Origin of the sequence: Sphingomonas adhaesiva (assembly GCF_036946305.1) — a bacterium.
In the GTDB taxonomy this organism is placed as follows: domain Bacteria; phylum Pseudomonadota; class Alphaproteobacteria; order Sphingomonadales; family Sphingomonadaceae; genus Sphingomonas; species Sphingomonas adhaesiva_B.
Map to the genome: position 1 here is coordinate 1 of NZ_JAQIJJ010000009.1, position 57,428 is coordinate 57,428.

A 57,428-nucleotide genomic window follows, 5' to 3' on the forward strand; every position below is an offset into this window, starting at 1 on the left:
GGAGCGGATCCAGCGGCTGCTCGACGATCGCATCAAGGCGACGGGCCACGAGAATTGCTATTTCCCGCTGTTCATCCCGCTCAGCTATTTCGAGCAGGAGGCGGACCATGTCGAAGGGTTCGCCAAGGAGATGGCGGTCGTCACCCACCACCGGCTGGTCGCGGACGGGAAGGGTGGGCTGATCCCCGATCCGGCTGCGAAGCTGGAGGAGCCGCTGGTGGTGCGCCCCACCAGCGAGACGGTGATCGGCCATGCCTTCGCACGCTGGGTGCAATCGTGGCGCGACCTGCCGGTGCTGATCAACCAATGGGCGAACGTGGTGCGGTGGGAGATGCGCACCCGCATGTTCCTGCGCACCGCGGAATTCCTGTGGCAGGAGGGGCATACCGCGCACGCCACCGCCGAGGAGGCGCGCGAGGAGACGCTCAAGATGCTGGAGGTCTATCGCAGCTTCGCCGAGGAGTGCATCGCACTGCCGGTGGTGGCGGGCGAGAAGCCGGAGAATGAGCGCTTCCCCGGCGCGGTCGGCACCTGGTCGATCGAGGCGATGATGCAGGACGGTAAGGCGCTCCAGGCGGGCACCAGCCATTTCCTGGGGACCAACTTCGCCAAGGCGCAGAACATCCGCTTCCAGAATGCGCAGGGCGAGCTGGAACTGGCGCAGACCACCAGCTGGGGCGTGTCGACGCGCATGATCGGCGGGCTGATCATGGTGCATGGCGACGACGACGGGCTGCGCGTGCCGCCGCGCGTCGCGCCGTGGCAGGTGGTGATCGTGCCGATGCTGCGCGACGCGCCCGAGGATGCGGCGCTGGTGGATTATGGCAAGACGCTGCAACAGGCGCTCGCCGCGCAGACTGCGCTGGGCGAGCCGGTGCGTGCGCTGCTCGATCTGAAGGCGGTGAAGAGCACCAACAAGCGCTGGGGCTGGGTGAAGAAGGGTGCGCCGGTCGTCATCGAGGTCGGCGGGGCGCGACATGGCGGCGGGCAATGTCTCGGTCATCCGCCGCGACCGGCTGTATCGCGAGGACGGCAAGCTCGACAGCGTCGGCACGCCCAGGGATGCGTTCGCGGCGGGCGTCGGCGCGCTGCTGGAGGAGATCCAGCAGGCGCTGTTCGCCGAGGCGAAGGCGCGGCTGGACGCCAATATCGTCCCGGCGAGCGACTGGGCCGAGGTCGAAGCGCATTTCGCGGAAGGCGCGAAGAACCCCGGCTGGCTGGAGGTGCAATGGTCGCGTCCCACCGGCGCCGCGCTGGACGCGGTGGTCGAGCGGCTGAAGGCGCTGAAATTGACGCTGCGCAACGCGCCGATCGGACAGGCCGCGGCGGATGGCGCGTGCATCTTCACCGGCGACACGGCGGTGGAGCGCGTGCTGGTCGGGCGCGCGTATTGAATTTCCCGTCACCCCGGGCTCGACCCGGGGTCCCGCTTGCTTCGCGACGTTGGAAAAGAAGCGGGACCCCGGGGCGAGCCCGGGGTGACGCCAGGGCTACAACCCCAGCCGCATCGTCACCATCACGGTGCGCGGGCTACCGGGCATGTTGAGCAGCGGCGAGGTGCCGTGGCCGGAAACGATGTAGCGACGATCGAACAGATTGTAGCCGTTCACCTGTAGCCGCACCGCGCCGATGTCGGTCCAGGCCAGCGCATCGGCGGTGACATACGCGGGCAGGATCGTCGTGTTCGCCGGATCGGCCCAGCGGTCGCCGACGTAATTGGCCCCCGCACCGATCCCGAAGTGTGGCCCGATCGCCTGCGTCACGAACAGGTTCGCCTGGTTCATCGGGGTGAGCGTCGCCCGCTTGCCCACCAGTGTCGGCGTGGCGGAGGCGACCACCTTCGCGTCGAGATGCGCATAGCCGGCGATCGCCTTGGTGCCCGACGGTAGGTCAAGCTGAGCGGAAAGTTCGACCCCGCGGGTACGCTGCGTGCCGATCGGCAGGATCAGATTGGTCACGGGATCGGTGCCCTTGATCCCGGTACGCTTCAGGATGAACCCCGCCGCCTGCACGTTCAGCTGTCCGCCCAGCAGCGTGTACTTCGCGCCGATCTCGCGGTTGGTGGTCTTCTCCGGCTCGATCGCGGTGTTATTGGCGGCAAGGCCGAACTGTTCGGCGGACGGCTGGAAGCTGCGGCTCCACGACGCATAATAGGATTGCGCCGCATCCGGCTGGAACACGAGGCCGGCGCGCGGGCTCCACGCGCGATCGGTGCGGGCGAGCGGCGTCTGTCCCGGCAGCCGTTGTTCGGTTCGCTGGCGGTAATCGTCGTAGCGCAACCCCACCAGCGCCTTCAGACCATGGCCGAAGTCCGCCATGTCCTGAACATACAGTGCCGTCGTATCCAGCTTGTTGAGCTGACTGGCCGACAGTGCGGTGAAGATGGTATTGTCGACCACCGGATTGACCGGGTTCAGCAGCGAGGTGACCGCGACGGTGCGCGCCGCGATGGTGCGCGCATCCTTCACCTGCCTCGCGATCTCGACGCCGTACAGCAAGGTGTGGCGCATCCCGCCGGCGCGCAGCACCTGCGTCAGTTCGGACTGGTTCGACCAGCCGTCCTCGTCGCGATCGAGCCCGCCGTGGCCGAGCGTGACGGTGCCCGCGGCGGCGTTGACGGCGGTCGGCTGCGTGTTGCGGCGGCGCAGTTGGTAGCGATAGTGGCGGAACCCGTTGCGGAAGCTGACGTCGTCCGAAAAGCGATGGAGGAAGGTGACCGACTGCGACAGCACCTCCGACCGCACCGCATCTGCATCGCGCGCATTGGCGGCGCCGTAATAGGTCGAGGGATCGACGTTCACCGGGCGGCCGTTGACCGCGGGAATGCCGAAGTCGTTGACGCGGCGGTCGACCAGATAGTCCGCCTGCACCAGCAGCGACGTGTCCTGGCCACGACCGAACACGAAGGAGGGCGCGACGGCGGTGCGGCGCAGGATGCCCTGGCGACGGAAGCTGTCGCTCTCCTGATGCGCGCCGGTGACGCGCACGCCGACGCCACTGTCTGTGTCGAGGCGGCCGAGGTCGAATTCGCCGCGGACATTGTCGTAGGAGCCGGCGGACAGCGTCACGCTGGTGACGTCGCCGTCGGGCTTGCGGGTGACGCGGTTGATCAGCCCGCCCGACGAGCCGCGGCCATAGAGGACCGCCGCCGGTCCCTTGATGACCTCGATCCGCTCGACGTTGGACAGGTCGCGGAAATAGAGGCCGTCGTCGCGGAAGCCGTCGACGAACTGGTCCGCGATGGCGCTGAACCCGCGGATCGTCACCTGATCGCGCTGCCCGTCACCCGACGAGAAACCCACCCCGGGGACGTTCTTCAACGCCTCCTGCACCGACAGCGCGCGCTGGTCGCGCAGCACCTCCGCGGTCACGACCGCGATCGATTGCGGCACGTCGCGCAATGGGGCGGGCACCTTCGCCAGCGCGGTGTCCTGCGGCACGTAGCCGTCGCGATCGCGCAGCCCGGTGACGACGATATCCGTCTGCGGCTCCGCGTCGGGCGCCGGAGCGGAAGGCGCAGAAACCCCTGCCGCGGCCGCAAGGGCCGCAGCGATGACGAACGATGACATATGGTCCCCCAACAGAATTATGCTGTTGCGAGGCGTTATCATCGCGTCGGCATTGTTGCAATGTGTGACTGGAACGGGGGTGGAATATTATTCGCTTCGAAGGGAGCCGCGGTCGGGTAGCCAAATGGTTTCAAGCTGTTCCGTCGTGACGGCGGGGCAACATTTCCGATGCGGGATTCAATCGCCGGCGCTCTGCTGCGCATGCCCGTGGTAGGACCGGCAACCCGGGGGTCTTGCCTGCGCACGAGCACGGATCGCCGGGGGACACGTCACTCCAGTGAAGGCGCGACCTTTGCAAAACCCCGCACCGTCATGCCGGACCTGTTCCGGCATCCACTGTGCCGCATTCTCACAAGCTGTTGATTTCCACGGAAAGGTGGACCCCGGAACAAGTCCGGGGTGACGGCCTCTTCGAGGTACGGGAAGCGACTGTTTGCAAAGGTCCGGCGAAGGCTGAGATCTTTCACCTGCGGGCGCCACGGATGTAACGCGCACGCTCCAGCCGGCGCTGCGGCGACGTTTCGGCCACGAAAAAAGCCGCCGCCCGGTGTCCCGGACGGCGGCTTTTCATTCGGCCCGGACCGGGAGGTTACTCGCCCGCCTCGTTCAGATACTCGCCCGCATCGGCATCGGTGCCGGTGCCCGACGTCACCACCGCGGCCAGCGGATCGCTGCCGGTGCCGGCGTCGTCACGCACCGAGCGTGCGTCCTCGGCGGCGCGGACTTCGGCGGCGGTGCCGCCCAGGATCATCGCCTCCTGCAGCTTGCGCTGCTGGACCCGCAACGCCGCGTCACGCGACGAGGCGGCGACGCGCAGGCGGTTCATGCCCGCACCCGTGCCTGCCGGGATCAGGCGCCCGACGATGACGTTCTCCTTCAGGCCCATCAGCGTGTCCTGCTTGCCCTGGACCGCCGCCTCGGTGAGGACGCGGGTGGTCTCCTGGAACGACGCCGCCGAGATGAAGCTGCGGGTCTGCAGCGACGCCTTGGTGATGCCCAGCAGGACCGGCTTGCCGTGCGCCGGCTGCTGGTTCTTCTCCAGCCGCGCGTTGGTCGCGTCCATCTCCTCGCGGTCGACCTGCTCGCCCTTCAGCAGCGTGGTGTCGCCGCCGTCGGTGATCTCGACCTTCTGCAGCATCTGGCGGACGATCGTCTCGATGTGCTTGTCGTTGATCTTCACGCCCTGCAGACGATAGACCTCCTGGATCTCCGACACGAGATACTCGGCCAGCGGCTCGATCCCCATCGTCTCCAGAATGTCGTGCGGGTTGGGCGACCCGCCGATCAGATTGTCGCCACGCTTGACGTAGTCGCCTTCCTGAACGTCGATGACCTTCGACTTGGGCACCAGATACTCGACGACCTCGCCGCCATCCTCGGGCTGGATGCCGATCTTGCGCTTCGCCTTGTAATCCTTGCCGAACACGACGCGGCCCGAAACCTTGGCGATGATCGCCGCCTCCTTCGGGATGCGCGCCTCGAACAGCTCGGCGACGCGCGGCAGACCGCCGGTGATGTCGCGGGTCTTGGCGCTCTCGCGCGCGACACGCGCCAGCACGTCGCCGGCCTGGACGGTGGCATTGTCCTCCACCGACAGCACCGCACCCGGCGCCAGCAGGTAGCGCGCCGTCTCGCCCGAGCCCTCGTCGAGGAGCGTCATGCGCGGACGCAGATCCTCCTTCGACTTGGTGGTGACGCGATATTCGGTCACCACGCGCTGGCCGATGCCGGTCGCCTCGTCCACCTGCTCGGTGAGCGTCTTGCCCTCGATCAGGTCCTGGAACTTCACGGTGCCGCCGGTTTCCGTGATCACCGGCATGGTGAACGGATCCCATTCCGCCATCCGGTCGCCCTTGCTGACGATATGGCCATCGTCGAACATGACATAGGCGCCATACGGAATCTTGTGCACCGCCAGCTCGCGGCCGTCCATGTCGACGATCGCGATCTCGCCCGAGCGGCTGAGCACCACGCGACGACCGCGCTGGTCCTCGATGACGCGCAGGTCGCGGAACTCGATCGTGCCGTCGACCGGCGCTTCCAGGTTCGACTGCTCGTTCAGCTGCGCCGCGCCGCCGATGTGGAAGGTCCGCATCGTCAGCTGCGTGCCCGGCTCACCGATCGACTGCGCCGCGATGACGCCGACCGCCTCGCCGATGTTGACCGGCGTACCACGCGCGAGGTCGCGCCCGTAGCACTTGCCGCACACGCCGACCTTGCTCTCGCAGACCAGCGGCGAGCGGATCTTCATCGCCTGCACGCCCAGCGCCTCGATCCGCGCCACCATCGCCTCGTCCAGCAGCGTGCCGGTGGGGATGACGACCTCGCCCGACTTCGCGTCCATCACGTCTTCCGCGGTGGTGCGGCCCAGGATGCGCTCGCCCAGCGACGCGATGGTCGAGCCGCCCTGCACGATTGCCTTCATCTCCAGCGCGCGCTCGGTCCCGCAGTCCAGCTCCACGATGGTGCAGTCCTGCGACACGTCGACCAGACGCCGGGTCAGATACCCCGAGTTCGCCGTCTTCAACGCCGTATCCGCGAGGCCCTTGCGCGCGCCGTGGGTGGAGTTGAAATATTCGAGGACGGTCAGGCCTTCCTTGAAGTTCGAGATGATCGGCGTCTCGATGATCTCGCCCGACGGCTTTGCCATCAGGCCGCGCATGCCCGCCAGCTGCTTGATCTGGGCGGGGCTGCCACGCGCGCCCGAATGGGCCATCATGTAGATCGAGTTGATGTCCTTCTCGCGGCCCTTCATCGGCCCGTCTTCATAGTGACGGACGGCCTTGATCTCGTTCATCATCGAGTTCGCGACCTGGTCGCCGCAGCGGCTCCAGGCGTCGATCACCTTGTTGTACTTCTCCTGCTGCGTGATCAGGCCGTCCTGATACTGCTGCTCGAAGTCCTTCACCTGCTCGCGCGTCTCGTCGACCAGCTTGTCCTTGTCCGGCGCGATCAGCATGTCGTCCTTGCCGAACGAGATGCCGGCGCGGAACGCGTGACGGAAGCCCAGCGCCATGATCGCGTCGGCGAACAGCACCGTCTCCTTCTGGCCGGTGTGACGATAGACCTCGTCGATCACCTCGCCGACGTCCTTCTTGGTCAGGACGCGGTTGACGGTGTCGAACGGCACCTTGTGGCTCTTGGGCAGGCACTCGCCCAGCAGCATGCGGCCCGGCGTCGTCTCATAGCGCTTGAGATACTGGTTGCCCTGCTCGTCGGTCTGCGGAACGCGGCTGACGATCTTGGTGTGCAGCGTCACCGCGCCGGCGAACAGCGCCTGGTGCACCTCCTCCATGTCGGCCAGCAGCATGCCTTCGCCCGGCTCGTTCTCCTTCTGGAGCGAGAGGTAATACAGGCCCAGCACCATGTCCTGCGACGGCACGATGATCGGCTTGCCGTTGGCGGGCGACAGGATGTTGTTGGTCGACATCATCAGGACGCGCGCTTCCAGCTGCGCCTCAAGGCTCAGCGGGACGTGCACGGCCATCTGGTCGCCGTCGAAGTCGGCGTTGAACGCGGAGCAGACCAGCGGGTGGAGCTGGATCGCCTTGCCCTCGATCAGCACCGGCTCGAACGCCTGGATGCCCAGGCGGTGGAGCGTCGGCGCGCGGTTGAGCATGACGGGATGCTCGCGGATCACCTCGTCCAGGATGTCCCAGACTTCCTTGCGCTCCTTCTCGACCCACTTCTTGGCCTGCTTCAGGGTCATCGACAGACCCTTGGCGTCGAGGCGGGCGTAGATGAACGGCTTGAACAGCTCGAGCGCCATCTTCTTGGGCAGGCCGCACTGGTGCAGCTTCAGCTCCGGCCCGGTCACGATGACCGAACGACCCGAATAGTCGACGCGCTTGCCGAGCAGGTTCTGACGGAAGCGGCCCTGCTTGCCCTTCAGCATGTCGGACAGCGACTTGAGCGGACGCTTGTTGGCGCCCGTGATCGTGCGACCGCGACGGCCGTTGTCGAACAGCGCGTCGACCGCCTCCTGCAACATGCGCTTTTCGTTGCGGACGATGATGTCCGGCGCGCGCAGCTCCATGAGGCGCTTCAGGCGGTTGTTGCGGTTGATGACGCGGCGGTACAGATCGTTGAGATCCGACGTCGCGAAGCGGCCACCGTCCAGCGGCACCAGCGGGCGCAGCTCGGGCGGGATGACCGGCACGACTTCGAGGATCATCCACTCCGGACGGTTGCCCGATTCCAGGAAGCTCTCGACCACCTTCAGGCGCTTGATGATCTTCTTGGGCTTCAGCTCCGACTTGGTCGTCGCCAGCTCTTCCAGCAGCTGGGTCTTCTCGCCTTCGAGGTCGAGATTCTCCAGCATGATGCGCACCGCCTCCGCGCCGATGCCGGCGGAGAAGGCGTCCTCACCATATTCGTCCTGCGCTTCGAGGAGTTCGTCCTCGGTCAGCAGCTGGTACTTCTCCAGCGGGGTCAGGCCCGGCTCGATGACGATATACGCCTCGAAGTACAGCACGCGCTCCAGCTGCTTGAGCTGCATGTCGAGCAGCAGGCCGATGCGCGACGGCAGCGACTTCAGGAACCAGATGTGCGCGACCGGGGCGGCCAGCTCGATATGGCCCATCCGCTCGCGGCGGACCTTCGACACCGTGACCTCGACACCGCACTTCTCGCAGACGATGCCCTTGTACTTCATGCGCTTGTACTTGCCGCACAGGCACTCGTAATCCTTGATCGGACCGAAGATGCGCGCGCAGAACAGGCCGTCACGCTCGGGCTTGAACGTGCGATAGTTGATCGTCTCGGGCTTCTTGATCTCGCCGAAGGACCAGCTGCGGATCTTGTCCGGCGACGCGATCCCGATCTGGATCTGGTCGAAGGTCTCCGGCTTCGCGAGCGGATTGGCGAAATTGGTCAGTTCGTTCATCTTGATGAACCTCTTTCAAACTCTTCTCCTCTCCCAGCGGGAGAGGAAGGGGCCCGCTCGGCGGAGCCGAGTGGGAAGGTGAGGGCAGATGGCGCGTCGCCCTCACCCTTCCGCGGCCTGCGGCCGCTCCCTCCCTCTCCCGCAGGGAGAGGGAAGGGGGGACGGCTTACTCCGCGGCCTCGGCCAGGTCGTCGCCCTGCGCCTCTTCCATCGACTTGAGATCGACGTTGAGACCTAGCGAGCGCATTTCCTTGACCAGCACGTTGAAGCTCTCGGGGATGCCAGCCTCGAACGTGTCGTCGCCCTTGACGATCGCCTCATAGACCTTGGTGCGGCCGACCACGTCGTCGGACTTCACCGTCAGCATCTCCTGGAGCGTGTACGCCGCGCCATAGGCCTGGAGCGCCCAGACCTCCATCTCGCCGAAGCGCTGGCCGCCGAACTGCGCCTTGCCGCCCAGCGGCTGCTGGGTGACGAGGCTGTACGGCCCGATCGACCGCGCGTGGATCTTGTCGTCCACGAGGTGGTGCAGCTTGAGCATGTAGATGATGCCCACCGTCACCTTGCGGTCGAACTTGTCGCCGGTGCGCCCATCGTACAGGTCCGACTGGCCCGACGGGTCGAGGCCCGCCAGCTCCAGCATGTCCGACACGTCCTTCTCGATCGCGCCGTCGAACACCGGGGTGCCCATCGGCACGCCGGGGGTCAGGTTCTGCGCCAGCTCCACGATCTCCTCGGCATCGCGCGAGTCGATGTCGTCGAGATAATGTTCGCCATAGACGGTGCGCAGCCGGTCCTTGACCGCGTCGGGCATCTCGCCCGCCTTGGCGTCCGGATTGGCCTCGCGCCAGTCCTCCAGCGCATGCTTGATCTGCTGACCCAGCCCGCGCGCGGCCCAGCCCAGATGCGTCTCGAAGATCTGCCCGACGTTCATGCGGCTCGGCACGCCCAGCGGGTTGAGCACGAGGTCGACCGGCGTCCCGTCCGCGAGGAAGGGCATGTCTTCCTGCGGCAGGATGCGGCTGATGACGCCCTTGTTGCCGTGACGGCCGGCCATCTTGTCGCCCGGCTGCAGCTTGCGCTTCACCGCGACGAAGACCTTGACCATCTTGAGCACGCCCGGCGGCAGCTCGTCACCGCGCTCCAGCTTCTCGCGGCGGTCCTCGAACTTGTCCTTGATGCGCTTGGCGGCCTCGTCATACTGGCCCTTCACGGCTTCCAGGTTCGCCTGAACGGCATCGTCCTGGACCGCGAACTTCCACCATTCGTGGCGATCGACGCTGTCGAGCACCTCCATGTCGATGGCGGAACCCTTCTTGACGCCCTTGGGGGCCGCGGTCGCGACCTGACCCAGCAGCATCTCGCGCAACCGGCTCCACGTCGCGCGGTTGAGGATCGTGCGCTCGTCGTCCGAGTCCTTCTTCAGGCGCTCGATCTCCTCGCGCTCGATCGCCATCGCGCGCTCGTCCTTGTCGATGCCGTGACGATTGAAGACGCGGACGTCGACGATCGTCCCCGCCACGCCCGGCGGCAGGCGCAGCGACGTGTCGCGCACGTCCGACGCCTTCTCGCCGAAGATGGCGCGGAGCAGCTTCTCCTCCGGCGTCATCGGGCTTTCGCCCTTCGGCGTGATCTTGCCGACCAGGATATCGCCCGGCTCCACCTCGGCGCCGATATAGACGATGCCCGCCTCGTCGAGGTTGCGCAGCGCTTCCTCGCCGACATTGGGGATGTCGCGCGTGATATCCTCCGGCCCCAGCTTCGTGTCGCGGGCCATCACCTCGAACTCGTCGATGTGGATCGACGTGAACACGTCGTCCTTCACGATCCGCTCGGAGATGAGGATCGAGTCCTCGTAGTTGTAGCCGTTCCAGGGCATGAACGCGACGAGCGCGTTGCGGCCCAGCGCCAGCTCGCCGAACTCGGTCGACGGGCCGTCCGCGATCACGTCGCCCACGTTCACCACGTCGCCCACTTTCACCAGCGGGCGCTGGTTGATGCAGGTCGACTGGTTGGAACGCTGGAACTTCATCAGCGTGTAGATGTCGACGCCCGACTTGCCCGCGTCCACCTCACCGGTGGCGCGCACCACGATACGCGACGCATCGACCTGATCGACGATGCCGGCACGACGCGCGGAGATCGCGGCGCCCGAATCGCGCGCCACCGTCTCCTCCATGCCGGTGCCGACGAACGGCGCCTCGGCACGGACCAGCGGCACCGCCTGGCGCTGCATGTTCGAGCCCATCAGCGCGCGGTTCGCGTCGTCGTTCTCCAGGAACGGGATCAGCGACGCCGCGACCGACACCAGCTGCTTGGGCGACACGTCCATCAGCGTGATCGTCTCGGGCAGCGCCATCAGGAACTCGCCTGCCTGACGTGCCGACACCAGCTCCTCGGCGAAGCTGCCGTCCTCGGTCAGCTCGGCCGACGCCTGCGCGATCGTGTGCTTGGCCTCTTCCATCGCCGACAGATAGACGACGTCGTTGGTCACCTTGCCGTCGATGATCTTGCGGTACGGCGTCTCGATGAAGCCGTACTTGTTGACGCGGCTGAAGCTGGCCAGCGAGTTGATCAAGCCGATGTTCGGGCCTTCCGGCGTCTCGATCGGGCAGATGCGGCCATAGTGGGTCGGGTGGACGTCGCGGACCTCGAAGCCCGCGCGCTCACGCGTCAGGCCGCCCGGCCCGAGCGCCGAGACGCGACGCTTGTGCGTCACTTCGGACAGCGGGTTGGTCTGGTCCATGAACTGCGACAGCTGCGACGAACCGAAGAACTCGCGCACCGCGGCGACCGCGGGCTTGGCGTTGATCAGGTCGTTCGGCATCACGGTCGACACGTCGACCGACGACATGCGCTCCTTGACCGCACGCTCCATGCGCAGCAGCCCGACGCGATACTGGTTCTCCAGCAACTCGCCCACCGAGCGGACGCGGCGGTTGCCGAGATTGTCGATGTCGTCGATCTCGCCCTTGCCGTCCTTCAGGTCGACCAGCGTCTTCACGACTGCCAGGATGTCCTCGGTGCGCAGCGTCGTCACCGTATCCTCGGCATCGAGGTCGAGGCGCATGTTCAGCTTGACGCGGCCCACCGCCGACAGATCGTAGCGATCGGGATCGAAGAACAGGCCGGCGAACAGCGACTCCGCCGTCTCCAGCGTCGGCGGCTCGCCGGGGCGCATCACGCGATAGATGTCGGACAGCGCCTGCTCGCGCTCCTCCGCCTTGTCCGCCTTCAGCGTGTTGCGGATCCACGGACCCGTCGTGACATGGTCGATATCGAGCAGCTCGATACGGTCGATGCCCGCCTTGTCCAGCTTCTCCAGATTGTCAGGGCCGATCTCGTCGCCGGCCTCGACATAGATCTCGCCGGTGCCCGCGTTGATCAGGTCATAGGCTGAATAGCGGCCGTAGATTTCCTCGGTCGGGATCAGCAGCGTCTCCAGACCGTCCTTGCCCGCCTTGTTGGCGGAGCGCGGGGTGATCTTCTGGCCCGCCGCGAACACGATCTCGCCCGACGAGGCGTCGATCAGGTCGAACGTCGGCTTCACGCCGCGCCAGTTCTCTGCCGCGAACGGAATCTGCCAGCCGCCCTCGCCACGGACGAAGGTCACGCGGTTGTAGAACTGGTTGAGGATCTCTTCGCTGTTCAGGCCCAGCGCATACAGCAGCGCGGTGACCGGCAGCTTGCGCTTGCGGTCGATACGGACGTTGACGATGTCCTTGGCGTCGAACTCAAAGTCGAGCCACGAGCCGCGATACGGGATCACGCGCGCCGCGAACAGATACTTGCCCGAGGCGTGGGTCTTGCCGCGGTCGTGATCGAACAGCACGCCCGGCGAGCGGTGCATCTGGCTGACGATGACGCGCTCGGTGCCGTTGATGAAGAAGGTGCCGTTCTCGGTCATGAGCGGCATGTCGCCCATGTACACGTCCTGCTCCTTGATATCGAGGACCGAGCGGGTCTCCGTATCGGGATCCACCTCGAACACGATCAGGCGCAGCGTGACGCGCATCGGCGCGGCATAGGTGATGCCACGCTGGCGGCATTCCTCGACGTCGAACTTCGGCGGCTCCAGCTCGTAATTGACGAAGTCCAGCTCGGCGGTGCCGGCGAAGTCGCGGATCGGGAACACGCTGCGCAGCGTCTTCTCCAGCCCGGAGACATAGCCGATCGACGCATCGGAGCGCAGGAACTGCTCATAGCTCTCGCGCTGGACCTCGATCAGGTTCGGCATCTGCACCACTTCGTGGATGTTGCCGAACACCTTGCGGATGCGGCGCTTGCGCGTCCCCGCCATCTTGTCGGAGCGCGCGGAGCCCGCGTCGATCGGATTGGTCGCCATAAAAGCTTGTGCCTCGTCAGCCAGTATTCACGGGCGCATGGAGACAGGAACGGAAAAAGGCCGCACGTCTGATCCCGGCGGTGCGGGAGACGGCAGCCTTTGGCGTCCTGTCTTCCCCAACCCCCATACGTACAACGCGCTGCGCGACGGCGCGTCATGTCCCGAGGCTGTGGAAAGTTACGGCGATATAGGCCCGTGCCGGCACAGCGTCAACCATGTGCGGCCGCTTTACGCCGGGGCCGCGGCGGGCGTAGGGCAGGGGAATGTTGCGCTTCCTGTTGCCCGCCGTGGCGTTTGCCGTCGTTCCCGCCACCGCCAGCGCGCAGGAGGTGTTCGTCGGCGTGATGGCGCACGGGGTGAACACGCCGCTGACCTTCGACACCGGCGAGCGCGGCACCGATATCCAGGTCGGCGTGCGCGGCAAGCCGATCCTCAACGCCGGGGTCGCCTCGCTGCGCCCCTATGCGCTGGTGTCGAAGAATACCAAGGGTAACACCAGCTTCGCGGCAGCGGGCGTGGCGCTCACATTGGGGTTGCCGGGCTTCTTCGTGCGGCCGGGCGTCGGCATCGCGGTGCATGACGCGCCATCGTATCGGGTCGGCGCGGACGGCTATCGCACCGATTACGGCAGCCGCGTGTTGTTCGAGCCGGAGCTGGGGGTGGGCTTCACGCTGCTGCCGCGCGTCACCGCGGAGGTGAACTGGACGCATCTGAGCCATGCGCAGATCTTCGGCGCGCAGAACCCCGGACTCGACATGATCGGGACGCGCGTCACCCTCCGTCTGCCGTGAGCGCGCGACCGGACGGTTGACGTTCAGGATGGAGGGGGTAGCGCGTCCACCATGCGTTCGCGTTTCCTCCTGTGGCCGCTCGGCGGCCTGATCCTGGCGGCCACTCCGGTGGTCGCGCAGCAGACCACGCCGGTTCCCGCCGCGACCACCGTCCCGTCCGAGGCGAGCGCGGTGCCGCCCCCGATCAGCATCGCGCCGCCGGTGCCGCAGGCCTCGCCGTCGCCGGTGGTGACGTTGCCCGCCGCGACGCCGACCCCGCGCGCCACGCCCCGGCCGCGGGTGACGCCGACACCGCAGGTCACCCCGACGCCGCGCGCCACCGCCACGGCCCGCGCCACCGCGTCGCCGACGCCAACGCCCACTTCGGTCGCGTCAGCTGCGCCGCTTCCCGCGACAACGCCGTCCGTGATCGCCACGGTGCCGGTCGCGGTGCCGACTCCCCCGCCGCCGGCCCCCGCTGCGGTGGAGGAGGGGGCATCGCACGGCTGGCTGTTCCCGGGTGCGGTCGTGCTGGTGCTGGCGGTCCTCGCGGGGGTGCTGCTGGCGCGCCGTCGCAGGCGCGATGACACCGCCGAGGTCGCGGAGCTGCCGGCTGCTGTCGAAGCGGTCCCCGTGCCGCCGCTCCCCGCCATCGCAGAGGCGCACGTCGTGGCGCCGCGCGCCTGGCTGGCGTTCGAGCTGCGCCCGCGCCGCGCGGGCGTGAACCTGCTGACCGCGACGCTCGACGCACAGCTGGTGGTGCGCAACGAGGGCGATGCGGCGGCCAACGACGTGCGCGCCGAGGTCCGCCTGCTGAGCGCACGCGAGGGGCAGGAAGGCGAACTGGCCGGGATCTTCGCCGACGCGGGCGGGCGCCCGGTCGCGGCGCCGTTCGCGCTGGCACCGGGGGAGGAGCGCGGGCTCGACGTGCTGGTGACACTGCCGCGTGACGCGATCAACGTGCTGACCGCGGGCGGACGGCCGATGTTCGTGCCGGTCGCGGCGGTCAACGTCCGCTATGCCAGCGGCGAGGTACGCGGCCAGACCGCGGAGGCGTTCGCGGTCGGGGTCGAGCGTGATGGTGCTGCGAAGCTGATGCCGTTCTGGCTGGATGGGCCGGGGCGGATGTTCGACACGGTCGCCGCCCGCCCGCATGCGCTGGCGGTGCGGAGCTAGGGCGAAAGTTGAAGCGTGTTGGACAGCGGGTAGGAGATTTACCGCTTCAAGGTACTTTTGTCGCTGGCGCAACCGGCGCGTTGTCCCAAACCGTCATGATACCTTCGTTACATTCGTATTTAGTGGAGCAGTCGAAATGCTCCTGTATCTGGTCGCGAACTGCCTCCAGCGCGGCACAAGAGGGTCCCATTTCGGTTTCCAGCAGGATCCACGGTCGAGGAAGAAGATTTCTCGATTGAGTCAATAGTTTGTCGAGTTGGGCGGGTGAAACGGGTTTGCCGTTCCAGTACAGTTTATCGGTTCGATCCAAGGCAACTTTGTTCATCAAAACACCGATGTTTCGTGGGTGGCCCCATGTTGGTCGCGGCGCTTGGCACGCTTTCCGAGGGGCTTGCGAGCAGGCGGCTAGCGTTGTTAGCGCGAGCAAGGCCATGGTGCGGTTCATGGGTCGATATTGCAACGCTAGAGGGCCGAAGGCCAGTGTCCCCATCATCGTCATTCCCGCGGAGGCGGGAATGTGGATTCACGTTTGAAGTGCACCGGTTGAGGCTTGGAGAAATGCCTCGGCGGGGGTTTGGAAGTCGAGGCATTTTCTGGGCGTGTCGTTGAGCCGCTGGGCATAGGCACGCAATTGTGCGGGCGAGAGGTTGTCGAGGTTGGCCTTGCGGGGCAGGAAGCGTCGCAAGCGACCGATGGTGTTCTCGATGCCGCCTTTCTGCCAGGGGCTGCGCACGTCGCAGAAGAAGGTCTGCAGGCCGAGGTGATGCAGGCGCTGATGCTCGGCAAACTCTGTTCCGTTGTCGAAGCTGATGGTGCGGCGGAGCACCTGTGGAACGTCGCGGAGTTGGCGTTCGATGCGCTGTGCGGTGATCGCTGCTTTGCGCGTGGGCGGGTGGTCGAGCAGGGTGAAGCGGGTGGTGCGCTCGTGCAGGACGAGGATGTTGTGGCCGTAGGCGGCGAACAGCATGTAGTCGGCTTCCCAGTGACCGGGCTGCTGGCGCGTCGTCGCCTCGGCCGGGCGCTCGGTGAGGGGGCGGCGCTGGCGGATGAAGCTGGCCGGGCTGCCGCCCTGCATGCGGTACCGACCGCGCCGGGACTTGGCGCGGGGCAGCAGGCGGTGCCAGTAATCCTTCTGGCCTGAGCGATGATAGACGAAGCGGTAGATTGACTCGTGGCTGATGACGGTGCGACCCGTCTCGCGCGCCAGCCGGCCGGCGATCTGCTCGGGCGAATGTCCCATCGCAAGGCTTTGCCTCACCTGGTCCCGCAGGTCCGGTTGGCGCACCAGCTTGAAGCGGCAGTCCCATCGTCGTCGCCGCTGCGCCAGTTCGTGCGCGCGCGCTGGCGCATAGCCGCCAGGCCAGGCCCTGGTCGCACGGCTGTTGCGACTTACCTCTCGGCTGACCGTCGTGTGGCAGCGCCCGATCGCCGCGCCGATCCGCCGCGATGACCAGCCCGCCTCCCGAAGCCGCGCAATCTCCATCCGCTCGTCAAGGCCGAGCTGCCTGTAGCTGTGTCCCATCGCGCCACCACCCTATCGGTGGTGCACTTCTTTCGTGAGTCCGGGGGATCCATACGCGCAGGTCGTCGCAAGAGGCGAAACGCCAGCGTCAATGGATCCCCGCCTTCGCGGGAATGACGGAAGTGGCGGGGGGCTGAGACGCGAAAAAGGGGCGGCTCCCGCGATGGGAACCGCCCCTTTTTGTCGCTGGCCGTCATGGAGCAAAGCCCAATGACGTCGGACGGGTGGCTGGGCCACCCGCCGGCCGGCCTCGAGCGAGGTGAGGCGCGAAGCGCCTCGCCCGCTCTGCGGCTTACTTCAGCTCGACGGTCGCGCCGGCTTCTTCCAGCTGCTTCTTGACCTTCTCGGCCTCGTCCTTGCTCACGCCTTCCTTGACCGGCTTCGGCGCGCCCTCGACGAGAGCCTTCGCCTCGGTCAGGCCCAGGCCGGTGATCGCGCGGACTTCCTTGATGACGTTGATCTTCTTGCCACCGTCGCCGGTCAGGATCACGTCGAACTCGGTCTTCTCTTCGGCGGCCGGAGCAGCCGCACCGGCGCCGCCGGCGGCAGGAGCCGCAACCGCCGCAGCGGCCGAGACGCCCCACTTCTCTTCGAGCAGCTTCGACAGCTCGGCCGCTTCGAGGACGGTCAGCTCGCTCAGCTGGTCAACCAGCGCGTTCAGGTCTGCCATGATATACTTCCTATCTAAAACGGGGACAGGTGCCCCAAAGTCCAAACATCAACAGGATGCCGCCCGAAATCAGGCCGCCTCCTTCTCCGAATAGGCTGCCAGCACGCGTGCGATCTGCGCCGCGGGAGCCTGCGTGATGGTCGCCAGCTTCGTGGCGGGCGCCACGATGAGGCCGACGATCTTCGCGCGCAGCTCGTCCAGCGACGGCAACGTCGCCAGCGCCTGCACCCCCGCCACGTCGAGCGCGGTCGCGCCCATCGCGCCGCCGACGATCTCGAACTTGTCGGTCGTCTTGGCGAAATCGACCGCCACCTTCGCCGCCGCGACCGGATCGGTCGAGGTGGCGAGGCCCACCGGACCCGTCAGCATATCGCTGAGCGAGCCGTAATCGGTGCCGTCGAGCGCGATCCTGGCAAGCTTGTTCTTGGAGACCTTGTAGACGGCGCCGGCGTCCCGCATCCGGTTGCGCAAGTCGGTCGACTGCGCCACCGTCATCCCCAGGTTGCGGGTGACCACCACCACGCCGACCTCGGAGAAGGTACGGTTGAGCTCGGCGACGGCCGCGGTCTTCTGACTACGATCCATGCCATTCTCCACATTGGGAAGCGCCGTGCGGATGCACGACCCTTCCGGGTACGAACCGCGACCCTTGCGGGCCACGGCATTGTCCAGCGATGGGGAATGGCGGGTGCGCACCCGCACGGCATGGCCGGGCCGGTCGCATCGTCCTGTCCCCGTCTCGGCGGGAGATTAAGGCACCACCGGTGCCACCCGCTGTCTCGGACGGAGCGTCGCGGACCTTCGGCCTGCGACGCGCGGGCGGTGCCATAACGGATTGTGGCGCGGGGTCAACCCGTCACGCGATCGTCATGCCGACGTCACGCCCATGACGCGGAACCTTCACCGCCATGTCGTCCGGCGCCGTCACAGCGGCGTGGAGCCACATTCCGGGGGAATATCATGACCGATCAGCGTATCGCCGACGCCTTCTGCGTCTATGACGACGGCGACGTCGACACCAATCCATCCACCGCGCCGCACCTCGCCGACCTCGTCGCGCAGCGTTACTCGCGCCGCCAGCTGATGGGCGGGATGAGCGCGATGACCACCGCCGCTTTGGGCGGCGCGCTGCTGACCGGATGCGCCGAGGACGACGATTTCCAGGAGACGGTCAGCGTCGCGGACGGCACCATCGTCCAGGCACAGGGCGGGCGCGTGGTGACGCTGACCTCTACCGCCAGCAGCAACGCGACCTCCACCACATGGACGCAGCTGAGCGGGCCGACCGTCGCGCTGACGACCAGCGGCACCTCGGTCACCTTCGTCGCGCCCAACGTCACCACTGCGACCGATATCGTGCTGCAATTCACCGCTTCCGGCCCCGCCGGGTCGAAGAGCGCACGCTCGACCGTGACGGTCAGCCCGGCGACGCTGGCCTTCGCCGCGGTGGCGAAGAACAGGAACGACGTCGTCACCGTACCGTCCGACTATAGCGTCACCGTGCTGTACCGCACCGGCGATCCGCTGGCGGCGGGGGTGGCGGCTTATGCCAACGACGGCACCGACGCGAGCTTCGCACAGCGCGCGGGCGACAATCATGACGGCATGAGCTATTTCGGGCTCGCCGCCACCGGCAGCACCCCCGACGCGAGCAGCAACACGCGCGGCGTGCTGGCGATGAACCACGAATATATCAACCAGCAGTATCTGCACGCGGTGCGCGCCACGACGGTGGTCGACGCCGCCGGCGTGTCGCGCCGGCCGGAGGGCGAGGCGCTGAAGGAGATCGAGGCGCACGGCGTCTCGGTGGTGGAGGTGACGCGCGCGGGCAATGCGGGCGCGTGGAGCTATGTCGCGTCGAGCGCGCTCAACCGCCGCATCACCCCGAACACCCCGATGACGATCAGCGGCCCGGCGGCGGGCAGCGCGCTGCTGCGCACCCGCTATTCGGCGAACGGGACGGCGGCGCGCGGCACGATCAACAATTGTGCCAACGGGCACATGCCCTGGGGCACGTATCTGACCTGCGAGGAGAATTGGGCCGGCTATTATCGCCGCGACACGGGCGACGCGGCGGTGCGCAGCGCGCTGGGCAATGCGCGCGAGAATGTGTCGCTGTCGCGCTACGGCATTTCCGAGAAGACGGCGGGGACGGGCGGCAATTACGGCTGGTCGACGGTACAGCCATCGGATGCGTCCAGCACGCTGTTCGCGAAGTGGAACGCGACCGCCAGCGCCGGTGCGGCGGCGGACGGCACCGGCGACTTCCGCTACGAACCGTTCCAGTATGGCTGGGTGGTCGAGATCGATCCCTATGATCCGACCTCGACGCCGCGCAAGCGTACCGCGCTGGGCCGGATGAATCACGAGGGCTGCATGCCCGGCCGCACGGTGGCGGGGGTGAAGCCGGCGTTCTACATGGGTGACGACGCGCGCAACGAATATATCTACAAGTTCGTGTCCGCGACCGCCTGGTCGGCGGCGGACGAGAGCGCGACCAATCGCCTCGCGACCGGCGACAAGTATCTCAATAACGGCACGCTCTACGTGGCGCGGTTCGATGCCGATGGCACGGGGCGGTGGCTGCCGCTGGTGTTCGGGCAGAACGGGCTCACCGCGTCCAACGCGACCTATGCCTTCGCCGATCAGGCCGATGTGCTCATCAACGCGCGGCTCGCCGCCGACGTGCTGGGCGCGACGCCGATGGATCGCCCGGAATGGACCGCGGTGAACCCCGTCAATGGCGAGATGTACTGCACGCTCACCAACAATTCGCAGCGTCGCACCGCCACCAGTGGCAACAACCGCGCCGTCGATGCCGCCAATCCGCGCGCCTATACCGACCCGCGCACCGACGGCGGCTCGGCCGGGACGGGCAACGTCAACGGCCATGTCGTCCGCCTGCGCGAGAATGGCGACACGACCGAGGCGACCGCCTTCACCTGGGACATCTATGCCTTCGGGGCGGGTTCCGACCTCGATCCGACCAACATCAACCTGTCGTCGCTGGATGCGACCAACGACTTCTCCTCGCCCGACGGGCTGTGGTTCGGGCTGCCGACCAACGCCGGCGGGCAGGCATCGCCGCTGCTGTTCATCCAGACCGACGACGGCGCCTATACCGACGTCACCAACTGCATGATGCTGATCGGCATGCCGGGGCGCGTCGGCGACGGCGCGGCGCGCAGCGTCACCAGCACGCTGGGCGGCAGCGCGACCGTTTCCACCCGCATCGGCGCGATGCCGGGCGCGAAGCTGAAGCGCTTCCTGGTCGGGCCGAAGGAGTGCGAGGTGACGGGGATCAGCTCGACGCCGGACGGGCGCACGATCTTCATCAACATCCAGCATCCGGGCGAGGAAGGCTCGCCGACGAACCTGACGTCGAACTGGCCGCAGTCGCAGGCCACCGGGACCGGCACGGGCCGCCCGCGCTCGGCGACGGTGGTGATCACCAAGAACGACGGCGGTGTGGTGGGGTTGTAGGCGCCGCTGCCGTCATGCCGGCATCCCGGGTTCTACGCGCCAAACCGGCGTGAGATGCGTGGAACCCTGGCCCCCGGAACAAGTGGCCCTTGTCCCCTTCAGACAAGTACGCCACCCCGGCGGAGGCCGGGGTGGCAAGAAGGATACTTGTTCGAAGGGCATAAGCACCGAACAAGTCCGGGTGACGGGGTTTTTCGGGGCGCGCTTACCCCCTTCGTCACCCCGGGCTTGACCCGGGGTCCCGCTTTCTGCGCGACGCTTCGGAAGGAGCGGGACCCCGGCTCAAGCCCGGGGTGACGGGGAGGCGCGTTACCGCCGGCGCGTCAGGATCGCATCCAGCGCTTGCAGAAAAGCCGACCGGTCCTTCGCCGAGAACGGCGCCGGGCCGCCCAGCTGGTCGCCACCGGCGCGCAGGTCGGCCATGATCGCACGCGTCGCGATGGCGCCGCCGATCGAGGCGGTGGTGAAGGGCTTGCCGGTGGGCGCCAGCACGTCGGCGCCCGCCTTCAGGCAGCGGTCGGCGAGCAGGATGTCGGCGGTCACCACCACCGCGCCCGGCGCGGCGGCCTCCGCGATCCAGTCATCCGCGGCGTCGAACCCCGCGTCGACCACCACGCGCTCCACCAGCGGATGCTGTGGCACGCGCAGCCAGGCGTTGCTGACGATCGTCACCGGGACCGACAGCCGCCACGCGACCTTGTAGATCTCGTCCTTGACCGGGCAGGCGTCGGCATCGACCAGGATGCGGCGCGTGCCCGCCGCCGCGCTCATCGCCGCGGGCGCGGGGTGCGGTGCGGCGTGTAGGGGCGGCGCTGCGGCGGCTGCGCGCGCGTCGGCGTGGGCGGGCCGTCGAGCGGTTCGATCCGCACGCCGCTCTCGTCCTCGCCATCGGCATTGGCGCTGGCGCGCACCGCTGCGGCGAAGCGGGAGGCGAGCGCGCGCGGTATCTGGAACTGCGTCTCGCCCGCGCCGATGCGGATCGCGCCGATCTCCGCCTTGGTCACATGCCCGCGGCGGCACAGCAGCGGCAGGATCCAGCGCGCGTCGGCGTTCTGGCGGCGGCCGATGTTCATGCGGAACCACACCACGTCGTCGAAGCCGGGACGATGCCCCTTCTGCTCGGCCGGCGCGCGCTCGATCATCTCCTCGGGCGCGGGGAGCGAGGCACGCTGCGCCGCCACCAAGGCCGCGGCGATATCCTCGGGCGAACGCTGCGCCAGCAGCTCGGCGGCGAGCGCGCGATCGTCCTCGTCCACCTCGACGGGCGCGAGCAGGCGTTCGAGCAGCCGCTCGCGATCCTTGGCGCGGATCGCCTCGACCGACGGCACGTCGCCCCATTCCGCGGCGATGCGCGCACCGCGCAGCATCCCCTCGACGCGACGACGGCGGGGGTAGGGGACGATCAGGACCGCGGTGCCCTTCTTGCCCGCACGGCCGGTGCGGCCGGAGCGGTGCTGCAACACCTCCGCATCGCGCGGGATCTCGACATGGATGACGAGGCTGAGCGTCGGCAGGTCGATGCCGCGCGCGGCGACGTCGGTCGCGACGCAGACACGCGCGCGGCGGTCGCGCAGTGCCTGGAGCGCGTGGTTGCGCTCATTCTGCGAATGCTCGCCCGACAGCGCCACTGCCGCGAAGCCGCGCTCGACCAACCCGGCATGGAGGTGGCGCACGTTGTCGCGCGTCGCGCAGAACAGGATCGCGGTCTCCGCTTCGTAGAAGCGCAGCAGGTTGATGACCGCATGCTCGATGTCGGACGGCGAGACGGTGATCGCGCGATAGGTGATGTCGCCATGCCCGCGCTGCTCGCTGACGGTCGAGATGCGCAGCGCGTCGCGCTGATACTTCTTCGCCAGCGCGACGATCGTCTTGGGCAAGGTGGCGGAGAAGAGCAGCGTGCGGCGCTCGGTCGGCGTCTGGTCGAGCAACGCCTCCAGATCGTCGCGGAAGCCCATGTCGAGCATCTCGTCCGCCTCGTCGAGCACCGCGGCGCGGACCTGTGACAGGTCGAGCGCGCCGCGCTCGGCATGGTCGCGCAGGCGGCCCGGCGTGCCGACGACGATATGCGCGCCGTGGTTTAGCGTGCGGCGCTCGCGGCTGGCGTCCATCCCGCCGACGCAGGTGGCGATGCGCGCGTCGGCATAGAGCCAGGCGAGTTCCTTCGCGACCTGTAGCGCCAGTTCGCGCGTCGGGGCGATCACCAGCGACAGCGGCGCGGCGGCGGGGGGCAGCGTCTCGCCCTCGGCCAGCAGCTGCTCGGCGATGGCGAGGCCGAAGGCGACGGTCTTGCCCGACCCGGTCTGGGCCGAGACGAGCAGGTCGCGGCCGTGCGCGGCCTCGGCGGTGACCTCCGCCTGCACGGGGGTGAGCGCGGCATAGCCACGCGAGTCGAGCGCGCGCGCGAGCGCGGCGGGAAGGTTCGAATTCTCCATGAAGCGTCCTACATGGGGCAAAGGGCGCGAAAAAGCCAGAGGGTGATCGTGTTCCGGCGCACGCCGGAACCCAGGGTCCCGCAGAACAACGATGGTTGGTGCGTGTGGCCCTGGGCTCCTGCGTTCGCAGGAGCACGTGCTACCAGCGATAGTTGAAGCTGATGCTGATGCGCTCGTCCTTCGCGCTGCTGGGCATCACCTCGTGGCGCAGCCAGCTTTCCCACAGGAATATCGTGCCCGGCTGCGGCTCCATATAGACGAAGGTGCCGTCGCGCTGCGGCGCGGCCATCATCATCGGCAGCCGCGGATCCTCCAGCTTGAGCGCGCCGGCACCGGGCGGGACGGCGACGTAGAAGGTGCCGGACACGACGCTGTGCGGATGGAGGTGGCCCGAATGCGTGCCGCCCGCCTTCATCACATTGACCCACAGGCTGTCGAGTTTCAGCTTCCTGCCGCCCAGATCCATGCCGACATCGCGCGCGAAGGCGGCGACGTGGCGGTCGAGGTGGCGCTTCAGGTCGGCGAAGGCGGGATCGCGCAGCGGCAGGTCGTCGAGCGAGGCATAGCTGGTATAGCCGCGGTAACCGTGCGCCTTCGACCAGCGGCGGCCGGCGGTGTCATCGGCGGCAAGCGCGAGGCAGGAGTCGTGGAGCTCAGCGAGCAGATCGGGGGCGTCGATCGTCGCGTCGTAGAACAGCGTCGGGAAGAGTGGGCGCGTGGGCATGGGCGGGACTCGGTGACGATGAGAGCGGTGTGCGGGACCCTGGATGCGGGGACAAGCCCGGTATGACGTGCCCCCAACTTCCGTTCGCCCTGAGGAGCCGTTGAGCCTGTCGAAACGGCGTCTCGAAGGGTATGCTTCGAGACGAGGCTTCGACAAGCTCAGCCTCTCCTCAGCACGAACGGGGGTGGGTTCAGGTTTACCCCAGCCGCAGCGCGACGTCGTTCATGAAGCGGGTGTCGTCGCCGTCCGCGAGCCGGTCCGCCTCGCCCGCGATCGCGCCGAGCAGGTCGGACAGCGGGTCGAGTTCGACTTTGGCGTAATTGCCGAGCACATGGCCGGTCACGCGATCCTTGTGCCCCGGATGGCCGATGCCGATGCGGACGCGGCGGAAGTCCGCGCCCAGATGCTGGTCGATCGAGCGCAGCCCGTTGTGCCCGGCGGTGCCGCCGCCCTGCTTCACCTTGACCTTCATCGGTGCGAGGTCGAGTTCGTCGTGGAAGACGGTGAGCGCGTCGAGCCCGAGCTTGTAGAAGCGCATCGCCTCGCCGACCGAGCGGCCGCTGTCGTTCATGAAGGTGGCGGGTTTCAGCAGCAGCACCCTGTGCGTGCCGATACGGCCTTCCTGTAGCCAGCCCTGGAATTTCTTCGCAGGCGGCGCGAAGCCATGGACCGCGGCGATGGCATCGATCGCCATGAAGCCGACATTGTGCCGGTGCATCGCATATTGCGCGCCCGGATTGCCCAGCCCGACCCAGAGTTGCATTGGAAACTCCCTCTCCCCTCCGGGGAGAGGGGCGGGGTGAGGGGCCGCCGCGAACGCAGCGCCTGTGGCGGCCCCTCACCCAAACCCTCTCCCCGCAGGGGAGAGGGCTTACACTTACTCGCCCTTGTCGTCCTCGGTCTCGTCGGCGGCAGCCTCTTCGGCTGCCTCGGCCGATGCGGCCTCGGCCAGCGCGGCTTCCTCGGCGGCCTGCTCCTGCGCCTCGGCGAGCATCGCCGACGGGGCGACCAGCGTCGCGACGGTGAAGTCGGGATCCTCGACCGCGGCGGTCGCGCCCTTGGGCAGGCGGACGTCGCCGATGTGGATCGTGTCGCCCACGTCCTTGCCCTTCACCGAGACCGAGATCTCGCTGGGGATGTTCGCGGCGTCGACGGTCAGCTCCAGCTCGTGCGCGACGATGTTGAGCACGCCGCCCTTCTTCAGGCCGGGCGACAGCTCCTCGTCGACGAACACGACCGGCACCGCGATCGTCACCGTCTCGTGCTCCGCGATGCGCAGGAAGTCGACGTGCGTCGGGCGGTCGGTGACCGGGTGGAAGGCGACGTCCTTCGCCAGCGTGCGCTGCCCGCCGACCATGATGACCGAGTTCATGAAGTGACCGGTCATGAGCGCCTTCACCAGCTCCTTCTCTTCGAGATGGATCGAGGCGGGCTGCTTGTTCTGGCCGTAGATCACGGCGGGGACGCGGCCGTCGCGACGCAGTGCACGGGAGGCTCCCTTGCCAACCCGGTCACGCGTCTCGGCTGCGAGCGTGATGGTGTCGCTCATTGATATGCTCCGAATACGGGTGATGTCTGTCTTCCCGACACGCCTCCAGGGATGACCATGGCGGGAAGCGGGCGCGCTTAGCCGGGGTTGAGGCAAAAGGCAAGGTTCGTCACCCCGGGCCTGACCCGGGGTCCCGCTTCTTCTGCGAGGTTGCGTCGAAAGCGGGACCCCGGATCAAGTCCGGGGTGACGGTCGCGCGATCAGTATCTTACCCGCACCGCCTTCAGTCTGTACGCGCCCAGCTGCTGCTGCACGCTCTGCGACCCCGCCAGATGCCCTGCGCCGACCGCGACGAAGACCGTCCCCGGACGCTTCATCCGCTCCGCGATCCACGCCGCCCACTTCTTGTTGCGGTCGATCAGCAGCGCCTTCGCCACCTCGGGCGAGTCCTTGAGCGACTCGTTCATCTCGCTCGCCACGCCGTCAGGATTGCCTGCCGCCCAGGCGTCGACCAGCTTGCGGAAGGTGGCGTCGGCGGTCGGCAGTTCGTCGAGCGTGCTTTCCAGCAGCTTCACCTGTGCTGGCTGCGAGATGCGGTCGAAGATGCCCAGCTGCCCCTCGAACGTCTCCAGCCCGACGATCGGCTTGCCGGTCTTGCGCGCGGCGTCGGTCAGCACCTTCTCCGGACCGTTGGCGGGATCGTAGCCCAGCTTCTGCACCGGCAGCAGCGACAGCGTGATCGCGGCGAACCACGGCCGCATCCGGTTGTACGCCGCGGGCGGCAGGCCGCCATCGGTCATCGCCTTCTCGAACGCGGGGCGATAATTGGGCGAGATCTGCTCGGTCAGCGGGGTGCCGGCGGGGGCGAACGCTTTCCCGGTGACGACGCGCTGCTGCGTCTGCGCATCGGGCTCGACCATTTCCAGCACCAGCGTCTGCGAGGCATCGAACGCCTTCTTCACCGCCTCGTCGAACCATGACAGCCCGGGGCGCAGGACGTGGATCGTGCCGAACAGATAGACGGTGGTGTCCTTGTCCTTCACCACCCACAGCGCCGGATCGGCGTCAGGCGTCGCCGCCTTGGGCTGTGCGCAGGCGGGGAGGGGGAGCGCGAGGAGCAGCGCGAGCGGGGCGGCGAGCCAGCGGGCGAGCGGTATGGTCATGGGCGCTCACCTAGCGCGCCCCTTGCGGGAAGGCGAGGGTTCCGCCACACGTCGCCGCCGTGATGGACCATCCTGCGACCGACCAGCCTCTTTCCTTCCAGGCGATGATCCTGCGGCTCCACCAATATTGGTCGGAGCGCGGGTGCGCGATCCTGCAACCCTATGACATGGAGATGGGGGCGGGGACGTTCCACACCGCGACCACGCTGCGCGCGCTGGGGCCGGACGCGTGGAACGCCGCCTATGTCCAGCCGTGCCGCCGCCCGACCGATGGCCGCTATGGCGAGAATCCCAACCGGCTCCAGCATTATTATCAGTATCAGGTGATCCTGAAGCCCAGCCCGCCCGACTTGCAGGAGCTGTACCTCGGCTCTCTGGCGGCGATCGGGGTGGACATGAGCGTCCACGACATCCGCTTCGTCGAGGACGATTGGGAAAGCCCGACGCTGGGCGCCTGGGGACTGGGCTGGGAGGTCTGGTGCGACGGGATGGAGGTGACGCAATTCACCTATTTCCAGCAGATGGGCGGCTTCGACATGAAGCCGGTCGCGGGCGAGCTGACCTACGGGCTGGAGCGGCTGGCGATGTACATCCAGAACGTCGACAATGTGTACGACCTGTGCTTCAACGACGCGGGCGTGTCGTATGGAGATGTGTTTCTCGAAAACGAGAAGCAGATGTCGACTTGGAATTTCGAGGTGGCGGATACCGACACGCTGTTCGACCAGTTCCGCAAGGCGGCGGCGGAGTGCGAGAACTGCCTCGCCGCGAAGCTGCCGATCCCGGCGTATGAGCAGGCGATCAAGGCGAGCCACACGTTCAACCTGTTGCAGGCGCGCGGCGTAATCTCGGTCGCGGAGCGGCAGGCGTATATCGGGCGCGTGCGCGATCTCGCGAAAGCGGCGTGCGCGGCGCATATGGAGAAGCACGGGTGGGCGGAGCAGCTCAAGGTTCCGACGACGTGAAGCGTCGTTGGAATAGCTGCGGAGGGGGCTTGATGTTCACGCGAAGCCGCGACGACGCGAAGAGGTCGGTTCACGCGGAGGCGCGGAGACGCGGAGAGCCAACGCTCGCCGATATGCCGCGCGTCAGCGCAATCCCTGCTCGTGCTGCCAGCGGGGTAATGGTTGGCCGCTGGCGCGGTCGGGCAGCCGCGTGCGCGACATCCTCCGCGTCTCCGCGCCTCCGCGTGAACCCCCTTCTTCTTTGCGGCTTCGCGTCTTCGCGTGAATCCACCTGCACGGCCGATATCGCATGACCGACTTCCTGCTCGAACTCCGCTCCGAGGAAATCCCCGCCCGGATGCAGGCGAAGGCGCGCGAGGATCTGGCGCGGCTGTTCGCGGGGGAACTCGCCAAGGCCGGCCTCGCCGCGACCGAGACGGTGACCTATGCCACGCCGCGCCGCCTCGCGCTGATCCTGCGCGGACTGCCGGAGGCGACCGAGGCGGTGAGCGAGGAGGTCAAGGGCCCCAAGGCGAGCGCCCCGGCGCAGGCGCTGGAGGGGTTCCTGCGCAAGACCGGCCTGACGCGCGAGCAGCTGGTCGAGCGCGACGGCGTGTTCTTCGCCGTCAGCGAGAAGCCGGGTCGCGCCACCACCGAAGTGCTGGCGGAGGCGATCCCGGCGGTGATCCGCGCGTTTCCGTGGCCCAAGTCGATGCGCTGGGGCGCGGCGTCCGCCTCCACCGAATCGCTGCGCTGGGTGCGCCCGCTGCAGGGCATCGTCGCGCTGTTCGGCGAGGCGGTGGTGCCGGCGAGCATCGCGGGTGTCGAGAGCGGGGCGGCGACGGTCGGGCATCGCTTCCACCATCCGGGCAGCATCACGATCGGGTCGGCGGACGACTATGTCGAGAAGCTGCGCGCCTGCCACGTCATCGTCGACCAGGCCGAGCGGGAATCGATCATCGCGCTGGGTGCCACGATGTTGACCGCGAAGGCGGGGCTGACCCTGGTGCGCGACGAAGGGCTGCTGGCGGAGAATGCCGGGCTGACCGAATATCCGATCCCGCTGTTGGGCCGGTTCGACGCGGCGTTCCTCGACGTCCCGCCCGAGGTGATCCAGCTGACCGCGCGGGTGAACCAGAAGTATTTCGTGTGCCGGGACGCCGAGGGGAAGCTGGCGAATGCCTTCGTCTGCACCGCGAACATCGACGCGGCGGACGGCGGTGCGAAGATCGTCGAGGGCAATCGCAAGGTGCTCGCCGCGCGGCTGAGCGACGCGCGCTTCTTCTACGACACCGATCTGAAGACGCCGCTGGCGGAGCAGGCGAGCAGGCTGGACCGGATCGTCTTCCACGAGAAGCTGGGGACGGTGGCGGACAAGGTGGAGCGCGTCGCGAGGCTGGCGCGGTGGCTGGTGGAAGAGGGCGTCGTTGGTTCTAAGCCCTCTCCCCGTCGGGGAGAGGGTTTGGGTGAGGGGCAGGTGTCTCACAGAGAAGTCCCGCCCGCGGCAGCCCCTCACCCCGACCCTCTCCCCGCAGAAGAGAGGGGGAAGCTCGCGGATCAGGCGGAGCGTGCTGCCAGGCTCGCGAAGGCCGATCTCGTCACCGGGATGGTCGGCGAGTTCCCCGAGTTGCAGGGGCTGATCGGCGGCTATTACGCCGCCGCGCAGGGCGAGGACGCCGCGGTCGCTGAGGCGGTGCGCGATCACTACAAGCCGGTCGGGGCGGGCGACGACCTGCCGACCGCGCCGGTGACGGTCGCGGTGGCGCTGGCGGACAAGCTGGACAGCCTCCAGCAGTTCTTCGCGATCGGACAGGCGCCGACGGGGTCCAAAGACCCGTTCGCCTTGCGCCGCTCGGCACTCGGCGTGATCCGGCTGCTGACCGAGAATGGGCTGCGGTATCGCGTGCCCGGCGACCTGCTCGACTTCTTCGCTGATCGCCTGAAGGTGCAGCAGCGCGAAGCAGGCGTCCGACACGACCTGATCGACGCGGTGTTCGCGCTCGGCGGTGAGGACGATCTCGTCCGCCTGCTCGCGCGGGTGCGGGCGTTGCAGTCGTTCGTGACCACCGACGACGGCGCGAACCTGCTCGCGGGGTACAAGCGGGCGGCGAACATCCTGAAGAAGGAAGGGTGGGGCGCGCCCTCCACGAACGATCGTCACCCCCGGCCTTGAGCCGGGGTCCCGCTTCTTGGACGCGGAGGATAGCGGGACCCCGGGTCAAGCCCGGGGTGACGATACGACGGCGTATGCGGCAGAACCCGCCGAGGCCGCGCTCATCGCCGCGCTCGACACCGCCGAACCCGCCGCCGCCGCCGCGGTCGCGCGCGAGGATTTCGAGGGCGCGATGGCCGCGCTCGCCACGTTGCGCGCGCCGATCGACCGCTTCTTCGACGACGTCACCGTCAACGACGCCGATCCCGCCAAGCGGGCGGCCCGGCTCGCGTTGCTGGCGCGGGTGCGCGATGCCGTGCACGGCGTGGCGGATTTCTCGCGGATCGAGGGGTAAAGCCGGGCTGTCCCGCCCTCGATCGAGAAACGTATTGCAATCATCGCCGCGACCGTGTGTTGCAGCGCACAAACATACGTATGCACAGGAGACGTGACGATGGCGACCGCGGCGCAGGCAGGGACGGACACGCAATACGTCTATCGCTTCGGCGGTGGCGTCTCCGATGGCGGCAGGGGCGACAAGAACCTGCTGGGCGGCAAGGGTTCCAACCTCGCCGAGATGGCGTCGATCGACCTGCCGGTGCCGCCGGGCTTCACCATCTCCACCGCGATGTGCGCACGTTACTATGACGAGGGCGAGCGCTTTCCCGACTCGCTGGAGGCCGAGGTGGCCAACGGCATCGCCCATATCGAGCAGGTGACCGGCAAGACGTTCGGCGACGCGGCCGATCCGTTGCTGGTGTCGGTCCGCTCCGGCGCGCGCGTGTCGATGCCGGGCATGATGGACACCGTCCTGAATCTGGGCCTCAACGATGCGACGGTCGAGGGGCTGGCGGCGGCGAGCGGGGACGAGCGCTTCGCGTGGGACAGCTATCGCCGCTTCATCCAGATGTATTCGGACGTAGTGCTGGAGCTGGACCACGGCGCGTTCGAGGAAGCGCTGGAGATCGCCAAGGAGGATCGCGGCTTCACGCTGGATACCGAGCTGGCGGCGGCGGACTGGAAGGAACTGGTCGCCGAGTACAAGAGGCTGGTCGAGGCGGAATGGGGCAAGCCCTTCCCGCAGGACGTGCATGACCAATTGTGGGGCGCGGTCGGCGCGGTGTTCGGATCGTGGCAGTCGGAGCGCGCCAAGGTCTATCGCCGGTTGAACGACATCCCCGGCGACTGGGGCACCGCGGTCAACGTGCAGGCGATGGTGTTCGGCAACATGGGCGATACGTCCGCGACCGGCGTCGCCTTCACGCGCGATCCGTCGAAGGGCGACCGCGCCTATTACGGCGAATTCCTGATCAACGCGCAGGGCGAGGACGTGGTCGCGGGCATCCGCACGCCGCAATATCTGACCAAGGCAGCACGCGAGGAGGCGGGCGCGAAGCCCGCGTCGATGGAAGAGGCGATGCCGGAGGTCTATCGCGAGCTGGCCGCGGTCTTCGACACGCTGGAAACGCACTATCGCGACATGCAGGACATCGAATTCACCGTCGAGCGCGGCAAATTGTGGATGCTCCAGACGCGCTCGGGCAAGCGCACCGCCAAGGCGGCGCTGAAGATCGCGGTCGAAATGGCGAACGAAGGCCTGATCACGCGGCAGGAGGCGATCGCGCGCGTCGAGCCGCAGGCGCTGGACCAGCTGCTGCACCCGACGCTGGACCCGAATGCGCCGCGCGACGTGCTGACCAAGGGGCTGCCCGCCTCGCCGGGGGCGGCGAGCGGCGCGACGGTGTTCGATGCCGACACCGCCGAGCGCTGGGCCGCGGACGGCAAGGCGGTGATCCTGGTGCGCACCGAAACCTCGCCGGAGGATATCCACGGGATGCACGCGGCGAAGGGCATCCTGACCGCGCGGGGCGGGATGACCAGCCACGCCGCGGTGGTGGCGCGTGGCATGGGGCGGCCGTGCGTGTCGGGCGCGGGAACGCTGTCGATCGACGCCAGGGCGAAGATCGCGCGGGTCGCGGGGCGTGAGGTGCGCGAGGGCGATATCCTGACCATCGATGGCGCCACCGGCGAGGTGATGGTGGGCGAGGTCGCGACGATCCAGCCCGAGCTGGCGGGCGATTTCGGCACGTTGATGGAATGGGCCGACGAGGTCCGCCGGCTGAAGGTGCGCGCCAATGCGGAGACGCCGCTCGATTGCCGCACCGCGCGCGATTTCGGCGCGGAGGGCGTCGGGCTGTGCCGGACCGAGCATATGTTCTTCGACGCCGCGCGCATCACCGCGGTGCGCCAGATGATCCTGGCCGAGGACGAGGCGGGGCGGCGTGCGGCGCTGGAGAAACTGCTGCCCGAACAGCGCGCCGACTTCACCGCGATCTTCGAGGTGATGGCGGGGCTGCCGGTCACCGTCCGGCTGCTCGACCCGCCGCTGCACGAATTCCTGCCGCACGAGGAGAATGAGTTCGCCGAGGTGGCCGCCGCGGCGGGCGTCGCGGTCGACCAGCTCAAGCGCCGCGCGGCGGAGTTGCACGAGTTCAACCCGATGCTGGGGCATCGCGGCTGCCGGCTGGGTGTGACCTATCCCGAAATCTACGAGATGCAGGCGCGCGCGATCTTCGAGGCGGCGATCGACGTCGCGGAAAAATCGGGTGAGGCGCCGATCCCGGAGGTGATGATCCCGCTGGTCGCGACCAAGCGCGAGCTGGACCTGATGAAGGCGGTGGTCGACGCCGCGGCGAAGGATGTGTTCGCCGAGCGCGGGCGCACGGTGGAGTATCTGGTCGGCACGATGATCGAGTTGCCGCGTGCCGCGCTGAAGGCGGGCGAGATCGCGGAGACGGGCGAGTTTTTCTCCTTCGGCACCAACGACCTGACGCAGACGACGTTGGGCGTCAGCCGCGACGATGCCGCACGCTTCCTGGGCGCCTATGTCGAGAAGGGGATCTACGCCAAGGATCCGTTCGTCAGCCTCGATGTGGACGGCGTCGGCGAACTGGTGAAGCTGGCCGCCGAGCGCGGACGCGCGACGCGCAGCGGCATCAAGCTGGGCATCTGCGGCGAGCATGGCGGCGATCCGGCCTCGATCCACTTCTGCGAGAGCGTGGGGCTGGATTACGTCTCCGCCTCGCCGTATCGTGTGCCGATCGCCCGGCTGGCGGCCGCTCAGGCCGCGCTGAAGGCGAACGGATAGGAGCGAGCGGATGAAACCCTGGGCGCGGTATCTGACGGGCATCGCGCTGGGGCTCATCGCCGGGGTCGGCTACGCCACCTACAGCGTCCATAGCGGGGCGCTGGGGTCCGGCATGCGGATCGGCGCATGGGAGACGGGAACCGATCTCGGCACCGTCGACCAGAGCGCGCGGACGCGTGCGGTGGTGGCGCGCCGCGGCCTGCTCGCGCTGCCCGCGCGCGAGGCGCGTTACTATACCGCCAGCACCGACGATGCCGGCCGTCCGCTGGAGGGCAGGTGCCGCTATCGCGTGACCGGGGGCGTGCTGCCGGCGAAATGGTGGAGCCTGACGCTGTACGATCGCGACGGCTATCTGGCGGGCGACGGACCCTATTCGATCGGCAGCGCCGCGCTGTCGCCGACGGAGGCGGCGCGCTGGACGGTCCTGATCGCACCGGAGCGGCAGGACGGGCGCTGGCTGCCGAGCGCGGGGCTGGACCGGTTCGAGCTGACGCTGCGTACCTATCTGCCGGAGAATGAAGGGCGGACCAGTCCGGCGCGCGACCAGTTGCCCAGCATCCGGCGGGAGGCCTGCGCATGACCCGCCTGTCGCTGCGCCCGTGGTTGTGGCCCGCGCTGCTGGGCGTCGTCGTCGCGCTGATCGCCTATCAGGCGACGCTGCGGCGCACCCCCAATGTATTGATGGCGGCGGCGGAGCGGCGGCTGGCGAAGGTGGGCGGTGTCAACGTCTTCGCGCACACGCCGCTGGCGACGCAGAGATCGCGCGCGGTGGTGCGGCCCAGCCCCGACCTCGCTTATTCCAGTTGCGTCTTCGACCTGTCGAAGGGGGTGGTGACGATCGACGTCGCGCCGGTGCCCGCACGCTACTGGTCGCTGTCGGTGTTCGACGCCCGCACCGACGTGGCGTTCGTGCGCAACAATGTGGAGACGCGGGGGCAGCCGATCCGGGTGGCGCTGCTGACGCCGGGGCAGGTGGCGCCGGCGGGGTATCAGCCGGTGACGGTCTCCGGCGGACATGGCGTCGCACTGATCCGGGTGCTGGTGGACGACCGCACGCAGTTTCCGGCGATCGACGCCGCGCGACGGGGATCGCGGTGCGGGGTGGCGGCGGCTGGATAGGCGCGCGTAACGTTGCCACGGACCGGCTTGGGGGATCGTTGGAAAACGTCATCACCGTCATGCTGGGGTTGTTCGGTGCTTGTCGCATTCAGACCAGTACGCCACCCCGGCGAAGGCCGGGGTCCAGTCGGGAAGGTCGCGGTGACGACGCACAGCGCTCGCCGACCCTTGTTTCCCGACTGGACCCCGGCCTTCGCCGGGGCGGCAGGAAGAATTCTTGTTTGAAGGGGATAAGCACCGAACAAGTCCGGGGTGACGGTTACCGTGAGGTGCGCGAGGCGGTTGTTGCTCTGGGTATCTAGTGCTCCGGCGCAGGCCGGAGCGCAGGGTCAGGCAGAGCGACATTCGATGTGGCCAACAACCCTGGGCTCCTGCCTGCGCAGGAGCACGGTGTGGACTTTGCGACGACAAGGTAGTGAGGAACTCGCTTCGCTGCTGACAGCGGCCTGTCAGAGGATCGAGCGGTCGGTGCGGTGCGCGGGTTCCGCGGCCGAGCGGGCGGTCAGACGGTCGTCGTGGACGACGCGATCGCCCGTCACGGTCCGGTCGTCATGAACCACGCGATCTCCCACGACCGGGCGGTCGTCGCGAACCACGCGTTCCTCTACCACCGCGGGACGCTCCTTCACCAGCCGCGCATTCTCGCGCTCCAGTTCGGCGATGCGCTTGTTGGTGGTGGCATGCGCGTCGCGTTCGGCGGCGTAGCGCGTCTTCCACTTCCTGCCGCCCGGGTGGCTTGCCAGCCCGAACAGCCAGCCCGCGATCAGCGCGACCGCCAGCGCGATATATTGCGTGGGGGTGGTGAACAGCATCGCTTCCCTCCTGTTACGCCATCTCAACGACAGGAGGGGGCGGCTGTTCCTTACGGTCCGCCCTTGATGAAGCTGTCGTTGATCGAGCAGGCCGCCGGACCCAGGATGACGACGAACAGCACCGGCAGGATGAACAGGATCAGCGGCACCGTCATGATCGCGGGCAGGCGGGCGGCCTTCTCCTCGGCGCGCATCATGCGTTCGTTGCGGAATTCCGCCGACAGCACGCGCAGCGCGCTGGCCAGCGGGGTGCCGTATTTCTCGGTCTGGATCATCGTGGTGACGACGCCCTTCACCGCCTCCAGGTCGACGCGGGTCGAGAGGTTTTCGAACGCCTGCCGCCGATCGGTCAGGAAGCCCAGTTCGATCGCGGTCAGCGCGAATTCCTCGCCCAGCTCGGGATAGGCGCGGCCCAGCTCCTTCGACACGCGATGGAAGGCGGCGTCGACGGTCAGCCCCGCCTCGGCGCAGATCACCAGCAGGTCGAGCGCGTCGGGCAGGCCCTTGCGGATCGCGTCGCTGCGCTTGCCGATCTTGTTCTTCAGGTACAGGTCGGGCGCCTTGTACGCCGCCACCAGCGTGACCGCGACCAGCGCATAGCGCTTGAGCGCGCTCCAGTCCGGGAAGGCGTCCAGCACATAGACATAGACGATCATCAGCCCGCCGAACACGATCGGCAGCACCAGCCGGCCGAAGATGACCGCGACCGCCCATTCCTTCTTGCGGATGCCGGCCTGGAGCAGCTTGAGCTGCGCCACCTTCACCTGTTCGTCCTGCAACACGCGCAGCGAGGACAGGAACGTGCGCAGCCGGTCGGCGGTCTCGTTCTTCTGCACCAGCTTCGCGCGGCGCTTGCTGGTGGAGGCGGTGATGCCGGCCTTCAGCTGTTCGCGGCGGTCGTTGAGCGCCTTTACGCGCTTCGCCATCGGATCGCGCACGCCGAGCGCGGCATAGATGGCGAGGAACACCGCCGCGGCGGCGACGCCCGACAGCATCGTCGCCAGCGTGACGACATCGAAGCCTAGGAAGGTGGGGTGAGCGGGTTCCATCGTCAGATCTCGAAGCTGATCATCTTGGACATGATGAAGGCGCCGATGCCCATCCACACGAACCCGCCACCGCCGATCGCCATCAGGCGCACGTCGCTGAAGAAGCCGAGCATGTACGGCGGGTTGATCATGTAGATCAGCCCGAAGACGACGAACGGCAGCGACCCGATGATATAGGCCGACGCCTTGGATTCGGACGACATCGCCTTGATCTTCAGCTTCATCTGCCCGCGCTGGCGCAGCACGGTGGCGAGGTTCTGGAGCGTTTCGGCCAGATTGCCGCCGGTTTCGCGCTGGATCGCGATGGTGATGACGAAGAACTGGAATTCGGGCGTGCCCAGCCGGTCCGCGGTTTCCTGAAGCGCGACGTCCATCGAGCGGCCGATCTTCATCTTGTCGGACACGGCGCGGAATTCCTCACCGACCGGGCCGGGCACCTCGGCCCCGACGACCTGCATCGTCTCCGAAATGGGAAGGCCCGAGCGCAGCCCGCGCACCAGCAGCTCGATCGCGTCGGGAAATTTGGCGGTGAACTTCGTGACGCGGCGCTTGATCACCTTGCCCACGACAATGTGGGGGATGCCCGCGCCCATCGCCAGCCCGAGCAGCAGCGCGAGCAGGAAGGGCGCACCCTTCAGCATCAGCAGCAGCGCAACGACGGTCGCCACACCCAGCGTCGCGAAGCCGTACTGGCCGACGGTCCATGTCTTGCCGGTCATCGCCAGCCGCTTCTGCAACTGCTCGACATTGGGCAGCAGCCGCATCGCCGCGCGATCGGCGCGGGTCGTGTTGCGCCCGGTGATGCGGCGCATCTGCGCCTCGATCGCGCCGGTGGCCGATACGGTATGCCGCTCGCGCACCGCGGCGAGGCGGCGCGTACCCGCCTTCTGCGCCGACGGGCCGGCGAAGGCGAACAGGATCATGCCCAGCGCCATGGTGGCGCCCAGCGCGATCAGCAGGAGCGGGAGCATCGACATAAGCGAAAGCGGTCCGGCAGGAGGTCGGGGAACAGGCGGCGATTACTTCTTCTTCGCGACCAGCCCCTTCAGGTCGGAGAAGCGCGCCAGTAGCGACGCGCCCTTGCCGCTGCCCGCGCCGTTGCCATCGGCACCGCCGTCGTCCGCGGTGCGCAGCAGCCGGTCGGCCAGCTCCGCCAGCGGTGCGATCGTCTTCGATGCCTTGCCGGTTTCCGCCAGCGGCTTGCCCAGCTTCGCCGACTGCGCCGCCAGCTTCTGGTCGAACGCGATCGCGACATCGACCTTGCGCTCGATCGAGGTCTCGAAATCCTTGCGCGTGATCTCCAGCTGGGTGCCCGGATGCATCCGGTTGACGACCAGCGTGACCGCCGCCTGCGGCGCGTGGCTGCGCAGCCAGGACAGCAGGCGGATCGTGTCGCGCGCGGCCGCCAGCGTCAGCTCGGTGACCAGCACGATCGCGTTGATATCCGCCAGCAGGTGCGGGTGCTGCACCAGCATCGCGCGCGGCAGGTCGACGACGCTGCATTCGAACGCGGCGCGCATCTCCTCCTGCAACTGGTAGTACGCGGCGCCGTCGGTGACGATCGGTGCGCTGATCGGCGCTTCCGCGGACAGCACCGACAGCTTCTCCGACGCCTTCACCATCGCGCGTTCGATGAACAGGCCGTCGATGCGGCTGGGGTTCTCGATCGCGTCGGTCAGCCCGCGGCCCGGCTCCAGGTCCAGCGCCAGCGCACCGGTGCCGAAATGCACGTCGAGGTCGAGCAGCGCGGTGGTGCGCTTGCCGCGCTCGCTGAGCAGCCACGCCAGCGAGGTCGCCAGCGTCGAGGCACCGGCGCCGCCGCGCGTGCCGATCACCGCCACGCCGCAATGCGGCCGGTCCATGCCGACGTCGCTCACCTTGGGCGCGTTCAGGATCGTCTGCGCCTGCGAGAAGGCGTCGCGTAGCGCGTCGGCGCCGAACGGCTTGAGCAGATAATCCTGGATGCCGCTGGCCAGCAGGTCGCGGTACAGCCGCACGTCGTTGACCTGCCCCGCGGCGATCACGATCGTGCCCGGTTCGCAGACCTCGGCCAGGCTGTTGATGTCGCCCAGCGGGTCGCCCGACTCGGCCAGGTCGACGAACAGGACGTGCGGGCTGGATGTCACCGACAGCGTCTGGACCGCGTTGCGCACGCCGCCCTTGTAAACATTGTCGACCGGCCAGCCGAGCTCGGCCGCGATCGGGCGCAGCTGTTCCACCGACGTGTCGTCACAGGCGAAGGCGAGGAAAGGCGTGCGCGTGCCGGTGCCGCCCGGCTTCCAGGGTGCGTTCATATTACTTGCTCCCCGTGGATTCGGCCTGGCCCTTCAACGATCCGCCGCCGTTGCCGGTCGGCGTCGCGGCGCGCAGCGTGGTGATCGCGCGGGTGCCCCATTGCGCGTCGTAATCGCTGCCGCCCGCATTGCCGCGCACCAGATCGGTCGGGTTGGCGACCATCGCGGCCAGGTTGGTGTTGATGGCGCAGCCGTAATCGGTGGTGTTGTTGTAATCGAACGCCGGCTCCAGGTTGCGGCGTCCGTCGGTGCAGCTGGGCACGGCGGCGCGCGAGCGGCTGACGACGACGCGCAGCGTGCCGGGCGCGACCGGCGCGCCGGTGACGGGGGCATCGGCGGCGAGCAACAGGCCGTAATGCGCGGCGACCGCCGCCACATCGGCGCGTGCGGCGCTGCCCGCGCCGGCGGGATCGTCGAGCGTGACGCTGTCGCCATAGCCGAGCCGCAGCGCGTCGAGCCAGCCGCGCAGTCGCTGCGCCTCGCCGGGCGCGAGGCCGCCCGGACCGCTCTGGACGTCAAAGGCATAATCGGTGCGGGTGACGACCGGCTGGTTCACGGATTCGACGCCGCGATTGACCGCGCCGCACCCGCCGAGCGGCAGGGCGACGGCGGCGAGGGCGGCCAGCAGGATCGGGCGCCGGATGGCGGGACGGTGGGTCATGGTCATGAACCTTCGCGGCGTCAGTTGATCGAGAAGCCGGGCGCCGGGGCGGCGCCCTTGCGGTCGGCGGGTTTGATGGCCTTGCGTTCGACCGGGGCGACGGGCGCCGGGGCGAGCGGAGCGGGGGCGGTCGCGCCGATCGCCGGGGCGGCGGCGGGCGGCGTCACCTGCATCGTCGGCTTGGGCCGCGTGGCGCCGCGCGACCCGTTGTCGAGCGGACCGAGCAGGATACGCTCCAGATCGCCGGGCTGGCGATAATTGTCGGTCGGCAGGCGGATGTCGTTCCCGTTGACCGGCTTCACCAGATACGGCGTGATGATGATGACCAGTTCGGTCTCGTTGCGCTGGAACGCGTTCGACTTGAACAGCGCGCCCAGCACGGGGACGTCGGCGATGCCCGGCATCTTGTCATAGCTGTTGTTGTGCGAATTCTGCATCAACCCGGCGATCATGAAGCTCTGCCCCGACCCCAGCTCGACCGTCGTTTCCGCGCGACGCGTGGTCAGCGCGGGTACGCGGCCGCCGCTGACGGTGATCGAGTTGGCGTAATCGAGCTGCGACACCTCGGGACGGACACGCAGCGAGATGCGCCCGTCCGACAGGACGGTCGGCGTATAGGCGAGGCTGACGCCGAACTGCTTGTACTCGATCGAATTGGTGCCCAGCGCCTGCGCGATCGGGATCGGGATCTCACCGCCCGCCAGGAAGGTGCCGGTTTCCCCCGACAGCGCGGTCAGGTTCGGATTGGCGAGCGTCGTCACCTGGCCCGTCGTCTCGCCGAGGTCGAGCGCGCTGATGAAGTCGCCGCCCAGCAGTTTGCCGAAGAGGCTCAGGGTGCCGCCGCGGCTCGCCAGCGTACTCTGATACAGCGTCCCGCCCGGGGTCAGGCCGTTGGCGTCGACCACCGTGGACGTCGGATCGCCGGGCACCGTCGTGATGTTGCCCTGGCGGCCAAATCCGCCGCCCAGACCCAGCAGCCCCTCGCGGGTGCGGCCCCGCGTGGTGATGTTGTTGCCGATGTTCTTCAGGAACGACCGGCTCACCTCGGCGAACCGCACCTGCAGGTTGACCTGCAGCGGCGTGGCGGTGCGCAGGCGGCTGAGCACCTTGACATCGTCGCCGACGAAGGCCTTGACCAGCCGCTCGGCCTCCGCGCCGTCTTCCGGTCCCTGGACGGTCCCGGTCAGCAGGATCAGGCCGTTCATCGGCGTGGACACGACCTTGGCATCCGGCAGCGCCAGATTGAGCATCTGCTGGATCGAGTCGAAATTGTTGCCGACGCGCACCGTCGAGGCATAGACGACCGCGCCGCCCTTCGCGGTGGCGGAGACGGTCGTCTCGCCCGGCTTCTTGCCGAAGACGTAGAGCTGGGTGGGCGAGCGCACCTGCACGTCCGCGATGTCCGGATTGGCGACGAACAGGTCGCTCATCGGGCGCGCCAGCGTGATCAGGCGCCCGCGGTTGGTCGACAGCTGGATCGTCTGGCCGGCGCCGGTCGCGGCCGCCGCCGCGGCGCCCTGCGCCATCTGCGCCGGGGCGGAGGCGGACACGGCAGAGAGCGTCAGCGCGGCGAACGATACCGCCACAAGCGATGAGGTACGCATCTTAGAACTTCCCTCCGACCGGAACCTCGGTCACGTTGTTGCCGCGCGCGATGCGCACCACCGGACCGGCCGGTTTCGCAGGAGCGGCCGGGATGCCCATCCCGGCATTGGGCGACGCACCGCCGGCGGGCGCGACGTTGTTGTCGGTCATCGCGGGCACGCTGCGGCGCTGGAAGCGCGAGACGTCGGCGCCGACGACATAGGTGGAATTGCCCGCCTGCGGCATGGCGGAGGCCGCCGCCAGCATCGCCTTCTCCGCCTTGGGATCCTTGCCGTCGCCGACGCTGACCGCGCCCGAGGCGATGGCCTGCTCCAGCTCCGACGCATTGTCCGCGATCGAGCGCAGCGACAGCGACAGCGTGCCGATGGTCTGCGCCACCGCGATCTGTTCCGCGATGCGCGGGGTCGCCTCGACCGTCACGTTGGAGAAGGTCTGGACGACGGTGTTGCCGCCTTCGTCCTTGTTGCTGCCGGTACGCTGGTCGGTCGCCAGCACGCGCAGGTTGCGCACCACCGTCTCCGTCGCCTTCAGCGCGGGGCCGTCGTTGCCGCCCACCGACTGCGTCAGCAGCAGGTCGATATGGTCGCCCGGAAAGATGAAGCCCGCGACCGACGTCTGCGCCGACACCGGCACCGTCACCGCGCGCATCCCCGGGCCGAGGGCGGCGGCGAGGAAGCCGCGGTCGCCGGGCTTCACCAGCTGACCCTGCGTGACCGGCTGGCCTGCGGTGACCGGCAGGCGCACGACCGTGCCGAGCAGCTTGCTCATGTCGGTCGCGTCCTTCTGGAAATAGGCGTTCTCGACCAGTTCCTTGGGCCAGGGCTGGAACTTCAGCGCAGTGGCGTCCAGGATCGTGCCGACCGGCAGCGCGCGCGTGGCGACCAGCACCTCCGGTCCGTCGATCACGACCGGCGCGGGGGCGGCCGCGGCCTGCGCCTGCGGTGCTGCGGCCCCCGCGATCAGCGAGCGGGCGGCAAAGGCGGTGACGGCCGCCACGAGCAGCGCACCCACCAGCATCATCACCTTGCGACTGTCCATCTGATCCTTGTCCCTCGGATACGCGCCGGGCCGTTCGACTAAGCGTCTGGTTATTGGGTAAATTGGTTAAGAAGCGGTTCGCGAAGGGCGAGCAGTCCGGCGATCGCGATGGCGACGCCATAGGGCACCTCGACCGGTCCTTCGCGCCGGTGCCAGCGCCGGTCGATCAGGAAGAGCAGCGTCAGCACGCCCCCCGCGATCGCCATCGCCATCAGCGTGTCGAGCAGGTGCATCGGCGTCAGCCACAGCGACAGCGCGCCGATCAGCTTGACGTCGCCGCCCCCCATCTGCCCCAGCGCGAAGGCGCCGATGAAGATCGCGAAGACGATCAGCGCGACGCCGAGCTGGATCGCCATGCCGGGCCACGGATCGAGGCCGATCGACACCCACCACAGGGGCGCCATCAGCGCGATCGCGGCATTCTTTGCATTGGAGATCTCGCGCATGCGGATGTCCTGGATGCCCGCGGATACCAGCAGGACGCCCATCGCGGCGGGCAGCAACCAGGCGAGAATGTTCCATCCCATGCCGTGGTCGCTAGACGGAAGGGTTTGAGAAACCGTAACCACGCGCGATGACCAATCCCGCCGCCCTTCGCCGTACATTGCCTTCCGGTGCACGCGTCAGTCACTGGACCGCGGCGGACGGCTGGCCGCTCCGGCGGTTCGACTGGCCCGGCGCAGGGCGGGGTGCGATCCTGTTCCAGACGGGGCGTGGCGATATCTTCGAGAAATATCTCGAATCGTTCGCCTATTGGCATGCGCAGGGGTGGTCGGTCAGCGCGTTCGACTGGCGCGGGCAGGGCGGGTCGGGGCGGCTGGGCGCGAACCCTCATGTCGGTCACTGCGACGATTTCGCGCCGTGGATCGCGGATCTGGCGGCGATATGGGCGCAATGGGATGCGCCGCGCGACCGCCCGCGTGTCATCATGGGACATTCGATGGGCGGGTATCTGACGCTCGCCGCGCTGTTGGAAGGGGTGGTGGACGCCGATGCGGCGGTGCTGATCGCGCCGATGCTGGGGCTGCGCAGCCCGGTGGGGGCCTGGGCCGGGGGCAAGGTGGCGGCGCTGATGCGGCGGTTGGGCGATCCCGCGCGTGCGGCATGGAAGGGGCATGAGCGGCCCGGTGCGCCCGACCGCCGCGTGCTGCTGACCGCGGATGCCGATCGCTATGCCGACGAGGATTTCTTCTACGCGGCCGACCCGTCGCTGCGGCTGGGGCCGCCGAGCTGGGCATGGCTGGCGGAGGCGTTCGCCGCGACCGCGCGGCTGCGCGCGAACCCGCAACTGGCGACGCTGCACACCCCGGTGCTGACATTGGTGGCGGAGGCGGACCGGCTGGTCGATCCGCGCGCCGCGGCGACGGTGACCGCGCGGCTGCCCGATGCCCGGCTGGTGCGGTTCGGCGCGGAATCGGCGCATGAGATCTTGCGCGAGGCGGACCCGGTGCGCGACCGCGCGCTGGCGGCGATCGATACCTTTTTGGCGGAGCGCGCGGCGTGACGCGCTACGATGTCGCGATCGTCGGCGGCGGGATCGCGGGCGCCAGCCTGGCGGCGGCGATCGGCGACCGGGCGCGCGTGCTGCTGCTGGAGGCGGAGGACCAGCCGGGCTATCATGCGACCGGCCGTTCGGCGGCCTTCTGGTCGGAAACCTATGGCGGCGCGGGGATCCAGCCGCTGACCACCGCCTCGGGCGCGGCACTGCGCAACGGCGGCTATCTCGATCCGCTGGGCGCGGTGCATGTCGGGCGCACACAGGATGCCGCCGCGGTCGACGCCTTGCTCGCCGAGTTCGCCGGCACGCCGGTGCAGCTGGAGCGCGTCGACCCCGCCAGCGCGATCCCCGGGTTGCGCGCGGCATGGACGCTCGGCGTGAGCGAGCCGAGCTGCGCCTATATCGATGCGGCGCGGTTGCACGGCGACTATCTGGCGCAGGCGCGGCGCACGGGGGCGGCGATCGTCACCGGCGCGGCGCTGGCGGCGGCGGCGCGCGCAGGCGGCGCGTGGCGGCTGACGACGCGCGACGGGCGCGAGGTCGTGGCGGACGTGCTGGTGGATGCGGCGGGTGCCTGGGCGGACGAGGTGGCGACGCTGGCGGGCGCGCGGCCGATCGGCATCCAGCCCTATCGCCGCACGATGGCGCAACTGGCGACCGCGCCCGCGGCGCCCGCGGGGATGCCGTTCGTGGTCGATATCGCGGGCGGCTTCTATTTCAAGCCGGAGGCGGGCGGGCGATTGTGGCTGAGCCCGCACGACGAGCATCCCGTGGCGCCGCACGATGTCGCACCGGAGGAGATCGACGTGGCGATCGCGATCGACCGGTTCGAGCGCGTGGTCGACTGGCGGGTGGAGCGCGTCGAGCGGTCGTGGGCGGGGCTGCGCTCGTTCGCGCCGGACCGGCTGCCGGTGTTCGGGTTCGATCCGCGCATGGCGGGGTTCTTCTGGTTCGCGGGGCAGGGCGGCTTCGGCATCCAGACCGCACCCGCCGCGGCGGCGTTGGCGGCGGCGCTGTTGCTGGGGGATGCGGTGCCGGACGGGCTGGATGCGGAACGGTATGCGGCGGGGCGGTTGGGGTGAAGAACAAAGCCCCTCCCCTTCAGGGGAGGGGTTGGGGGTGGGGCAGTCATGAGCCACAATCGGCAGTCTCGGTGAGACACCCCCCACCCCAACCCAGTGTCAGGTAAACGATGCCCCGCATCGTTTAGGTCATGCCGGGGGCATGACCGACCTGACACTCCTGAAGGGGAGGGGCTTGGATACGTCAATCGTGCGTATGCGCGGCCCAGGTCGCGTGCGTGATCCCATGCACGGTGGTGAAATGATCCGTGATCCGGTCCAGCTCGGCCGGCTCGACGATCTTGCTGGTCAGCGTCGCGGTGACCGTCGCCTGATCCTCACCCAGATCCACCGTCGCCAGTTCCGCCACCGGCAGTTGCGCCGCCTCCAGATGATCGACCAGCAGGTCGCCGACCGGGCCGGCGCCCGCGGCGCGCGTCGTCAGGCTGACGGTATAGGTCGCCTCGACATGGCGCCCCGCGATCGGGATGCGGTCGATCGCGTCGACCAGCGGGCGTAGCGCGGTATTGGCGGTCAGCACCACCAGCGTCAGCAGCACCGCCTCCGCCACCATGTCGCTGCCCGCGATCGCCCCCACCGCGGCGGAACACCACAAGGTGGCCGCGGTGTTCAACCCGCGGACGTTCAGCCCCTCCTTCATGATGACGCCCGCGCCGAGGAAGCCGATGCCGGAGACGACATAGGCGATGATGCGGATCGACTCGATGTCGCCGCCCAGCCGCTGCCCCAGATCGACGAACGCCGCCGCGCCGATCGCGACCAGCGCGTTGGTGCGCAGCCCCGCGGTGCGCTGGCGATACTGGCGCTCCGCCCCGATCGCCGTCCCCAGCACGAACGCGGTCACATAGCTGACCAGCGTGTCCAGGAACGGCCATAGGTGGAAGGTGGTGAGGAAACGCATCGCTGCCGCGTCAGCCCGGACGGCGGCTCTTACCCGCCGCCAGCGCGGCGTCGCTCGCCAGCCGGTCGGCGCGTTCGTTGTCGGGGTGGCCGGCGTGGCCCTTGACCCATTTCCACTCCACCCGGTGCGGCTTGGCGGCGGTGAGCAGCGCCTGCCACAGCTCGGCATTCTTCACCGGCTTCTTGTCGGCGGTCTTCCAGCCGTTCTTCTGCCAGCCGTGGATCCACTTGGTCAGGCCATCCATGACATAGCGGCTGTCGGTCGACAGCAGCACCCGGCACGGGCGGGTGAGCGCGTTCAGCCCCTCGATCGCGGCCATCAGCTCCATGCGGTTGTTGGTGGTCATCGCCTCGCCGCCCGACATTTCCTTTTCATGCGCGCCGGAGCGGATCAGCACGCCCCAGCCACCGGGGCCGGGATTGCCCTTGCACGCGCCATCGGTGGCGATTTCAACGGGAGTTAGTTCGGCGGCGGTCATGCGAAGGCGTCCGGATGGGCCTCGTACCAGTCGAGGCGGTGGAGATAGGCGAGCGGATCCTTGCGCATCACCAGCGCATCGGCCGGGGTGTGGATCCAGTCCCACGCGCGGCTGAGCAGGAAGCGGATGCAGGCGCCCTTGGCGAGCAGCGGCAGCGCGGCGCGCTCCGCCGCGGACAGGCGGTCGCCATAGCCCGCCAGCAGCGCGGCACCGACCGCGGCATCGGGGTTCAGCCCCTTCGCATCGAAGGTCCATGACGTGTGCATGATCGCGACGTCATAGGCGCGCAGATCGGTACAGGCGAAATAGAAGTCGATCAGCCCGGTCACCTCCTCGCCCAGCATCAGGACGTTGTCGGGGAACAGGTCGGCGTGGATCGCGGTGACCGGCAGGTCGCGTGGCCATGCCGCCTCCACCGCGGCCAGCGCGGCGTCGACCCGGTCGAACAGGCCGGGCCGGATCGTGTCCATCGCCGCGCGACCGCAGCGCTCCAGCAGCGGGCGCCACGTCGCCACGCCCATCGAATTGGCGCGCGTGGTCGCGAAATCGGCGACCGCGGCGTGCATCTGCGCCATCGCCCGCGCGGCGTTGCGCGCCTGCGCCGGGGTGGGTTCGGACAGCGACACGCCGGTCAGGAAGCGGATCAGGCAGGCGGGGCGCCCGGCGAGTTCCTGGATCTCGCGGCCGGTGCGATCCTTGATCGCGGGCGGCACCGGCAGGCCCTTGGCGGCGAGATGATTGAGCAGCGCCATGAAGAACGGCAGGTCGTCGGCCGCGACGCGCTTTTCATACAGCGTCAGGATGAAGCGCGCCTGCGTGGTGTCGACCAGATAGTTGCTATTCTCCACCCCTTCCGCGATGCCCTTCGCGGACACCAGTTCGCCGACGTCGTAGCGCGTGAGGAAGGCGGTCAGCGCCTCGGCGGAAACCTGTGTATAGACGGCCATGTTCGTGTCCGGCGTGCGATGGGCGGGGTCATCTTCTTCGTCACCCCGGCCTTGGGCCGGGGTCCCGCTTCTTCTGCGACGTGAGAGAGAAAGCGGGACCCCGGATCGAGTCCGGGGTGACGGAGGGGTCAGGCGGCGGCGTCGAGCCCGCGCGGCAGCTTGAACGCGATCGTCTCGCGCGTGGTCTCTTCCTCGCGCTCGGTCACGTCGAAGCGGGTGGCGAGCCGGTCGACCAGCTCGCGCACCAGCAGTTCGGGCGCGCTGGCGCCCGCGGTGATGCCCAGCGTGCCGACGCCGTCGAGGAAGGCCCAGTCCAACTCGCTCGCGCGCTGGATCAGCGCGGCGCGGATGCCCTGGCGCTCCGCCACCTCGACCAACCGGACGGAATTGGACGAATTGGGCGCGCCGATCACCAGCACCGCATCGCAGGCCGAGGCGATCGCCTTCACCGCCGCCTGACGGTTGGAGGTGGCGTAGCAGATGTCCTCGCCGCGCGGCGCCTGCACCAGCGGAAAACGATCCTGCAAGGCCGCGACGATCGCGGCGGTGTCGTCGACCGACAGCGTGGTCTGCGTCAGGAAGGCGAGGTTGGCGGGGTCGGGCACCGTCAGCGTCGCCACGTCCTCCACCGTCTCGACCAGCGACATCGCGCCCTCGGGCACCTGGCCGAAGGTGCCGATCACCTCCGGGTGGCCGGCGTGGCCGATGAAGACGATATGGCGCCCCGCCGCGACCAGCCGTTCCGCCTGGCGGTGGACCTTGGAGACGAGCGGGCAGGTGGCGTCGAGATAGTCGAGCCCGCGGTTCTGCGCCGCGGCGGGCACCGACTTGGGCACGCCATGCGCGGAAAAGACGACGGGCGCGCCATCGGGCACCTCGTCCAGTTCCTCGACGAAGATCGCGCCCTTCGCCTTCAGCGCGTCGACGACGAAGCGGTTGTGGACGATCTCGTGCCGGACATAGACGGGGGCGCCGTGCTTCTCGATCGCCAGCTCGACGATGCGGATCGCGCGGTCCACCCCGGCGCAGAAGCCGCGCGGCGCGGCGATCAACAGCTCCAGCGGGCGGCGTGGGGATGCGGGTTCGGCCATGGCGCAGCGCTTACGCGAATGCTTGCCCCGGCGATAGTCGGTTCCTATGGTGGCGCGGCGAGACGGGGCCGTGCCTGCCGAGTGCCGGGCGGCCCCGTCTCGCGTGTGCCCAATTGTCCGGGAACGTTACGTTGATCGCTCGCCCGCTTGCCGCCCCCACGATCGCCCTGCTGCCGATCGCCCTGCTGCTGATGGCGGGCTGTGCGAAGAGCGGGGACATCGACGTTTCGCAGGGCGTCGGCATCACCGCGGTGCGCAGCGCGTGCCCGACGGTGGGCGTGCCCGCGGGGACCGGCGACGTGACGCTGTTCGACCCGCCCGCCAGCCGCGTCGCCAGCGCGATCGACCTGTCCGCCGCGATCAGCAACGTGCGCTCCACCTGCGACGATCAGGGCGCGGACGTGACGACGCGCGTCACCTTCGACGTGCGCGCGCGGCGGTCCCGCACCGATGGCGTGCGCGACGTGACCTTGCCCTATTTCATCGCGATCACGCGCGGCGGCAGCGAGGTGGTGGCCAAGCGGCTGGGGCAGGTGCAACTGCACTTCGATGCCGGTCAGCCGGTCGCGACCGCCACCGCGGAGGCGAGCAGCGCGGTATCGCGCGCGGCCGCGACGGTGCCGCAGGAGGTGCGCGACCGCCTGACCCGCAAGCGCAAGGCCGGCGACGAGGATGCCGCAGTCGACCCGCTCGCCGATCCCGCGGTGCGCCAGGCGGTGCTGTCCGCGACGTTCGAGGCGCTGGTGGGCTTCCAACTGACCGAGGACCAGCTGAAGTATAACGCGACGCGGTGATATCGCCGCGGGCGTCGCGCCTGCGCAGGCAGGGGCCTATGCCACGGCGCAGCGTTCGACCGGCAACCTCTAAGTCGCCCCTGCGAAGGCAGGGGCCTTCTGCTTGTCTGGCGGGGCAGGAGCCCCGGGAGATCCCAGCCTTCGCTGGGATGACGTTTGCTAGTGGGTCCGCGAGGATAGGGGCCTTCCCGAGAAGACCCCCGCCGTTCGCTTACCGCCCCGCCTGCGCCTGCGGGCGACCGCCGCCGCCGCGACGGCCACCACCGCTGCGGCCGCCACCGCCGTTACCACCGCCACGACGGCTGGCGTTGGCATAGTTGCGGTCCTGCGGGCTGCCGCTGGTCGCACGCGGCGCGTGGCTGGCCTTCGGACGCGCCGGGCCGCGCTGCTGGCGGGGGCGATCCTCGCGCGGGGCAGGGTCGGCGCCGATCGCCTTGACGCGCTCGGCCTTGATCTTCTCCGCCTGGCGCAGGAAGTCGTCGGGCAGCGGCGCCACCGCGACCTTCTGTCGCGTCAGCTTCTCGATGTCCTTCAGGTACGGCTTCTCGTCGTCCGCGCAGAAGGCGATCGCCTCGCCGCTGGCGCCCGCGCGCGCGGTGCGGCCGATGCGGTGGACGTACTGCTCCGGCACGTTGGGCAGTTCGAAGTTGAAGACGTGGCTGACACCCGACACGTCGATGCCGCGCGCGGCGATGTCGGTCGCGACCAGCACCTTGACCTCGCCCGACTTGAACGCGGCCAGCGCACGCTCGCGCTGCGGCTGGCTCTTGTTGCCGTGGATCGCGACCGCGGCCTGGCCGTTGCCCGCCAGCAGCTTCACGACGCGGTCGGCGCCGTGCTTGGTGCGGGTGAACACCAGCGCGCGATCGATCGGCATGTCGCGCAGCATGATCGTCAGCAGCGCCTGCTTTTCGGTCTGGTTGCAGAAGATCACCGACTGGTCGACGCGCTCCGCGGTGGTCGACTGCGGTACGACCGAGACGGTCGCGGGATCGTGCAGGAACTGGTCCGCCAGCTGGCGGATCGACGGCGGCATGGTCGCCGAGAAGAACAAGGTCTGGCGCTTGCGCGGCAGCATCCGCACGATCTTCTTGAGCGCATGGATGAAGCCCAGGTCGAGCATCTGGTCGGCCTCGTCCAGCACCAGGATCTCGATCATCGACAGGTTCAGATAGCCCTGCTCGACCACGTCGATCAGGCGGCCCGGCGTCGCGACCAGGATGTCGACGCCGCGCGCGACGTCGTTGCGGTTCTTGGCGATGCTGGTGCCGCCGAAGATCGTGGCGACCGACAGTTTGGAGAATTGCGCATAGGCGCGCGCATTGTCCGCGATCTGCCCGGCCAGCTCGCGTGTCGGTGCCAGCACCAGCATGCGGCAGTGCGTGGGCAGCACGCGCTTGTTGGCGGCGACCAGATTCTGGATCGACGGCAGCACGAAGGCCGCGGTCTTGCCGGTGCCGGTCTGCGCGATGCCGAGCAGGTCGCGGCCATCCAGCAGCTGCGGGATGCTGTCGCGCTGGATCGGGGTGGGTTCGTTATAGCCCTTGGCGGCGAGCGCGCGCACCAGCGGATCGGCGAGGCCGAGGGAGGCGAATGGCATAGAATTTCAATCCTGTACGATGCCGGGCTCGCACGCGGCATGGCGTGCGAGGGGCGGGGGAAAGATGACACCCCGCGTGACTTGGGAAGCCCGTGAACTACTGACCGGGACGGAGCCTGGGCCGTAAAGCCCGATCACGCTGCCGACGTCCCGATGCTCGGCGATATGCCTGCTGCACCGCAAAACGTCAAGGCGCCGCCCGTATCTCTTTGACGTTCCATCATTATTCATGTTTGCGACACCTTTTAGGGTTTATCTCGTTGGCACCCCTGACATGACCGAACCGACCGCGACCTCCCGACACCGCCGCCATGCCGATGCTCCCAGCGTGGGGCGCTGGGATTGGGACATTCTGGCCAATTGCGTCACCGCCGATGCGGGCTTCGCCGAACTGTACGGCGTCGCCGCGGAAACCGCCGCGAGCGGCGCGCCGATCGCCACCTTCTTCGACGGCATCCATCCCGACGACCTGCCGCGCGTGCGCTCCGCGATCGAGGAGACGATCGCCACCGGCGTACCGTTCGATGCCGAATATCGCGTCGTCGGACGCGACGGGCGGACCCGCTGGCTGGCCGCGCAGGGGCGGATCGACCGCGACGAGGACGGGCGCGCGGTGCATTTCCCCGGGATCAGCTTCGACATCGATGCGCGCAAGCGTGCCGAGCTGCGCCTCGCCGCGCTGGTCGATCTGGGCGACCGGCTGCGCCAGCCCGGCGACGCGGGCGATCTGGCGCTGGCGGCGGCGACGGTGCTGGGGCAGGCGCTGGACGTCAGCCGCGCCGGCTATGGCACGGTCGATCCGGTGGCCGAGACGATCGTGACCGAGCGCGCCTTTTGCGGCGAGGGGATCGCGCCGCTGCCGCCGATCCTGCACTTCCGCGACTATGGTTCGTATATCGAGGATCTGAAGCACGGGGTCACGGTCTCCATTGCGGACGTGCGCGACGACGATCGCACCCGCGACACCGCGGAGGGACTGCGCCAGCTGTCGGCGATGTCGTTCATCAACATGCCGGTGACCGAGCAGGGCGGGTTCGTCGCGCTGCTGTACCTCAACCATGCCGTGCCGCGGCCATGGTCCGCCGACGAGCTGGCGTTCGTGCGCGAGGTGGCGGAGCGCACCCGCGACGCGGTCGAGCGGCGCCGCGCCGAAACCGAGCTGGCGGCGCTCAACGCGCGGCTGGAGCAGGAGGTGGAGACGCGCACCGCCGAGCTGATGGTCGCCGAGGAGCATCTGCGCCAGGCGCAGAAGATGGAGGCGGTCGGCCAGCTGACCGGCGGGCTGGCGCATGATTTCAACAATCTGCTGACCGGCATTTCGGGCGCGCTGGAGATGATCCAGGTCCGCGTGGCGCAGGGGCGGATCGGCGACCTCGACCGCTACGTCACCGCGGCGCAGGGCGCGACGCGGCGCGCGGCGGCGCTGACGCATCGCCTGCTCGCCTTCTCGCGCCGCCAGACGCTCGATCCGCGCCCGACCGACGTCAACCGGCTGGTACAGGGGATGGAGGAGCTGATCCGCCGCACCGTCGGCCCCGCGATCGCGGTCGAGGTGGTCGGCGCGGCGGGGCTGTGGGATGCCTTGGTCGATCCCAACCAGCTGGAGAATGCGCTGCTCAACCTGTGCATCAACGCACGCGACGCGATGCCCGACGGCGGGCGGATCACGATCGAGACCGCTAACCGCTGGCTCGACGAACGTGCCGCGAAGGAGCGCGATCTGGGCGAGGGCCAGTATCTGTCGCTGTGCGTCACCGATACCGGCACCGGCATGTCGCCCGAGGTGCAGGCGCGCGCGTTCGACCCCTTCTACACCACCAAGCCGCTGGGCGAGGGGACCGGGCTGGGGCTGTCGATGATCTACGGCTTCGCGCGCCAGTCGGGCGGGCAGGTGCGGATCTACAGCGAACTGGGGCAGGGGACGACGCTGTGCATCTACTTGCCGCGCCATTACGGCAGCGCGCAGGCGGACGAGGCGCCCGCGGTGTCGCTGGATCGCGCGCCGCATTCCGACGGCGCCCGCACCGTGATGGTGGTCGACGACGAACCGACCATCCGCATGCTGGCGATCGAGGTGCTGAGCGAGCTGGGCTATACCACGCTGGAGGCGGGCGACGGCACCGCCGCGCTGCGGCTGCTGGCGACGGGGGTGCGGCCCGACCTGCTGGTGACCGACGTGGGCCTGCCGGGGCAGATGAACGGGCGGCAGGTGGCGGATGCCGCGCTGGCGCTGGTGCCTGAACTGCGCGTGCTGTTCATCACCGGCTATGCGGAGAATGCGGTGATCGGCAACGGCCAGCTGGAGCCGAACATGGCGCTGCTGACGAAGCCGTTTGCGATGGAGGCGCTGGCGGGGAAGGTGCGCGGGTTACTGGCGGAGTGATCCGGTTCGATGCGTCGTCACCCCGGGCTTGACCCGGGGTCCCGCTTTCTTTCCGACGGTGCAGAAGAAGCGGGACCCCGGATCAGGTCCGGGGTGACGGGGCTAAGTCACCGCTCCCGCAGCGCCTCGCTCCGCGCCTTCAGCACCGGCTTCAGCAAATAGCTCAGCACGCTCTTGCGCCCGGTCACGATCTCGACGTCGCACAGCATCCCCGGGGTGATCGGCAGGCGGCGGTCGCCCATCGTCAGGTAGGCGCGGCGCGTTTCCACCATCACGGAGAAATACGGCTCGCGCTTCACCTCGTCATAGATGCTGTCGGCGGACACCTGCACCACGCGCCCGTCCAGCCCGCCGTAGATCGAGAAATCATAGGCGGTCACCTTCACCGTCGCGGCATCGCCCACCTTGATGAAGGCGATGTCCTTCGGCGTCACGCGCGTTTCCACCAGCAGGCGATCGCCCAGCGGCACCACCTCCATGATCTTCTGCCCCGGGTTCAGGAACGCGCCGATCGTCGTCACCTGCACGTCGTTGACCACGCCCGCCAGCGGCGAGCGGATCTCCGACCGCGCCAGCTTGCCCGTGGCGCCGCGCAGCGACTGGTCGCTGACCGCGATCTTGGCGTTCAGCTGGCTCTGTTCGTTGAGCGCCTCCTGTCGGAATTGCAGGTTCGCCTCGGATGCCTGCGCCTGCGCCTCGCGCACCGCGGCCATCGCGCGCGACACGGTCTGCTGCGCCGCTGCCAGCCGTCCGCGCTGGTCGTTGGCGTCGCGTTGTGCCGCGAGCAACTCGGTCTGGGGCACGATCGACTTGGCCGCCAGCGGCGCCAGCATGTCGACGTTCTTCTGCGCCAGCCCCACGCTGCTGCGCAGCGAGGCCACGGTCGCCTGCGCCTCGCCCAGTTCGCGGCGGCGCTGCTCGATCGCGGAGCCGAGTCCGGACAATTTGCTGCGCAGCGTCGCGGCGCGCAGATCAGCCAGTTGCGCCTCGCTGTTGCACAGCGCCGTGGGGGTGCCGGGCGGGCAATCGGCGCTGCGGCCGGACACCTCGCCCGCCAGCCGCTCGGACCGCGCGGCGAGCGATTGGCGCTCCGCCTCGATCTGCCCGCGCGCGGCGGCGGATTCGGTGTCGTCCATCCGCACCAGCAGCTGGCCCTTCTTCACCTGCTGCCCGGAGCGGACCAGGATCTGGCGCACGCTCGACGCTTCGGACGCCTGCACCACCTGCACCTTGCTCGACGGGATCACGCGGCCCTCGCCGCGCGTCACCTCGTCGATCGGCGCGAGGCCCGCCCACAGCAGCAGCGCGAAGAAGCCGATGCCGACGATCAGGATGATGCGGCGCGTGCCGTCCAGCGCGTCCCAGCGATCGCGCCCCGTCCTGAATGGCAGCGTCATTTCGGCGCCCCCATCGCGGCGAGTTGCGCCAGCACCGCGTCGCGCGCACCATCGGCGACGATGCGGCCGGCATCGATCACGATCAGCCGGTCGACCAGCGCCAGCAGCGCATGGCGGTGGGTGGAGACGATCACGGTCTGGTCGGGCTGGATCGCATCGCGCATCCGCTGGACGAACAGCGCCTCGCTCGCGGTGTCCATCGCGCCGGTGGGTTCGTCGAGGAACAGCAGCTTGGCCGGCGCGGCGAAGGCGCGCGCGAGCACCAGGAAGCTGCGCTGCCCGCCCGACAGCCGCGCGCCACGCTCGCCCACCAGCAGGTCGAACCCGGCGGCGTCGCGCGCCAGGAAGCTGTCGGCGCCCGCCTTGCGCGTCGCCTCGATCAGCTGTGCATCGTCGGCGCCGTTGGCGGCGAGCGTCAGATTGTCGCGCACCGTGCCGCTGAACAGCTCCGCATCCTGACCGACGTAGCGGAACGTCTCGCGGATCGCGTGCGGCTGATACTGACGGCTGTCGATGTCGTCGATCAGGTAGCTGCCCTCGCCCGGCGCGTGCAGCCCGCACAACAGCTTCCCCAGCGTCGACTTGCCCGAGGCGACGCGCCCGATGATCGCGATCCGCTCACCCGGGCGGATCGTCAGCGACACATCGCTCAGCGAGGCGCGGCTGCTGCCCGGATAGGCGAAGGCGACGTGATCCAGCACCAGCGACCCCGCCGCGATCGCCGGCGCGATGGTGCGGGCGCCCTCGCTGCGCTCGTCGGGCTGTTCCATCATCCGCTGGAGCGTCGCCATCGTCAGCAGCGCCTGACGCGCGCGCGTCATCAGGAAGGCGAACTGCCCGATCGGCGCCAGCGCGCGCCCCGCGATCATCGCGATGCCGATGATCCCGCCCATCGAGATCGTGCCGGCGGAGAAGAGGTAGAAGCCGCCGACCACCAGCCCGATCGTGATCGCCTGCTGGCAGAAAGTGGCGAGATTGACGCTGATCGCGGTCAGCCGGCGGAACCGCTCCTGCGTCATCGCGCTGGATTGCGCGTGACGGCGCCAGCGGCCCAGCATCCGCCCCTCGCCATGGACCGCCTTCAGCGTCTCCAGCGCACCGATCGATTCGACCAGCGCGGAATGTTGCAGCCCCGAATCCGCCTGCGCATCCAGCGCGACGCGCGCCATCGCGCGTTGCAGCAGCCAGCCCGCGATCAGCATCGCGGCGATTCCGACGACGGGGACCAGCACCAGCCAGCCTGCCAGTACCGCGATCATGATCAGGAACAGCAGCAGGAAGGTGATGTCGACCGTCAGCACGACGGTGGTGGAGGCGAAGAAATCGCGCACCTGCTCGTAATCCGACACGCGTTTGGCGAGCGCGCCGGTGCTGCCCTGCCGCTGCGACAGCGGCAGGTTGAGCAGTTTCTCGAACAATTTCTGCGACAGCCGCGCGTCGAGCCGCCGCCCGACCTCGTCGATCAGCCGCGCACGCGCCAGCCGCAGCGTCAGTTCCAGCCCCAGCGCCAGCACCGCGCCGATCGCCAGCACCCACAGGCTGGCCGCGGCACGATTGGGGATGACGCGGTCATAGACGTTCATCGTGAACAGCGGCACCGCGAAGCCCAGCAGGTTGATGACCGCCGCGGCGAGCATGACGTACCAGAGCGCGCCGCGCATCTTCCACGCCTCGCTCCAGAACCAGTGGCGGCGCACCGCGCGCTCCCACGGGCGCTCGGCATCGCGCTCCGCAGTGGGATCGGCGTCGATCCGCACCGCTGCGCCGGTCAGGAACGGCGCGAGCGCCGCGCGCGGCGTCCAGAACGGTTCCTCGCGGCCCGGCACGAACACCAGCGCGTCGGTGCGCGTCACCTCCAGCAGCAGGATCGCGCGATCGCCGGTGGTGGCGAGCAGCGCGGGCGCGGCATCGGCGGGCCAGCGTGCGAACGGGCGGGCGACCGGATGCGCGGTCATCCCCAGCTGTTCGGCGACCGCCTCCACCTGATGGAAGGGGAGGCGGCCGTCGTCATCGAGCGCGATCCCGGTCAGGATGCGTGCGGGCGCGGCGGGGCGATCGTGCAGCACCGCGAGCCGCACCATGCACGCCAGCACCGGATCGCGCTCGCGCGTCCAGTCGCCATACCAGTCACCGATGCTCATCGGTTCGCGTTACTTGCTGGGATAGCGGCGGTCCATCAGTTCGGCGGGCGGCGTCATCGGCACATCGTACCGCTTGCGCGCGTCGCCGATCGCGGCCTTTTGCGGCGTGACGCCGATCGCGTCGAGCAGCTGGTTGGTGGCGGCAAGCACGCGATATTGCGCGAACAGCTGCGCCAGTCGCGCGGTTTCGGCCTGCACCACGACATTGTAGCGCGTATTCTGCGCATCCAGCAGGTCGAGCAGCGAGCGGCGCCCGACGTTGAACTGCTCGCGATACGACAGGATCAGGTCGTTCGAGACGCCGGCCTGCGTGTCCAACTCGCCGACCAGTCGGGTCTGCTGCTGGAGCCGGTTCCACGAGGTGCGCACGTCATTCTCCGCCTCGCGCTCCATCTGGTGGAGGCGGAAGCGTGCCTCGCTGGTGCGGCGGACATTCTCCTGCACCGATGCCTGGTTGACGCCGCCGGTGTAGAGGTCCCAGCGCAGCACGACGCGCGCCTGAAGGTCGCTGGTATAGCCGCGGAAGCCGTCGACATCCTCGCCATAGCGCGCGCGGCCTTCCAGATTGACGCGCGGCCCCAGCGCGGCCTTGGCCACGCCCAGCACGCCATAGGCCGCATCGACGTCCGCCACCGCCTCGCGCACGCGCGGATTGTCGGTGCGCGCCAGCGCGATCGCCTCCGACAGCGACGGCGGCATCTTCGCGGTCAGCGCGGCCGGCAGCGTGGCATCGTCGAGCGGCAGGCCGGTCAGCGTGCGGAAGCTGATCGCGGCATTCTCCAGCTCCTCCTGCGCCTCGGTGCGGCGCGCCATCGCGGACTGGAGCCGCTCCTGCGCCTGCTGCTGGTCGGCGATGCTGACCGAGCCGCCCTGCACGCCCTGGCCCAGATCGCCCGCCAGCTTCTGGTGGAAGGCGACATTGTCGGCCGCCGCGGCGAGGATGCGCTGTTGCAGCAGATAGTCGATGTAGCGGCGCGTCACCTCCAGCGCGATGAACTGCGACCGCTCCTGCACGCGGCTGGCGGCGCCATCGGTGCGCGCGGCCTGGCGCGCCAGCTCGGAGCGGCGACGGCCCGAATCGAACAATGTCTGGTCGGCGAACACGCTCGCCTCGCGCGTCGCCAGCGCATCGCGATCGGCCTGGATCGCGCGGCGCGTCGGGCTGTCGACGCGGCGCACGCCGCCCGCGGCCTCGACCGAGATGCGCGGACGCCACAGGCGCTGCGCCTGTTCGCGTTCGAACTCGATCGCTTCCTTGTTCTGGACCGCCTGGTTGATCTCCGGGTTGGATTCCATCGCGGTGGCGATCGCGGTGCGCAGGTCGGTCGCACCCGCGGTGGAGGCGGCCAGAACGGCGGCGATCGCGCCGATCGACGCATGAATGATACGCATGGGGTGGCTCCTCCCTCTTATCGTTCGTTGCGGCTGATCGCGACGCGGCGGTTCGCCGGCTCGCGCACGCCGTCGGCGGTGGGCACCGCCGGATCGCGCTCCCCGACCGCGCGGACCTGGATCGCGCCGCGCGCCATCCCCTCCGCCGCCAGCGCGGCGGCGACCGCGTCGGCGCGGCGACGCGACAGCCGCTGGTTGAAGCCTTCGCCGCCCGAGCGATCGGCGTGGCCGACGACGGTGACCGCACGCACCCCGCACGCGGCGGCGGAGGTGGCGATCGATTCGATGATCGCGCTGCTCTCCGGCAGCGGGGTGGCGGACGCCCAGTCGAAATGCACCTCAGCGGGCAACGCCACCGGGCAGGCCGCGGTGGTCGCCGGGGGCGGGGGCGGTGGCAGCGCGTCGCCCGTTGGCGGTGGTGGCGGGGGCGGCAGCGGATCGGCGGCGGGCGCCGGGGCAGGCGCGGGGGCGTTGGTCATCAGCCCGGTGAAGCTGCGGCAGCGCGCGATCGTCTCGTCATCGACGGTGCGCGTCTTGAGATAGCCGATCGCGATCCCGCACGCGACCTTCGCCTCCGATGCCCAGACGTAGCGGCTGTCGTCCGCCGCGATCACGCCGCGGTCGCGCGTCGCGGCCAGCGCGGTATCGTAGTTGCGGGTCATCTCGGCCCGCAG

Annotated in this window: 43 protein-coding genes and 1 pseudogene (1 of these 44 running past the window's edge); 14 read left to right on the forward strand and 30 right to left on the reverse strand. The window is 68.8% G+C overall.

Translation table 11 applies throughout. The features are described from left to right. Positions 1–1,394: pseudogene (locus tag PGN14_RS14445) on the forward strand (aminoacyl--tRNA ligase-related protein); the annotation flags it as partial. Between the two features lie 96 nt (positions 1,395–1,490). Here PGN14_RS14445 and PGN14_RS14450 read toward each other — a convergent pair. From PGN14_RS14450 to rpoB, 3 genes are all read right to left on the reverse strand, one after another. After that, a complete protein-coding gene (locus tag PGN14_RS14450; protein ID WP_335300294.1) occupies positions 1,491–3,569 on the reverse strand; it encodes a TonB-dependent receptor in 2,079 nt (692 codons plus the stop codon). Positions 3,570–4,158: 589 nt separating this feature from the next. Next, positions 4,159–8,454: a DNA-directed RNA polymerase subunit beta' gene (rpoC, locus tag PGN14_RS14455; RefSeq protein ID WP_335300295.1), complete on the reverse strand. Its 4,296-nt coding sequence runs from the start codon at positions 8,452–8,454 to the stop codon at positions 4,159–4,161. A gap of 166 nt (positions 8,455–8,620) precedes the next feature. Then, positions 8,621–12,799: a DNA-directed RNA polymerase subunit beta gene (gene rpoB / locus PGN14_RS14460; RefSeq protein WP_335300296.1), complete on the reverse strand. Its 4,179-nt coding sequence runs from the start codon at positions 12,797–12,799 to the stop codon at positions 8,621–8,623. A gap of 263 nt (positions 12,800–13,062) precedes the next feature. Here rpoB and PGN14_RS14465 point away from each other — a divergent pair, with 263 nt between their 5' ends. Both PGN14_RS14465 and PGN14_RS14470 read left to right on the forward strand, forming a co-directional pair. Then, on the forward strand, positions 13,063–13,590 hold the full coding sequence (locus PGN14_RS14465; RefSeq protein ID WP_335300297.1) for an acyloxyacyl hydrolase: 528 nt from the start codon (positions 13,063–13,065) through the stop codon (positions 13,588–13,590). A 51-nt stretch (positions 13,591–13,641) separates the two neighbouring features. After that, on the forward strand, positions 13,642–14,745 hold the full coding sequence (locus tag PGN14_RS14470; RefSeq protein WP_335300298.1) for a hypothetical protein: 1,104 nt from the start codon (positions 13,642–13,644) through the stop codon (positions 14,743–14,745). 46 nt (positions 14,746–14,791) lie between these two features. Here the strand turns inward: PGN14_RS14470 and PGN14_RS14475 are convergent, their stop codons facing one another. The 4 genes from PGN14_RS14475 to rplJ form a co-directional block, all read right to left on the reverse strand. Then, entirely contained in the window at positions 14,792–15,070 is a 279-nt protein-coding gene (locus tag PGN14_RS14475) for a hypothetical protein (protein ID WP_335300299.1), read from the reverse strand. Positions 15,071–15,268: 198 nt separating this feature from the next. Next, positions 15,269–16,267: an IS30 family transposase gene (locus PGN14_RS14480; RefSeq protein ID WP_335297500.1), complete on the reverse strand. Its 999-nt coding sequence runs from the start codon at positions 16,265–16,267 to the stop codon at positions 15,269–15,271. 292 nt (positions 16,268–16,559) lie between these two features. After that, positions 16,560–16,937 (reverse strand): 50S ribosomal protein L7/L12, encoded by a 378-nt coding sequence (rplL, locus tag PGN14_RS14485; RefSeq protein WP_198353275.1) that lies wholly within the window; start codon positions 16,935–16,937, stop codon positions 16,560–16,562. Between the two features lie 69 nt (positions 16,938–17,006). Continuing rightward, entirely contained in the window at positions 17,007–17,522 is a 516-nt protein-coding gene (gene rplJ / locus PGN14_RS14490) for a 50S ribosomal protein L10 (RefSeq protein ID WP_335300300.1), read from the reverse strand. Positions 17,523–17,897: 375 nt separating this feature from the next. Between rplJ and PGN14_RS14495 the strand changes: the two genes are divergently transcribed. After that, complete coding sequence (locus tag PGN14_RS14495; RefSeq protein WP_335300301.1) at positions 17,898–20,420, forward strand: PhoX family protein; 2,523 nt, start codon at positions 17,898–17,900, stop codon at positions 20,418–20,420. A 309-nt stretch (positions 20,421–20,729) separates the two neighbouring features. Here the strand turns inward: PGN14_RS14495 and PGN14_RS14500 are convergent, their stop codons facing one another. The 6 genes from PGN14_RS14500 to PGN14_RS14525 form a co-directional block, all read right to left on the reverse strand. Further along, positions 20,730–21,191: a YaiI/YqxD family protein gene (locus PGN14_RS14500; protein ID WP_335300302.1), complete on the reverse strand. Its 462-nt coding sequence runs from the start codon at positions 21,189–21,191 to the stop codon at positions 20,730–20,732. After that, positions 21,188–22,852, reverse strand: a complete 1,665-nt coding sequence (locus PGN14_RS14505; RefSeq protein ID WP_335300303.1) for a DEAD/DEAH box helicase — start codon at positions 22,850–22,852, stop codon at positions 21,188–21,190. The genes PGN14_RS14500 and PGN14_RS14505 overlap by 4 nt, the downstream gene beginning before the upstream one ends. 139 nt (positions 22,853–22,991) lie before the next feature. Next, positions 22,992–23,576, reverse strand: a complete 585-nt coding sequence (locus tag PGN14_RS14510; RefSeq protein ID WP_335300304.1) for a TIGR02466 family protein — start codon at positions 23,574–23,576, stop codon at positions 22,992–22,994. A gap of 196 nt (positions 23,577–23,772) precedes the next feature. Further along, complete coding sequence (gene pth / locus PGN14_RS14515) at positions 23,773–24,339, reverse strand: aminoacyl-tRNA hydrolase (RefSeq protein WP_335300305.1); 567 nt, start codon at positions 24,337–24,339, stop codon at positions 23,773–23,775. Positions 24,340–24,453: 114 nt separating this feature from the next. Beyond that, the gene (locus PGN14_RS14520) at positions 24,454–25,125 is read right to left on the reverse strand and encodes a 50S ribosomal protein L25/general stress protein Ctc (protein ID WP_335300306.1); all 672 of its coding nucleotides are present in this window, start codon (positions 25,123–25,125) and stop codon (positions 24,454–24,456) included. A 200-nt stretch (positions 25,126–25,325) separates the two neighbouring features. After that, positions 25,326–26,228, reverse strand: a complete 903-nt coding sequence (locus tag PGN14_RS14525; RefSeq protein ID WP_335300307.1) for a TraB/GumN family protein — start codon at positions 26,226–26,228, stop codon at positions 25,326–25,328. A gap of 62 nt (positions 26,229–26,290) precedes the next feature. On the opposite strand from PGN14_RS14525, the gene PGN14_RS14530 reads away from it, so the two are divergent. The 6 genes from PGN14_RS14530 to PGN14_RS14555 all read left to right on the forward strand — a co-directional run bounded on the left by PGN14_RS14530 (position 26,291) and on the right by PGN14_RS14555 (position 33,591). Further along, positions 26,291–27,193, forward strand: a complete 903-nt coding sequence (locus PGN14_RS14530; RefSeq protein ID WP_443019532.1) for a glycine--tRNA ligase subunit alpha — start codon at positions 26,291–26,293, stop codon at positions 27,191–27,193. A 289-nt stretch (positions 27,194–27,482) separates the two neighbouring features. Further along, positions 27,483–29,345, forward strand: a complete 1,863-nt coding sequence (gene glyS, locus PGN14_RS14535; RefSeq protein WP_335300308.1) for a glycine--tRNA ligase subunit beta — start codon at positions 27,483–27,485, stop codon at positions 29,343–29,345. A gap of 16 nt (positions 29,346–29,361) precedes the next feature. Then, complete coding sequence (locus tag PGN14_RS14540; RefSeq protein WP_335300309.1) at positions 29,362–29,679, forward strand: DALR anticodon-binding domain-containing protein; 318 nt, start codon at positions 29,362–29,364, stop codon at positions 29,677–29,679. A gap of 99 nt (positions 29,680–29,778) precedes the next feature. Then, positions 29,779–32,472, forward strand: a complete 2,694-nt coding sequence (gene ppdK, locus PGN14_RS14545) for a pyruvate, phosphate dikinase (protein WP_335300310.1) — start codon at positions 29,779–29,781, stop codon at positions 32,470–32,472. Positions 32,473–32,482: 10 nt separating this feature from the next. Further along, positions 32,483–33,052, forward strand: coding sequence for a DUF1214 domain-containing protein (locus PGN14_RS14550; RefSeq protein ID WP_335300311.1), 570 nt, complete (start codon positions 32,483–32,485; stop codon positions 33,050–33,052). Continuing rightward, complete coding sequence (locus tag PGN14_RS14555) at positions 33,049–33,591, forward strand: DUF1254 domain-containing protein (RefSeq protein WP_335300312.1); 543 nt, start codon at positions 33,049–33,051, stop codon at positions 33,589–33,591. The genes PGN14_RS14550 and PGN14_RS14555 overlap by 4 nt, the downstream gene beginning before the upstream one ends. 449 nt (positions 33,592–34,040) lie before the next feature. On the opposite strand, the gene PGN14_RS14560 is transcribed toward PGN14_RS14555, so the two are convergent. The 8 genes from PGN14_RS14560 to PGN14_RS14595 are packed head-to-tail and all read right to left on the reverse strand — an operon-like array spanning position 34,041 to position 41,577. Further along, on the reverse strand, positions 34,041–34,403 hold the full coding sequence (locus PGN14_RS14560) for a hypothetical protein (protein WP_335300313.1): 363 nt from the start codon (positions 34,401–34,403) through the stop codon (positions 34,041–34,043). A 50-nt stretch (positions 34,404–34,453) separates the two neighbouring features. Beyond that, on the reverse strand, positions 34,454–35,452 hold the full coding sequence (locus tag PGN14_RS14565) for a type II secretion system F family protein (protein WP_335300314.1): 999 nt from the start codon (positions 35,450–35,452) through the stop codon (positions 34,454–34,456). A gap of 2 nt (positions 35,453–35,454) precedes the next feature. Next, a complete protein-coding gene (locus tag PGN14_RS14570) occupies positions 35,455–36,429 on the reverse strand; it encodes a type II secretion system F family protein (RefSeq protein ID WP_335300315.1) in 975 nt (324 codons plus the stop codon). Between the two features lie 42 nt (positions 36,430–36,471). Then, the gene (locus PGN14_RS14575; RefSeq protein ID WP_335300316.1) at positions 36,472–37,746 is read right to left on the reverse strand and encodes a pilus assembly protein CpaE; all 1,275 of its coding nucleotides are present in this window, start codon (positions 37,744–37,746) and stop codon (positions 36,472–36,474) included. A 1-nt stretch (position 37,747) separates the two neighbouring features. Continuing rightward, complete coding sequence (locus tag PGN14_RS14580; protein WP_335300317.1) at positions 37,748–38,407, reverse strand: CpaD family pilus assembly lipoprotein; 660 nt, start codon at positions 38,405–38,407, stop codon at positions 37,748–37,750. 20 nt (positions 38,408–38,427) lie between these two features. Beyond that, on the reverse strand, positions 38,428–40,011 hold the full coding sequence (locus PGN14_RS14585; protein WP_335300318.1) for a type II and III secretion system protein family protein: 1,584 nt from the start codon (positions 40,009–40,011) through the stop codon (positions 38,428–38,430). Between the two features lies 1 nt (position 40,012). After that, complete coding sequence (gene cpaB, locus PGN14_RS14590; protein WP_335300319.1) at positions 40,013–41,050, reverse strand: Flp pilus assembly protein CpaB; 1,038 nt, start codon at positions 41,048–41,050, stop codon at positions 40,013–40,015. 50 nt (positions 41,051–41,100) lie between these two features. Beyond that, entirely contained in the window at positions 41,101–41,577 is a 477-nt protein-coding gene (locus PGN14_RS14595) for an A24 family peptidase (RefSeq protein WP_335300320.1), read from the reverse strand. A 47-nt stretch (positions 41,578–41,624) separates the two neighbouring features. Between PGN14_RS14595 and PGN14_RS14600 the strand changes: the two genes are divergently transcribed. Then, a complete protein-coding gene (locus tag PGN14_RS14600) occupies positions 41,625–42,554 on the forward strand; it encodes an alpha/beta hydrolase (RefSeq protein WP_335300321.1) in 930 nt (309 codons plus the stop codon). After that, on the forward strand, positions 42,551–43,630 hold the full coding sequence (locus PGN14_RS14605) for an NAD(P)/FAD-dependent oxidoreductase (RefSeq protein WP_335300322.1): 1,080 nt from the start codon (positions 42,551–42,553) through the stop codon (positions 43,628–43,630). The genes PGN14_RS14600 and PGN14_RS14605 overlap by 4 nt, the downstream gene beginning before the upstream one ends. Positions 43,631–43,814: 184 nt before the next feature. Here PGN14_RS14605 and PGN14_RS14610 read toward each other — a convergent pair whose 3' ends face one another. The 4 genes from PGN14_RS14610 to ispH all read right to left on the reverse strand — a co-directional run bounded on the left by PGN14_RS14610 (position 43,815) and on the right by ispH (position 47,047). Continuing rightward, positions 43,815–44,531: an MgtC/SapB family protein gene (locus PGN14_RS14610; protein WP_335300323.1), complete on the reverse strand. Its 717-nt coding sequence runs from the start codon at positions 44,529–44,531 to the stop codon at positions 43,815–43,817. A 10-nt stretch (positions 44,532–44,541) separates the two neighbouring features. After that, positions 44,542–45,009 (reverse strand): ribonuclease HI, encoded by a 468-nt coding sequence (gene rnhA / locus PGN14_RS14615; protein WP_335300324.1) that lies wholly within the window; start codon positions 45,007–45,009, stop codon positions 44,542–44,544. Next, positions 45,006–45,956 (reverse strand): homoserine kinase, encoded by a 951-nt coding sequence (gene thrB, locus PGN14_RS14620; protein ID WP_335300325.1) that lies wholly within the window; start codon positions 45,954–45,956, stop codon positions 45,006–45,008. Before thrB ends, rnhA begins: the two co-directional genes overlap by 4 nt. Positions 45,957–46,084: 128 nt before the next feature. After that, positions 46,085–47,047, reverse strand: a complete 963-nt coding sequence (gene ispH / locus PGN14_RS14625; protein WP_335300326.1) for a 4-hydroxy-3-methylbut-2-enyl diphosphate reductase — start codon at positions 47,045–47,047, stop codon at positions 46,085–46,087. Between the two features lie 191 nt (positions 47,048–47,238). Between ispH and PGN14_RS14630 the strand changes: the two genes are divergently transcribed. Further along, complete coding sequence (locus PGN14_RS14630; protein WP_335300449.1) at positions 47,239–47,841, forward strand: hypothetical protein; 603 nt, start codon at positions 47,239–47,241, stop codon at positions 47,839–47,841. Between the two features lie 211 nt (positions 47,842–48,052). Here the strand turns inward: PGN14_RS14630 and PGN14_RS14635 are convergent, their stop codons facing one another. After that, positions 48,053–49,441 carry a DEAD/DEAH box helicase gene (locus PGN14_RS14635; RefSeq protein ID WP_335300327.1) on the reverse strand — a complete coding sequence of 463 codons (1,389 nt, stop codon included), beginning with the start codon at positions 49,439–49,441 and terminating at the stop codon, positions 48,053–48,055. 274 nt (positions 49,442–49,715) lie between these two features. On the opposite strand from PGN14_RS14635, the gene PGN14_RS14640 reads away from it, so the two are divergent. Then, positions 49,716–51,824 carry an ATP-binding protein gene (locus tag PGN14_RS14640; protein WP_335300328.1) on the forward strand — a complete coding sequence of 703 codons (2,109 nt, stop codon included), beginning with the start codon at positions 49,716–49,718 and terminating at the stop codon, positions 51,822–51,824. Positions 51,825–51,931: 107 nt separating this feature from the next. Here the strand turns inward: PGN14_RS14640 and PGN14_RS14645 are convergent, their stop codons facing one another. The 4 genes in view from PGN14_RS14645 to PGN14_RS14660 are tightly spaced (at most 17 nt apart) and all read right to left on the reverse strand, a layout consistent with a single transcriptional unit that may run on beyond the window. Continuing rightward, positions 51,932–53,221 carry an HlyD family type I secretion periplasmic adaptor subunit gene (locus PGN14_RS14645; protein ID WP_335300329.1) on the reverse strand — a complete coding sequence of 430 codons (1,290 nt, stop codon included), beginning with the start codon at positions 53,219–53,221 and terminating at the stop codon, positions 51,932–51,934. Continuing rightward, positions 53,218–55,362, reverse strand: a complete 2,145-nt coding sequence (locus tag PGN14_RS14650) for a type I secretion system permease/ATPase (protein WP_335300330.1) — start codon at positions 55,360–55,362, stop codon at positions 53,218–53,220. The genes PGN14_RS14645 and PGN14_RS14650 overlap by 4 nt, the downstream gene beginning before the upstream one ends. Positions 55,363–55,371: 9 nt before the next feature. Then, on the reverse strand, positions 55,372–56,754 hold the full coding sequence (locus tag PGN14_RS14655) for a TolC family protein (protein WP_335300331.1): 1,383 nt from the start codon (positions 56,752–56,754) through the stop codon (positions 55,372–55,374). A gap of 17 nt (positions 56,755–56,771) precedes the next feature. After that, positions 56,772–57,428, reverse strand: the 3' portion of a protein-coding gene (locus PGN14_RS14660) for an OmpA family protein (protein ID WP_335300332.1). The gene runs 87 nt beyond the window's last position; 657 of the gene's 744 nt are visible here — the last part of the coding sequence; the start codon falls outside the window, past its right edge; it ends in the stop codon at positions 56,772–56,774.

What these genes read in the sequence shown, in the direction of transcription:
- PGN14_RS14525 (WP_335300307.1), bottom strand. Translation starts at nt 26,228, where the DNA reads ATGACCATACCGCTCGCCCGCTGGCTCGCCGCCCCGCTCGCGCTGCTC.
- rpoB (WP_335300296.1), bottom strand. Translation starts at nt 12,799, where the DNA reads ATGGCGACCAATCCGATCGACGCGGGCTCCGCGCGCTCCGACAAGATG.
- rpoC (WP_335300295.1), bottom strand. Translation starts at nt 8,454, where the DNA reads ATGAACGAACTGACCAATTTCGCCAATCCGCTCGCGAAGCCGGAGACC.
- ppdK (WP_335300310.1), top strand. Translation starts at nt 29,779, where the DNA reads ATGGCGACCGCGGCGCAGGCAGGGACGGACACGCAATACGTCTATCGC.
- PGN14_RS14500 (WP_335300302.1), bottom strand. Translation starts at nt 21,191, where the DNA reads ATGAGCGCGGCGGCGGGCACGCGCCGCATCCTGGTCGATGCCGACGCC.
- rplJ (WP_335300300.1), bottom strand. Translation starts at nt 17,522, where the DNA reads ATGGATCGTAGTCAGAAGACCGCGGCCGTCGCCGAGCTCAACCGTACC.
- PGN14_RS14655 (WP_335300331.1), bottom strand. Translation starts at nt 56,754, where the DNA reads ATGCGTATCATTCATGCGTCGATCGGCGCGATCGCCGCCGTTCTGGCC.
- PGN14_RS14450 (WP_335300294.1), bottom strand. Translation starts at nt 3,569, where the DNA reads ATGTCATCGTTCGTCATCGCTGCGGCCCTTGCGGCCGCGGCAGGGGTT.
- PGN14_RS14565 (WP_335300314.1), bottom strand. Translation starts at nt 35,452, where the DNA reads ATGGAACCCGCTCACCCCACCTTCCTAGGCTTCGATGTCGTCACGCTG.
- PGN14_RS14585 (WP_335300318.1), bottom strand. Translation starts at nt 40,011, where the DNA reads ATGCGTACCTCATCGCTTGTGGCGGTATCGTTCGCCGCGCTGACGCTC.
- PGN14_RS14550 (WP_335300311.1), top strand. Translation starts at nt 32,483, where the DNA reads ATGAAACCCTGGGCGCGGTATCTGACGGGCATCGCGCTGGGGCTCATC.
- PGN14_RS14530 (WP_443019532.1), top strand. Translation starts at nt 26,291, where the DNA reads ATGGACCATCCTGCGACCGACCAGCCTCTTTCCTTCCAGGCGATGATC.
- PGN14_RS14575 (WP_335300316.1), bottom strand. Translation starts at nt 37,746, where the DNA reads ATGAACGCACCCTGGAAGCCGGGCGGCACCGGCACGCGCACGCCTTTC.
- cpaB (WP_335300319.1), bottom strand. Translation starts at nt 41,050, where the DNA reads ATGGACAGTCGCAAGGTGATGATGCTGGTGGGTGCGCTGCTCGTGGCG.
- PGN14_RS14630 (WP_335300449.1), top strand. Translation starts at nt 47,239, where the DNA reads ATGGCGGGCTGTGCGAAGAGCGGGGACATCGACGTTTCGCAGGGCGTC.
- PGN14_RS14610 (WP_335300323.1), bottom strand. Translation starts at nt 44,531, where the DNA reads ATGCGTTTCCTCACCACCTTCCACCTATGGCCGTTCCTGGACACGCTG.
- PGN14_RS14465 (WP_335300297.1), top strand. Translation starts at nt 13,063, where the DNA reads ATGTTGCGCTTCCTGTTGCCCGCCGTGGCGTTTGCCGTCGTTCCCGCC.
- rplL (WP_198353275.1), bottom strand. Translation starts at nt 16,937, where the DNA reads ATGGCAGACCTGAACGCGCTGGTTGACCAGCTGAGCGAGCTGACCGTC.
- PGN14_RS14505 (WP_335300303.1), bottom strand. Translation starts at nt 22,852, where the DNA reads ATGGAGAATTCGAACCTTCCCGCCGCGCTCGCGCGCGCGCTCGACTCG.
- PGN14_RS14470 (WP_335300298.1), top strand. Translation starts at nt 13,642, where the DNA reads ATGCGTTCGCGTTTCCTCCTGTGGCCGCTCGGCGGCCTGATCCTGGCG.
- PGN14_RS14475 (WP_335300299.1), bottom strand. Translation starts at nt 15,070, where the DNA reads ATGAACAAAGTTGCCTTGGATCGAACCGATAAACTGTACTGGAACGGC.
- rnhA (WP_335300324.1), bottom strand. Translation starts at nt 45,009, where the DNA reads ATGACCGCCGCCGAACTAACTCCCGTTGAAATCGCCACCGATGGCGCG.
- PGN14_RS14645 (WP_335300329.1), bottom strand. Translation starts at nt 53,221, where the DNA reads ATGACGCTGCCATTCAGGACGGGGCGCGATCGCTGGGACGCGCTGGAC.
- PGN14_RS14480 (WP_335297500.1), bottom strand. Translation starts at nt 16,267, where the DNA reads ATGGGACACAGCTACAGGCAGCTCGGCCTTGACGAGCGGATGGAGATT.
- PGN14_RS14495 (WP_335300301.1), top strand. Translation starts at nt 17,898, where the DNA reads ATGACCGATCAGCGTATCGCCGACGCCTTCTGCGTCTATGACGACGGC.
- PGN14_RS14570 (WP_335300315.1), bottom strand. Translation starts at nt 36,429, where the DNA reads ATGTCGATGCTCCCGCTCCTGCTGATCGCGCTGGGCGCCACCATGGCG.
- PGN14_RS14600 (WP_335300321.1), top strand. Translation starts at nt 41,625, where the DNA reads ATGACCAATCCCGCCGCCCTTCGCCGTACATTGCCTTCCGGTGCACGC.
- pth (WP_335300305.1), bottom strand. Translation starts at nt 24,339, where the DNA reads ATGCAACTCTGGGTCGGGCTGGGCAATCCGGGCGCGCAATATGCGATG.
- PGN14_RS14595 (WP_335300320.1), bottom strand. Translation starts at nt 41,577, where the DNA reads ATGGGATGGAACATTCTCGCCTGGTTGCTGCCCGCCGCGATGGGCGTC.
- PGN14_RS14640 (WP_335300328.1), top strand. Translation starts at nt 49,716, where the DNA reads ATGACCGAACCGACCGCGACCTCCCGACACCGCCGCCATGCCGATGCT.
- PGN14_RS14520 (WP_335300306.1), bottom strand. Translation starts at nt 25,125, where the DNA reads ATGAGCGACACCATCACGCTCGCAGCCGAGACGCGTGACCGGGTTGGC.
- glyS (WP_335300308.1), top strand. Translation starts at nt 27,483, where the DNA reads ATGACCGACTTCCTGCTCGAACTCCGCTCCGAGGAAATCCCCGCCCGG.
- PGN14_RS14635 (WP_335300327.1), bottom strand. Translation starts at nt 49,441, where the DNA reads ATGCCATTCGCCTCCCTCGGCCTCGCCGATCCGCTGGTGCGCGCGCTC.
- PGN14_RS14560 (WP_335300313.1), bottom strand. Translation starts at nt 34,403, where the DNA reads ATGCTGTTCACCACCCCCACGCAATATATCGCGCTGGCGGTCGCGCTG.
- PGN14_RS14510 (WP_335300304.1), bottom strand. Translation starts at nt 23,576, where the DNA reads ATGCCCACGCGCCCACTCTTCCCGACGCTGTTCTACGACGCGACGATC.
- ispH (WP_335300326.1), bottom strand. Translation starts at nt 47,047, where the DNA reads ATGGCCGAACCCGCATCCCCACGCCGCCCGCTGGAGCTGTTGATCGCC.
- PGN14_RS14580 (WP_335300317.1), bottom strand. Translation starts at nt 38,407, where the DNA reads ATGACCCACCGTCCCGCCATCCGGCGCCCGATCCTGCTGGCCGCCCTC.
- thrB (WP_335300325.1), bottom strand. Translation starts at nt 45,956, where the DNA reads ATGGCCGTCTATACACAGGTTTCCGCCGAGGCGCTGACCGCCTTCCTC.
- PGN14_RS14555 (WP_335300312.1), top strand. Translation starts at nt 33,049, where the DNA reads ATGACCCGCCTGTCGCTGCGCCCGTGGTTGTGGCCCGCGCTGCTGGGC.
- PGN14_RS14650 (WP_335300330.1), bottom strand. Translation starts at nt 55,362, where the DNA reads ATGAGCATCGGTGACTGGTATGGCGACTGGACGCGCGAGCGCGATCCG.